This is a genomic window from Nocardia sp. NPDC003999 (assembly GCF_053604885.1).
This window is the reverse complement of sequence record NZ_JBSGIB010000025.1, coordinates 1-55,623: the sequence shown is the minus strand read 5'-3', so window position 1 is coordinate 55,623 and position 55,623 is coordinate 1. Positions and strand designations below refer to the sequence as shown.

The 55,623-nt window shown below is 67.5% G+C and carries 57 protein-coding genes (1 of these 57 only partly in view); 26 read left to right on the top strand and 31 right to left on the bottom strand.

What is annotated here, in order from left to right; all coding sequences use genetic code 11:
- Window positions 1–748: the 3' portion of an NAD(P)H-dependent flavin oxidoreductase gene (locus tag ACWESM_RS31990; protein ID WP_452494964.1), read on the top strand. It extends 251 nt beyond the left edge of the window; the window shows 748 of its 999 coding nt (coding positions 252–999); the start codon falls outside the window, past its left edge; it ends in the stop codon at window positions 746–748.
- Between the two features lie 167 nt (window positions 749–915).
- On the opposite strand, the gene ACWESM_RS31985 is transcribed toward ACWESM_RS31990, so the two are convergent.
- Window positions 916–1,374, bottom strand: a complete 459-nt coding sequence (locus ACWESM_RS31985; protein WP_452494962.1) for a MarR family winged helix-turn-helix transcriptional regulator — start codon at window positions 1,372–1,374, stop codon at window positions 916–918.
- 61 nt (window positions 1,375–1,435) lie between these two features.
- Between ACWESM_RS31985 and ACWESM_RS31980 the strand changes: the two genes are divergently transcribed.
- Window positions 1,436–1,804 (top strand): VOC family protein, encoded by a 369-nt coding sequence (locus tag ACWESM_RS31980; RefSeq protein WP_397277811.1) that lies wholly within the window; start codon window positions 1,436–1,438, stop codon window positions 1,802–1,804.
- Between the two features lie 171 nt (window positions 1,805–1,975).
- Here the strand turns inward: ACWESM_RS31980 and ACWESM_RS31975 are convergent, their stop codons facing one another.
- The 3 genes from ACWESM_RS31975 to ACWESM_RS31965 all read right to left on the bottom strand — a co-directional run bounded on the left by ACWESM_RS31975 (window position 1,976) and on the right by ACWESM_RS31965 (window position 4,506).
- A complete protein-coding gene (locus ACWESM_RS31975) occupies window positions 1,976–2,863 on the bottom strand; it encodes a haloalkane dehalogenase (protein WP_364426201.1) in 888 nt (295 codons plus the stop codon).
- Window positions 2,864–2,931: 68 nt separating this feature from the next.
- Window positions 2,932–3,588, bottom strand: coding sequence for a TetR/AcrR family transcriptional regulator (locus ACWESM_RS31970; protein ID WP_452494959.1), 657 nt, complete (start codon window positions 3,586–3,588; stop codon window positions 2,932–2,934).
- An 84-nt stretch (window positions 3,589–3,672) separates the two neighbouring features.
- Window positions 3,673–4,506, bottom strand: a complete 834-nt coding sequence (locus tag ACWESM_RS31965) for an amidohydrolase family protein (protein ID WP_364426207.1) — start codon at window positions 4,504–4,506, stop codon at window positions 3,673–3,675.
- A gap of 83 nt (window positions 4,507–4,589) precedes the next feature.
- On the opposite strand from ACWESM_RS31965, the gene ACWESM_RS31960 reads away from it, so the two are divergent.
- Window positions 4,590–5,237: a GlxA family transcriptional regulator gene (locus tag ACWESM_RS31960; protein WP_452494957.1), complete on the top strand. Its 648-nt coding sequence runs from the start codon at window positions 4,590–4,592 to the stop codon at window positions 5,235–5,237.
- 111 nt (window positions 5,238–5,348) lie between these two features.
- Here the strand turns inward: ACWESM_RS31960 and ACWESM_RS31955 are convergent, their stop codons facing one another.
- Window positions 5,349–6,911 carry an esterase-like activity of phytase family protein gene (locus ACWESM_RS31955; protein WP_452494955.1) on the bottom strand — a complete coding sequence of 521 codons (1,563 nt, stop codon included), beginning with the start codon at window positions 6,909–6,911 and terminating at the stop codon, window positions 5,349–5,351.
- Window positions 6,912–7,292: 381 nt separating this feature from the next.
- On the opposite strand from ACWESM_RS31955, the gene ACWESM_RS31950 reads away from it, so the two are divergent.
- Window positions 7,293–8,072, top strand: coding sequence for an enoyl-CoA hydratase-related protein (locus ACWESM_RS31950; RefSeq protein ID WP_379254376.1), 780 nt, complete (start codon window positions 7,293–7,295; stop codon window positions 8,070–8,072).
- Window positions 8,073–8,156: 84 nt separating this feature from the next.
- On the opposite strand, the gene ACWESM_RS31945 is transcribed toward ACWESM_RS31950, so the two are convergent.
- The 3 genes from ACWESM_RS31945 to ACWESM_RS31935 form a co-directional block, all read right to left on the bottom strand.
- The gene (locus tag ACWESM_RS31945; protein WP_452494954.1) at window positions 8,157–8,486 is read right to left on the bottom strand and encodes a DUF3140 domain-containing protein; all 330 of its coding nucleotides are present in this window, start codon (window positions 8,484–8,486) and stop codon (window positions 8,157–8,159) included.
- A gap of 22 nt (window positions 8,487–8,508) precedes the next feature.
- Complete coding sequence (locus ACWESM_RS31940) at window positions 8,509–8,727, bottom strand: hypervirulence associated TUDOR domain-containing protein (protein ID WP_379254380.1); 219 nt, start codon at window positions 8,725–8,727, stop codon at window positions 8,509–8,511.
- Between the two features lie 190 nt (window positions 8,728–8,917).
- Window positions 8,918–9,766, bottom strand: coding sequence for an NmrA family NAD(P)-binding protein (locus ACWESM_RS31935; protein ID WP_452494952.1), 849 nt, complete (start codon window positions 9,764–9,766; stop codon window positions 8,918–8,920).
- Window positions 9,767–9,849: 83 nt separating this feature from the next.
- Here ACWESM_RS31935 and ACWESM_RS31930 point away from each other — a divergent pair, with 83 nt between their 5' ends.
- Entirely contained in the window at window positions 9,850–10,827 is a 978-nt protein-coding gene (locus ACWESM_RS31930; protein WP_452494950.1) for an AraC family transcriptional regulator, read from the top strand.
- Between the two features lie 55 nt (window positions 10,828–10,882).
- Here ACWESM_RS31930 and rox read toward each other — a convergent pair whose 3' ends face one another.
- The 7 genes from rox to ACWESM_RS31895 all read right to left on the bottom strand — a co-directional run bounded on the left by rox (window position 10,883) and on the right by ACWESM_RS31895 (window position 18,283).
- On the bottom strand, window positions 10,883–12,313 hold the full coding sequence (rox, locus tag ACWESM_RS31925; protein ID WP_452494948.1) for a rifampin monooxygenase: 1,431 nt from the start codon (window positions 12,311–12,313) through the stop codon (window positions 10,883–10,885).
- 447 nt (window positions 12,314–12,760) lie between these two features.
- Entirely contained in the window at window positions 12,761–12,970 is a 210-nt protein-coding gene (locus tag ACWESM_RS31920; RefSeq protein WP_355073881.1) for a TOBE domain-containing protein, read from the bottom strand.
- A gap of 201 nt (window positions 12,971–13,171) precedes the next feature.
- Window positions 13,172–14,008 carry a glutamate ABC transporter substrate-binding protein gene (locus tag ACWESM_RS31915; RefSeq protein WP_452494946.1) on the bottom strand — a complete coding sequence of 279 codons (837 nt, stop codon included), beginning with the start codon at window positions 14,006–14,008 and terminating at the stop codon, window positions 13,172–13,174.
- A gap of 151 nt (window positions 14,009–14,159) precedes the next feature.
- Window positions 14,160–15,332: a glycosyltransferase 87 family protein gene (locus tag ACWESM_RS31910; protein ID WP_452494944.1), complete on the bottom strand. Its 1,173-nt coding sequence runs from the start codon at window positions 15,330–15,332 to the stop codon at window positions 14,160–14,162.
- Between the two features lie 128 nt (window positions 15,333–15,460).
- Window positions 15,461–16,870 (bottom strand): DUF2252 domain-containing protein, encoded by a 1,410-nt coding sequence (locus tag ACWESM_RS31905; RefSeq protein ID WP_452494942.1) that lies wholly within the window; start codon window positions 16,868–16,870, stop codon window positions 15,461–15,463.
- Complete coding sequence (locus ACWESM_RS31900) at window positions 16,867–17,685, bottom strand: class II glutamine amidotransferase (RefSeq protein WP_452494940.1); 819 nt, start codon at window positions 17,683–17,685, stop codon at window positions 16,867–16,869. The genes ACWESM_RS31905 and ACWESM_RS31900 overlap by 4 nt, the downstream gene beginning before the upstream one ends.
- Window positions 17,686–17,746: 61 nt before the next feature.
- Window positions 17,747–18,283 (bottom strand): hypothetical protein, encoded by a 537-nt coding sequence (locus ACWESM_RS31895; protein ID WP_356964288.1) that lies wholly within the window; start codon window positions 18,281–18,283, stop codon window positions 17,747–17,749.
- Between the two features lie 240 nt (window positions 18,284–18,523).
- On the opposite strand from ACWESM_RS31895, the gene ACWESM_RS31890 reads away from it, so the two are divergent.
- On the top strand, window positions 18,524–18,928 hold the full coding sequence (locus ACWESM_RS31890) for a DUF7144 family membrane protein (protein WP_452494938.1): 405 nt from the start codon (window positions 18,524–18,526) through the stop codon (window positions 18,926–18,928).
- 28 nt (window positions 18,929–18,956) lie between these two features.
- On the opposite strand, the gene ACWESM_RS31885 is transcribed toward ACWESM_RS31890, so the two are convergent.
- The 6 genes from ACWESM_RS31885 to ACWESM_RS31860 form a co-directional block, all read right to left on the bottom strand.
- Window positions 18,957–20,351 (bottom strand): MFS transporter, encoded by a 1,395-nt coding sequence (locus ACWESM_RS31885; RefSeq protein ID WP_364426248.1) that lies wholly within the window; start codon window positions 20,349–20,351, stop codon window positions 18,957–18,959.
- A 14-nt stretch (window positions 20,352–20,365) separates the two neighbouring features.
- Window positions 20,366–22,273 (bottom strand): glycoside hydrolase family 15 protein, encoded by a 1,908-nt coding sequence (locus ACWESM_RS31880; RefSeq protein WP_397277838.1) that lies wholly within the window; start codon window positions 22,271–22,273, stop codon window positions 20,366–20,368.
- 229 nt (window positions 22,274–22,502) lie between these two features.
- Window positions 22,503–23,552 carry an ABC transporter ATP-binding protein gene (locus ACWESM_RS31875; RefSeq protein WP_355073895.1) on the bottom strand — a complete coding sequence of 350 codons (1,050 nt, stop codon included), beginning with the start codon at window positions 23,550–23,552 and terminating at the stop codon, window positions 22,503–22,505.
- Entirely contained in the window at window positions 23,549–24,307 is a 759-nt protein-coding gene (gene modB, locus ACWESM_RS31870) for a molybdate ABC transporter permease subunit (RefSeq protein WP_452494997.1), read from the bottom strand. Before modB ends, ACWESM_RS31875 begins: the two co-directional genes overlap by 4 nt.
- 50 nt (window positions 24,308–24,357) lie before the next feature.
- The gene (modA, locus tag ACWESM_RS31865) at window positions 24,358–25,137 is read right to left on the bottom strand and encodes a molybdate ABC transporter substrate-binding protein (RefSeq protein WP_452494935.1); all 780 of its coding nucleotides are present in this window, start codon (window positions 25,135–25,137) and stop codon (window positions 24,358–24,360) included.
- A gap of 11 nt (window positions 25,138–25,148) precedes the next feature.
- On the bottom strand, window positions 25,149–25,547 hold the full coding sequence (locus ACWESM_RS31860; RefSeq protein WP_452494933.1) for a TOBE domain-containing protein: 399 nt from the start codon (window positions 25,545–25,547) through the stop codon (window positions 25,149–25,151).
- 268 nt (window positions 25,548–25,815) lie between these two features.
- Between ACWESM_RS31860 and ACWESM_RS31855 the strand changes: the two genes are divergently transcribed.
- From ACWESM_RS31855 to ACWESM_RS31835, 5 genes are all read left to right on the top strand, one after another.
- Window positions 25,816–27,012: a PucR family transcriptional regulator gene (locus tag ACWESM_RS31855; protein WP_452494931.1), complete on the top strand. Its 1,197-nt coding sequence runs from the start codon at window positions 25,816–25,818 to the stop codon at window positions 27,010–27,012.
- A 158-nt stretch (window positions 27,013–27,170) separates the two neighbouring features.
- Complete coding sequence (gene lpdA / locus ACWESM_RS31850) at window positions 27,171–28,622, top strand: dihydrolipoyl dehydrogenase (RefSeq protein WP_452494929.1); 1,452 nt, start codon at window positions 27,171–27,173, stop codon at window positions 28,620–28,622.
- Between the two features lie 9 nt (window positions 28,623–28,631).
- A complete protein-coding gene (gene pdhA, locus ACWESM_RS31845) occupies window positions 28,632–29,798 on the top strand; it encodes a pyruvate dehydrogenase (acetyl-transferring) E1 component subunit alpha (protein ID WP_452494927.1) in 1,167 nt (388 codons plus the stop codon).
- A 19-nt stretch (window positions 29,799–29,817) separates the two neighbouring features.
- Window positions 29,818–30,801, top strand: coding sequence for an alpha-ketoacid dehydrogenase subunit beta (locus ACWESM_RS31840; protein WP_364426268.1), 984 nt, complete (start codon window positions 29,818–29,820; stop codon window positions 30,799–30,801).
- 17 nt (window positions 30,802–30,818) lie between these two features.
- Window positions 30,819–32,084 (top strand): dihydrolipoamide acetyltransferase family protein, encoded by a 1,266-nt coding sequence (locus tag ACWESM_RS31835; RefSeq protein ID WP_452494925.1) that lies wholly within the window; start codon window positions 30,819–30,821, stop codon window positions 32,082–32,084.
- Between the two features lie 11 nt (window positions 32,085–32,095).
- Here ACWESM_RS31835 and ACWESM_RS31830 read toward each other — a convergent pair whose 3' ends face one another.
- On the bottom strand, window positions 32,096–32,569 hold the full coding sequence (locus ACWESM_RS31830) for an iron chaperone (protein WP_364426274.1): 474 nt from the start codon (window positions 32,567–32,569) through the stop codon (window positions 32,096–32,098).
- 53 nt (window positions 32,570–32,622) lie between these two features.
- The gene (locus ACWESM_RS31825) at window positions 32,623–32,979 is read right to left on the bottom strand and encodes a VOC family protein (protein ID WP_356964301.1); all 357 of its coding nucleotides are present in this window, start codon (window positions 32,977–32,979) and stop codon (window positions 32,623–32,625) included.
- A gap of 215 nt (window positions 32,980–33,194) precedes the next feature.
- Here ACWESM_RS31825 and ACWESM_RS31820 point away from each other — a divergent pair, with 215 nt between their 5' ends.
- On the top strand, window positions 33,195–35,990 hold the full coding sequence (locus ACWESM_RS31820) for an ATP-binding protein (RefSeq protein WP_452494923.1): 2,796 nt from the start codon (window positions 33,195–33,197) through the stop codon (window positions 35,988–35,990).
- 25 nt (window positions 35,991–36,015) lie between these two features.
- Here the strand turns inward: ACWESM_RS31820 and ACWESM_RS31815 are convergent, their stop codons facing one another.
- The gene (locus ACWESM_RS31815) at window positions 36,016–36,270 is read right to left on the bottom strand and encodes a hypothetical protein (protein WP_452494921.1); all 255 of its coding nucleotides are present in this window, start codon (window positions 36,268–36,270) and stop codon (window positions 36,016–36,018) included.
- A gap of 18 nt (window positions 36,271–36,288) precedes the next feature.
- Here ACWESM_RS31815 and ACWESM_RS31810 point away from each other — a divergent pair, with 18 nt between their 5' ends.
- Both ACWESM_RS31810 and ACWESM_RS31805 read left to right on the top strand, forming a co-directional pair.
- Window positions 36,289–36,945, top strand: coding sequence for a hypothetical protein (locus tag ACWESM_RS31810; RefSeq protein ID WP_355073917.1), 657 nt, complete (start codon window positions 36,289–36,291; stop codon window positions 36,943–36,945).
- A gap of 158 nt (window positions 36,946–37,103) precedes the next feature.
- A complete protein-coding gene (locus ACWESM_RS31805; protein WP_355073919.1) occupies window positions 37,104–38,336 on the top strand; it encodes an MFS transporter in 1,233 nt (410 codons plus the stop codon).
- Between the two features lie 74 nt (window positions 38,337–38,410).
- On the opposite strand, the gene ACWESM_RS31800 is transcribed toward ACWESM_RS31805, so the two are convergent.
- Together ACWESM_RS31800 and ACWESM_RS31795 are read right to left on the bottom strand one after the other, a co-directional pair.
- Window positions 38,411–39,433, bottom strand: coding sequence for an ABC transporter substrate-binding protein (locus tag ACWESM_RS31800; RefSeq protein WP_452494919.1), 1,023 nt, complete (start codon window positions 39,431–39,433; stop codon window positions 38,411–38,413).
- Window positions 39,434–39,594: 161 nt separating this feature from the next.
- Window positions 39,595–41,100 carry a flavin-containing monooxygenase gene (locus tag ACWESM_RS31795; RefSeq protein WP_397277859.1) on the bottom strand — a complete coding sequence of 502 codons (1,506 nt, stop codon included), beginning with the start codon at window positions 41,098–41,100 and terminating at the stop codon, window positions 39,595–39,597.
- A gap of 327 nt (window positions 41,101–41,427) precedes the next feature.
- Here ACWESM_RS31795 and ACWESM_RS31790 point away from each other — a divergent pair, with 327 nt between their 5' ends.
- The 5 genes from ACWESM_RS31790 to fabG all read left to right on the top strand — a co-directional run bounded on the left by ACWESM_RS31790 (window position 41,428) and on the right by fabG (window position 47,026).
- Window positions 41,428–42,573 (top strand): LLM class flavin-dependent oxidoreductase, encoded by a 1,146-nt coding sequence (locus ACWESM_RS31790; protein WP_397277861.1) that lies wholly within the window; start codon window positions 41,428–41,430, stop codon window positions 42,571–42,573.
- A 99-nt stretch (window positions 42,574–42,672) separates the two neighbouring features.
- Complete coding sequence (locus ACWESM_RS31785) at window positions 42,673–44,094, top strand: amino acid permease (protein WP_452494916.1); 1,422 nt, start codon at window positions 42,673–42,675, stop codon at window positions 44,092–44,094.
- Window positions 44,095–44,312: 218 nt separating this feature from the next.
- Window positions 44,313–44,930 (top strand): HAD family hydrolase, encoded by a 618-nt coding sequence (locus ACWESM_RS31780; protein WP_355073927.1) that lies wholly within the window; start codon window positions 44,313–44,315, stop codon window positions 44,928–44,930.
- 180 nt (window positions 44,931–45,110) lie between these two features.
- Window positions 45,111–46,259 (top strand): acyl-CoA dehydrogenase family protein, encoded by a 1,149-nt coding sequence (locus tag ACWESM_RS31775; protein WP_452494914.1) that lies wholly within the window; start codon window positions 45,111–45,113, stop codon window positions 46,257–46,259.
- Between the two features lie 14 nt (window positions 46,260–46,273).
- Window positions 46,274–47,026, top strand: coding sequence for a 3-oxoacyl-ACP reductase FabG (gene fabG, locus ACWESM_RS31770; protein ID WP_355073931.1), 753 nt, complete (start codon window positions 46,274–46,276; stop codon window positions 47,024–47,026).
- 78 nt (window positions 47,027–47,104) lie between these two features.
- Here the strand turns inward: fabG and ACWESM_RS31765 are convergent, their stop codons facing one another.
- A complete protein-coding gene (locus ACWESM_RS31765; protein WP_364426302.1) occupies window positions 47,105–47,824 on the bottom strand; it encodes an SDR family oxidoreductase in 720 nt (239 codons plus the stop codon).
- A 15-nt stretch (window positions 47,825–47,839) separates the two neighbouring features.
- Here ACWESM_RS31765 and ACWESM_RS31760 point away from each other — a divergent pair, with 15 nt between their 5' ends.
- From ACWESM_RS31760 to ACWESM_RS31745, 4 genes are read left to right on the top strand one after another with little or no spacing between them, the layout of a single operon-like run.
- Window positions 47,840–48,784 carry a helix-turn-helix transcriptional regulator gene (locus tag ACWESM_RS31760; RefSeq protein ID WP_452494912.1) on the top strand — a complete coding sequence of 315 codons (945 nt, stop codon included), beginning with the start codon at window positions 47,840–47,842 and terminating at the stop codon, window positions 48,782–48,784.
- 21 nt (window positions 48,785–48,805) lie between these two features.
- Window positions 48,806–49,381: a class I SAM-dependent methyltransferase gene (locus ACWESM_RS31755; RefSeq protein ID WP_452494911.1), complete on the top strand. Its 576-nt coding sequence runs from the start codon at window positions 48,806–48,808 to the stop codon at window positions 49,379–49,381.
- A 39-nt stretch (window positions 49,382–49,420) separates the two neighbouring features.
- A complete protein-coding gene (locus tag ACWESM_RS31750) occupies window positions 49,421–49,543 on the top strand; it encodes a hypothetical protein (RefSeq protein WP_355073936.1) in 123 nt (40 codons plus the stop codon).
- Complete coding sequence (locus ACWESM_RS31745) at window positions 49,540–49,944, top strand: hypothetical protein (protein ID WP_364426312.1); 405 nt, start codon at window positions 49,540–49,542, stop codon at window positions 49,942–49,944. Before ACWESM_RS31750 ends, ACWESM_RS31745 begins: the two co-directional genes overlap by 4 nt.
- Before the next feature lie 15 nt (window positions 49,945–49,959).
- On the opposite strand, the gene ACWESM_RS31740 is transcribed toward ACWESM_RS31745, so the two are convergent.
- From ACWESM_RS31740 to ACWESM_RS31730, 3 genes are read right to left on the bottom strand one after another with little or no spacing between them, the layout of a single operon-like run.
- Window positions 49,960–50,844: an LLM class F420-dependent oxidoreductase gene (locus ACWESM_RS31740; RefSeq protein ID WP_364426315.1), complete on the bottom strand. Its 885-nt coding sequence runs from the start codon at window positions 50,842–50,844 to the stop codon at window positions 49,960–49,962.
- A gap of 48 nt (window positions 50,845–50,892) precedes the next feature.
- Window positions 50,893–51,093, bottom strand: coding sequence for a hypothetical protein (locus ACWESM_RS31735; RefSeq protein WP_364426318.1), 201 nt, complete (start codon window positions 51,091–51,093; stop codon window positions 50,893–50,895).
- A gap of 10 nt (window positions 51,094–51,103) precedes the next feature.
- The gene (locus tag ACWESM_RS31730) at window positions 51,104–52,180 is read right to left on the bottom strand and encodes an SDR family oxidoreductase (protein ID WP_452494908.1); all 1,077 of its coding nucleotides are present in this window, start codon (window positions 52,178–52,180) and stop codon (window positions 51,104–51,106) included.
- Between the two features lie 110 nt (window positions 52,181–52,290).
- Here ACWESM_RS31730 and ACWESM_RS31725 point away from each other — a divergent pair, with 110 nt between their 5' ends.
- The 3 genes from ACWESM_RS31725 to ACWESM_RS31715 all read left to right on the top strand — a co-directional run bounded on the left by ACWESM_RS31725 (window position 52,291) and on the right by ACWESM_RS31715 (window position 54,473).
- Complete coding sequence (locus ACWESM_RS31725; RefSeq protein WP_355073945.1) at window positions 52,291–52,917, top strand: TetR/AcrR family transcriptional regulator; 627 nt, start codon at window positions 52,291–52,293, stop codon at window positions 52,915–52,917.
- A gap of 61 nt (window positions 52,918–52,978) precedes the next feature.
- Window positions 52,979–53,290, top strand: a complete 312-nt coding sequence (locus ACWESM_RS31720) for a nuclear transport factor 2 family protein (RefSeq protein WP_355073947.1) — start codon at window positions 52,979–52,981, stop codon at window positions 53,288–53,290.
- 43 nt (window positions 53,291–53,333) lie between these two features.
- A complete protein-coding gene (locus ACWESM_RS31715) occupies window positions 53,334–54,473 on the top strand; it encodes an alkaline phosphatase family protein (protein WP_397277877.1) in 1,140 nt (379 codons plus the stop codon).
- Between the two features lie 43 nt (window positions 54,474–54,516).
- Here ACWESM_RS31715 and ACWESM_RS31710 read toward each other — a convergent pair whose 3' ends face one another.
- A complete protein-coding gene (locus ACWESM_RS31710; protein WP_397279491.1) occupies window positions 54,517–55,422 on the bottom strand; it encodes an IS5 family transposase in 906 nt (301 codons plus the stop codon).
- Between the last annotated feature and the right edge of the window lie 201 nt (window positions 55,423–55,623).

Genomic DNA, 55,623 nt, shown 5'->3' with positions numbered 1-55,623 from the left:
CCACCGGACCAACGACCGCCTCGAACACGACATGGACGTGATCGTGCAGCACCGCGTGCCTATCGTGATCACCTCTCTGGGCGCACGCCCGGAGATCAACGACGCCGTGCACTCCTACGGCGGAATCGTCCTGCACGATGTGATCAGCGACGAGTTCGCTCGGAAGGCAATCGAAAAGGGCGCGGACGGCATCATCGCCGTCGCTGCAGGCGCAGGCGGCCACGCCGGAACGCAGTCGCCGTTCGCGCTTGTCCAGGAGATCCGGGAGTGGTTCGACGGGCCGGTGCTGTTGTCCGGCGCGATCGCCCACGGCCGCTCCATCCTCGCCGCTCAGGCCGCAGGCGCTGACCTCGCCTATATCGGTTCGGCATTCCTTTCGACCGTCGAGGCGATAGCGGCTGCGGAATACAAGCAGATGATCGTCGACTCCCGGGCCAAGGACATCGTGTACAGCAACTTGTTCACCGGCGTCCATGGCAACTATCTGCGCGGCAGCATCGTCGCCGCAGGCCTGGACCCGGATAACCTCCCCCATTCCGACCCTTCCATCATGAATTTCGGCTCCGGCGGCAATGTGAGCGCCAAGGTATGGCGGGACATCTGGGGCGCCGGGCAAGGCATCGGCGCGATCAAGGAAAACCTCACTGTCGCGGACTTGGTGGCTCGCTTCAAGGCCCAGTACGACGAGGCGCTCCAGGCTCTCGCCCGCAAGACACCGAGGCCCGACACCGTCGAGCAGCCGGCCTGACCCACACATGGCCGTCGAGGCCTTCCTCGCCAAAGACGAGGAGTTCATCGGCCGCTGACGCGGAATACCCGCCTACCTGGTAACGCGATCACTGCCAGGTAGGCAGGTATTTTCACGTTCGGCCGCACTGCTATCCAAGCGCGACGAGACGTGCGCCGGGGAACGAGCTATGCACCGTCGTTGCCATCGCGCAGGGAATGGATCATGCTCCGCAGGATCCGCAACGCGCTGGACCGCTCGGTCTCGGTCAGGCCGGCGAGCATTCTGACCTCGACGGACCGGACCGCCACGGTCGCCTTCTCGAGGCTCCGTCGTCCGCGGGGCGTGAGCCGTGTGGGAAGAACCTTCCCGACGGGCGCCTCCGCGGGCCTGGTCACGTAGCCGTCTCGTTCCAGGGCCTGGAGTAGCACGTTCATCGTCTGCCGTGTCACGAACGCGCCCAGCGCGAGCTCGGAGTTCGACAGGCCCGGTCGTTGCGCCAGCAGCTCGAGGCAAGAGTAGTGCGTCACGCTCATCCCGAGTGGCCGCAGCACCTCCTCCATGGCTACGCGCAGGACGCTCGACGCCTCTTTCAGCAGGTAGCCCAGTGACGTTTCCAAGTCGACGCCCGCACGGTCTTGACCCATGTCAGCATTCTGACATAGATTGCCTCGTGTCAGAAAACTGACACAGAATGAGGAGATCATCATGCCCGTTACCGGCCCCGACTTCATCTCGCTGCAAGCGCGCGACCTGGCCGCTTCGCAGGCGTTCTACGAGCAGTACCTCGGCCTCGTCCGCTCGCAGGCCGGACCTCCACACGCCGTCGTCTTCGAGACGAAGCCGATCGCGTTCGCACTCCGCGAAGTCGTTCCCGGCACCGATCTCGCATCCGCCGCTCAGCCCGGCATCGGCGCCGCGATCTGGCTCCACGCCACCGACGTCCAGGCCATTCACGATGCTCTCGTCGCCGACGGTCACACCATCGTCTCCGCACCGATCGACGGCCCCTTCGGTCGGACATTCACCTTCGCCGACCCCGACGGCTACCAGGTCACTCTCCACGACCGCGTCTGACAGGACCAGCGCCACCGGACGATCACCGCCCCCGAAGACCGCGCGGCGACAAGTACGTCGCCGTGATCATCGACCTCACCGGGATCCGTGACTCCACCGGACCAGCGCGGCTGCTGGACATACGCTCGCCGACCCGGCCCAGTCGCTGTCGCCTCGGCGACTCACGCACCTTCAGTAGCGTACTTCCTTGACGAATTCCGCTATGGCGGTGCCGATTTCATCAGGGCTGTCTTCCTGAATGAAATGTGATCCCGCGACGGTCGTTTCGCGCTGATTGGGCCAGGTGCGGCAGAATTCGCGTTGCGGTCCGGTGAGAATGGAGCCCGGTTCCGCGTTGACGAACAACTTCGGGACATCGCTGGTGCTCAACCATCGTCCGTAGTCCTCGACCACCTCGACGACATCCTTCGGCTCCCCTTCGATCGGGATCTGGCGAGGCCAGCTCAGAGTGGGCCGGCGATCCTCGCCCGGCGACGCGAACGGCCGCCGATATTCCGCCATCTCCGCGTCGCTCAGCGCCCGGAGTACCGAACCGGGGAGAACCCGCTCGACGAAGATGTTCTTCTCGAGCACCATTCCCTCACCGGCAGGCGACCGGAAACCCTGGAACACGCCTCGTGCGCCTTCGGGCCACTGTTCCCACGTCACCGGCATGACAATGCTTTCCATGTAGACGATTGCCCGGACGCGGTCGCGGTGCTGGTTGGCCCAATCGAATCCCAAAGCCGACCCCCAGTCGTGGAGGACCAGCACGATATTGTCGCCGAGATCGAGCGCATCCCACAGATCGAAGAGATACTCGCGGTGCTCGGCATAGGTGTATCGGTCGGGATCGGAATCGGGGAGCTTGCTGGAATCACCCATGCCGATGAGGTCGCAGGCGATCAACCGTCCCAGCCCCGCACAGTGCGGCATGACGTTGCGCCACAGATACGACGATGTGGGGTTGCCGTGTTGAAAGACAATGGCGTCGCCCTGCCCCTCGTCGATGTAGGCCATGCGCTGTCCGCGAATATCCGAGAATTTCTTCGCCGCGAAAGGCGCTGTACTGTATGGCATTACAGAGTCTCCTTATGTGTAGGTGTCCCGTTGAAGGCAGGTCTATGCCGCTGCGGCAGTCCGATCACTCACACCTCTGCCCCAGGCCCGCGCTCGGCGCGCTCGTCGACCGCGGCGCCCATCCGCGCCGCCGCGTTCCGGCACACGCGAAGAATCCGCGACGAGAAGGACTCGGATTCCACAGCCCGTGACAGCACGAGTCCGCCGATACACAAGGCCAGGGTCGCGATGGCTTCGTCATAGAGTTCGTGCTCCTGCGGATCGTCCACCGGACGGCCACCCATCGCGTTGAGAGTCTTGCGCAGTTCCTCCTCGTAGGCTGACCTGAACTCGGCGGGCATGCGCGCGGCGTCGGATCCGATCGCCGAGAACGCGCACGAATCCGCCCGCTCGTCGCGGTGGGTCCGGTTGAGATAGCCGCGCGCGAGTCGGGCCGCGCGGGCGCCCCAGGACGCGTCGCGCGTCTTGCCGATCCAACGCGGCCGGCTTTCGGCAAGCCCGTGCCGGAAGGCCGCGATGGCCAGATCGTCCTTACTCGCGAAGTGTGAGTAGAAGGCTCCGTGCGTCAGGCCCGCGTCCCGCATGACCTTCCCGATAGCGCCGCCATCGGGACCATCCACCCGCAGCCGAGCGGCACTCGCGTCGAGGATGCGCGTCAACGACTCTCGTTTCTGTCGCGCGCGCTGCCCCTCCCCGGAGCGCGAATTTCGCATGTCGACCATCATGCGAACTACGCTCTCGCATGATGTCGGTCATGTCAATGCACCCAACCGGCCGAGCGGTCGGGGCGCGCACGGGATATCGCAGGATCAACTGACGAAGTTCCTGGCGAGCCGCCGCATGGTCAGGCGCGCGAGCAATCGCGTAGTGAACTCGCCGAAGGCACCCTCGAAGCGGGCGAGCTCTTTGCCGATGGCCACGTCGAGATCCGCTGCGGTGATCAACGTTCCCTTGGCCACCGTCGCCGTCAGGTCCCGGCTCACCGACCAGCTCGGATGGCGTGGATCCGATCGAGTGACGACGAGTTCGGCGCGCGCACCGCGGTCCACGGTGCCGATATCGGTGAGTCCGAGCGCGCTCGCCGCGGTGGCGGTGGCCAGCCGCCACGAGTCCCGGCGTGGGATACCGGCTTGCTCGAAGGCCTCGAGTTCGCGATGCAGGGCGATCCCCGGCGCGACGAACGGTTGCTGGGTGTCCGTACCCAACCGCAGCGGCACACCGTCACCGAAGAGACGGTTGACGAGCAGATGTTTGCGCTCCACGGCGCGCCTGCACCGATCGAAGTCCTCGCGTCGGATGTCGCGATAGGCAGGGATTCCGTGTCGAGGGTGCCACACGATGGCCGAGTAGAACGACGGCAGCGCTCGCGCTGTGGGCTCGTCGCGCGCTTGGTGATGCCGCTCGAGATCGAGGACACCGGTGGAGGTGTTCAGCGTCGGCGTGACCGCGAGCCCGCGGTCGGCGCTCACCTGCCGGATGAGATCGATGCGGCGGTCGTCGACAGCGTCCCAGTCGATCATGCGATTGAAGACGTGGTCCCGCCGAATACTGGCCGGCGGCGCCATGCCGAACAGGTGCTGCCCATCCGGCAGTTGCGCATCCTCGTGCCCGAGCCCGTACGGGACGTGTCCGAGAACTCCCATGCCGGCCGCACGTGCCGCTGCTTTGAGCGCGACGATGCGCGGAACATCGAGATTCTCATAGGATTTGACCCTCTTGTTCGAGCGTGTTCCTGCTCGCGCGAACCGGAGCGCTCGACGGTGGCCGCGCGACGACATCCTGGTTCCTCGCAGCCGAACTCCAGGCACGGCACCCCGCGATCACCGTCGAACCCGACAAGATCTTGGTCCGGCACGGCCGCACGGTCACCGGCGGAGCATCACTCGCCCATGTCGACGTCATGCTCGCGGCGATCGAGATGCTCACCGGCTCGGACGTGGCCGATCTGTGCGCCCGCTATCAGCTCATCGACCGCCGGACCTCGCAGCGTCCCTACATGATGCTCACCGTGCTGATCGCCGACGACCCCGATCTGGTGCACGCCCACGACTGGATCGTCAGCAATCTCCGCCGATCCTTCACGACCGCCGATCTCGCCGACGCGGTGGGACTTCATACCCGCACACTCGCACGACGCCTACAGCGCGCTACCGGCCTCAGCCCGCAAGCCTTCATCCAGTACATCCGCACGGACACCGCGTTGACGCTGATCCGATCGGGAACCACTGCGGAGGCTGCCGCCCATCGAGTCGGCTACGCCGATGCCTCTTCCCTGCGCCGAGCCATTCGCCGCCGAGAAACCGGTCGCACCAGCTGGTCGACTCCCGGGCACAGGCCGGACAGCGGGCAGGGCACGGTGTCACCCCGGGAATAGCGGCTCCAGAGGACCGCACACGTGTTTTCGCACTGACCAATGACGCCCTCCCGGTCACGGCTGTTGCCACTTCCGGGAGGGTTCCCGACGGTGCCGGGCGCCATACGTCCGCTACTTCACGGTGATCGTGAGCGTCCGCGTCTGCGTCTTGGCGGGCAGCTTGGTGGTGTCGACCATCAGCACCTCACCCGTGTCCTGGGCGCCGTTGGCGAGGAGCTTGCCTTTCAGTCCGAACGGCGGCTGGTCGCCGGTGGCGGCCTCGATGCCGAAGTCGCTGTCGTCGGCGATGTAGAGGGTCTTGCCGCCGTCGCTGGTGGCGACGCCCTCGATCTTGTCGTGGCCGAAGAACTTGCCGTCGGCGTTCAGGCCGTCCAGCAGACCGCCGAGGTCCAGGGCGGACTTCTTGGCGACGGGGGTGACACCCGCCTTCCGCAGCGTGGCGACGCCTTCGGCAGTGGGCACGGCACCGACGAGGAGTTCCAGCGGCTTGCCGTCGACCAGCAGGCCGAGTTGTGGATCGTAGTGCGCGTTCTGGATTTTCGCCTGCGGGCCGACGTCGGTGGCGCCGGTGATGTCGATGGTCCACAGCTTCTTGTCGGCCTTGGGCGATTTGCCGCCGTCGCGTTCGTCGACCAGGAAGGTGGTCTCGCTCAGCGCCGTGATCTCGGAGACCGCGAGCTTCTGCTTCGGATTCTCGAGCGGATATACGAATTCCTTGACGTCCCGGGTCTTCAGATCCACGGTGACGATCCGGGTCATCGGCACCTCACGCGCCGACGCGACACCTGGCTCGTTCAGTGCACTCTGCACGATGCCGACCAATGTGCTGCCGTCCGGCGTGATGGTGAGCCCCTCCATACCCTGGTTCGGGGTGCGCAGCGAAAGCTCTTTGGGCAGACCGCGTCCCGGTGCGAGCCGCTCCAGCTCGGTGCCGTTGGCGTCGAAGTGCACGACGAACGGCCCGTACTCGTCGGACACCCAGAAGCTGCCGTCGGGCATCGCGACCAGACCTTCGCTGTCGATGCCGTGATCGGTCGGCGGCAGGACGGTGCCGTTGAGGTCGCGGATGGTCTCGCCGGTGCTTGCGGAGGCGTCGACCAGGCCGTTGAACGGCTGGCCCGCTGAATTCTTCAGAGGAATGGCGCTTTCCAGCACCGCCTTGGTGCCGACCAACTTGAATTTCGCGATGGTGGGCGTGAAAGTCGGTATCGGCGTGAGCTTCTCGTTCTTGCCCTTGCCGTCCACGTTCGGACCGCGGTCGGTGAGACCATAGAACTCGTCGGTCGATCCGGGCACCGGCGTGAACGCCGACCCGTATCCGCTGCCCTGCAGACTCACGCCACCGAAGTCACCGAGCGGCGGGATATCGGTGGTGAACAGCTTCACGGCGTCGGTGGTGGTCACAGTGATGCTGTCGGAACCGGTGTATCCAGCCGCAGGCGTGTACACCACCGCACCGTCGGTGCGACGGGTGATCGTGCCGTGCTGCGGATCGGTGATCCCGACCGCGGCGCTGCCGCCGGTCGCCGCCAGCAGATCATCCAGCGAGATCACCAAGGGCTGGTCCTTGGCGGCGGTGAAGCCCGCCTCCGAGTTCGACGACGAGCAAGCGGACAGAACGGCGGTCGCGCACACGGCGACCATGACGAGCGCGCTTCGGGTACTGCGGTGCATTCTCACCAGCGATGCGTACCGTCCGAGCCCGACCGCCAGTTGGCATCGAGCTGAACATGAGCCGTCGATCCCCACAATCATCCGATCAGTTTGCAGTGTTGCCAATCCTGACGAACGTGAGCACTGCGGTATCCGAGCGTCGGCCGCGTCGCTACCGACTTCGATGCCGAACAAGCCTTAGCGCTCGGTGAAGGGTCAACTGCGTCCGATCGGGCGCCTGCGGCGAGGAAGATGCCGAGCAGGCCATCCGCATCGAGGTCCCCACAGCCGGGACGCGGCCCCGCCACCACCACCGCCCAGCGGAGGACCCAGCCGTGCGAGCTGTTCGGAGATCATCCCGTAAGTGTCGTGTCGTTCCCCGTATAGCTCTACGGTGGAGATATGACCGCCTTGGAGTATCAGCATGTGCTGGTCGCGCGGGACGGCGACACAGTGCGCATCACGATGAACCGGCCGGAGCGACGCAATACCCTGTCCGGCGAACATCTGGCCGAGTTGCTCGCCTCCTTCCGCGCTGCGGGCGAGACGGACGCCACCGGGATAGTGCTCGGGGCAGCCGGTCCGGTGTTCTCCGCGGGACATGATTTCGCCGATGTCGCCGCACGCGACCTGCTCGGCGTGCGGGAACTGCTCACACTGTGCACCGAGCTCATGTCGACCATCGAATCGGTCCCGCAGGTGGTGATCGCTCGGGTGCAAGGTTTGGCCACAGCCGCCGGCTGCCAACTAGTGGCCTCGTGCGATCTGGCCGTCGCCGCCGAATCGGCCGGTTTCGCGCTCCCCGGTGGCAAGGGCGGCTGGTTCTGCCACACCCCCGCGGTGCCGGTAGCCCGCGCCGTCGGCCGCAAACGACTGATGGAACTCGCCCTCACCGGCGACCCGATCGATGCCCGCACCGCCGAACAGTGGGGCCTGATCAACCGAGCGGTGCCGGACGCCGAGCTCGACACCGCCGTCGACGAGTTGCTCGCCCGAGCTACCCGCGGCAGCCGCGCCAGCAAAGCACTGGGCAAACGCACCCTCTACCGCCAGCTCGACCGCCCCGAGGCAGACGCCTACGCCCTCGCCCTGGAAGTCATGGCCGCCGCCGCCCAACTTCCCGGCGCCCGCGAAGGATTGGCGGCCTTCCTGGCGAAGCGCCCACCTGTCTGGCGCGATTAGCGGCGCCCGGCGTCTGCCCGTGCCCGCCGGAGACGGCTCGAATCGGCAAGAGACGCTGGAGGCGTCGCGTATTCGCTGCTGCCGTCAGCTTTTCATCGGATCGTGGCCCCAGTTCATCAGCGAGTATCGCCATTTGGTGTTCTCGATTTCGCTGGAGGGTCGCTGCTCGAGATGGCGGTGCGCATAGCCGATGACTTTGCGCATGTGCGCGTAATCATCGTCGGTCGGTTTCTTCTTCTCGAGGATGTCCGCGATGCGCCGCCCGCTGGCGTGCCCGGTCGACTCGCCGCCGTCTTTCGGCTTCTGCCCCACCGACTTCGACTCGTCGGTGTCGAGCCACCGGCGCAGTTCTTTCGCCGTCATGTTGACGATGTTGTCGAATTCCGTACGCGTGTCTTTGTCTTCCGTCGTCATGGCGCGGCTCCGATTTTCGATGTCAATCGTCGTGCGGACGTAGCGCGCCGGGCTTGTGCACCGCGTCACGGCCGCTCTTCGCACTGCGCACCCGATACTGCGGATCTTGTTCGGAGGCCCGTACCGTTCGGCCCGCCGCTTCGGTGTCGGACGTGATCACTTCTTCCACCTCGCCCTCGGCGGTACTGCCGTGGCTGTTCCATTCGACTTCATCGCCTTTGCTGAACGATTGCTTTCCCATGGTCGATTCCTTCCCCATTCCCGCATCCAACGAGTTCGTGTTACCCGGGAGCTGCTCTCGAAAACTGATAGCTGAGCCGGTCCTCCCAATTCGCCACCCACTCTTTCTGCGGCCAGAACCTAGTGAAAGGTCGCGATTGTGCCAGTTTCGACCCGACCATCCCGTTGTCAGCACCAGACGCTCTGTTGCGCTAGGAGGTAGTGGTCGGGCGCCAACAGCCTGAGGCGGCGGCTTGCGCGACATAGTTCTCGAATGTCCGCGCCGGACGGTCCAAGGCCTGGTGCACGTCATCGGTGGGGGTCGTGCCCGGGCCGCCGTGGGGAAGGCGGGTGAGAATGTCGGTGAGTAGCCGCGCAGCCTCGGGCGAGACACCGAAGCCGATTTGCTGTTCGACGAAAGTCGCGGGGTCGATGTCGACGTGGCGGATCGTGCGGCCGATGGTCGCTCCGATCATGTCCACGGCTTCGCCGAAGCTGATCGCCCTCGGGCCGGTCAGCTCGTAGGTGTTACCGCTGTGCCGGTCATCGAGCAGTGCTCGCGCCGCGACTTCGGCGATGTCGTCGGCGTCCACGAACGGGGTACGGCCGTCGCCGGTGGGGATATACAGCGCGCCGTTGAGAATGCCTGACAGCCAGAAACTTTCACTGAAATTCTGCGCGAACCAGTTGGGTCGCAGAATGGTCCATTCCAGCCCGCTGTCCCGGGTCGCGCGCTCGGCGGCGTGCAGGGGATGATCGGCCTGGTCGGCGGCCGGTGCGGACAGTAGTACGAGCCGCCGGACACCGGCCCCGACCGCCGCCTCGATGAATTTCGGGATACGCGCTCGGCCCTCATCGGTGAATTGCAGGGCCGGTTCCACGAGATAGGCGGAGGTGGCGCCGTCGAGCACTGCCGACCAAGTCGTCAGGTCGCCCAGGTCGAACGACATATCGCCCCCGGTGCGGGCGACCGCCCGTACCGGATGGCCCGCGGCTCGGAGGTGGCGTGCGATCCGTCGGCCGGTCTTACCGGTGCCGCCGAGAATCAGGATGTTGGTCATGGCAATCATCCAATCGAGCAGCAGCCAGACGATCCATGGGAGAAGATCCGGGATTTCTTTGTGATCGTCTAACATGGGTCGCTGTGGACGTGCTCAGCGATCTGTTGCATCGAGCGCGAGTGGGCAATACCGAGGTACGCCAGCTCATCCAGCGGCCGCCGTGGTCGCTGACCTTCGCCGCATCCGGACATCCAGCGCTCGCTGTCGTCGCGGTGCTCGGCGGTCCGGCGCACTTGCGGCTCGACGATGCCCACACGACAAAGGTGCCGGTGCCCGAGGGCGGTATCGCCGTGGTGAAAACGACCGGCGGATATACGGTTGCCGATAGTCCGACCACCCCGCCTCAGATTTTGATCGAGGAGGGGCGCAAAGTCGTCCTCGACCACAGCCGGGAACCGGGCGCGCTCCGGAATATGGGCCCACGCACCTACGGTGACGGTCTGCCAGGAGCCACGACAGTGCTGCGCGGCTCCTTCGTACTTCATGGCGACGTGGGCGAGCGAGTACTCGATCTGCTGCCACCCGTGGCGGTCGTACCTGCCGGATCACGGACCAGCGCCGCGTTGCATCTGCTCACCACCGAAGCCGCCCGGGACGAGCCGGGACAAGACGCCGTCCTGCATCGGTTGCTCGATCTGGTGCTCGTGCTGGCGCTGCGCGCCTGGTGGGCCGCGCCCGGCGCGACGCCACCCGGCTGGTATCACGCGATGATCGACCCGCGGATCGGCCGTGCTCTCCACGCGCTCCACAACGATCCGGCCCACCGCTGGACCGTTGCCGCGTTGGCCGAGGAGGCCAACATGTCCAGAGCCTCCTTCTCCGCGCGCTTCACCGCCCTGCTCGGACGCCCGCCGCTGACCTATCTCACCGATTGGCGAATGACTCTGGCCGCGGACGCCCTGCGCGATACCGACGCCACCATCGCGACCATCGCTCATCATGTCGGATACCACGACGCCTTCGCTTTCAGCGTCGCGTTCAAACGCGCCCGCGGGGCCGGGCCCTCGGCCTGGCGGCGCCGGCAGACCATGCGTACACCGCCAGACCGAGACACCCATTGACCGCCCTACCCCGCTGTCGCCGGTGCACTCGCGGGTCCGGCGGCCAGTCGGCGAATCAGCCCGCTGCGGTGCCGAACCACCGGGGCAGGTGTTCGAGCAGATCCTGCTGGTCTTCACCGACCCACGCCACGTGGCCGTCCGGCCGCAGCAGCACGGCGGGTACCTCCAGTTCCTCGCTGACATCGACGACGTGGTCCACCCGATCCGCCCACCCCGTTACCGAAAGCCAGCCGGTCTGGTCGAGCAGCAACCCACGCCCGCCGTGCATCAGTTCGTAGAGACGACCCCGCTTCAGCCCGACGTCCCGCATCCGCCGGCCGAGCAGGTCGTGCCCCTCGCCGAAGTCGTAGCGGACCCCGACCGCGGTGATGATCTCGGTGATATACCGGTTGACCTCCTCGAAGTCCATCAACTTCGAGAACAGCTCGCGCAGCGCGGTCGCGCCCGGATCGGTTCCCATCAGCGTGATCTGCGCGCGGGTGTTCTCCAGCACACGCGCGCCCACCGGGTGTCGTTCGGCGTGATAGGTGTCGAGCAGTCCCTCCGGCGCCCAGCCGTTCACCTCGGCGGCCAGTTTCCAGCCGAGGTTGAACGCGTCCTGGATGCCGAGGTTCATCCCTTGCCCGCCGGTCGGCGGATGGATGTGCGCAGCGTCGCCGGCCAGCAGCACCCGGTCGACCCGGTAACGCTCGGCCTGCCGCGTAGCGTCGCCGAAGCGGGACAGCGAGCGCGGGGAGTGCACCCCGAAGTCGGTGCCCGAGAACGCCCGCAGTTGCCGCTTGAACTCCTCCAGGGTCGGGGCCGCACGATCGTCCGACACGCCCTCGGCAGGCACGACGATACGGAACAGCCTTCCGTCGTCACCGGAGCGGGCGGCGCCGAACCGCTTCTGCGTTTTGTGGACTTCCTCGACGATCGCGGCCACCTTCGCCGGGTCCTCGGTCACCTCCATTTCACCGAGCAACGTCTCGACTTTGGTGGGTTCGCCGGGGAAGCCGACGCCGAGCAGTTTGCGCACCGTGCTGCGGCCGCCGTCGCAGCCGACGAGGTAGCGCGAGCGTAGTTGCGTGCCGTCGGCCAACGCGACGGTCACCCCGTGCTCGTCCTGACTCAGCCCCACCACTTCGCAGCCGCGCCGGATCTCGGCGCCGACCTCGAGGGCGTGCTCGTTGAGCAGCCGTTCGGTGACGGGCTGTGGAGTGGCGAGGCCGTACGGGTGCGCCGTGTCCAACCGTTCCGGCCACGGCTTGACGATGCCGCCGAAAAGACCGCCGACTTGGAACTTTTTACTGACCGCGAGGAACCGGTCCAGCAGGCCGCGCTGGTCCATCATCTCGACACTGCGCGCGTGTAGGCCCTGCCCCCGGGACAGCGTGGACGGTTCCGTCTCCTTCTCCAGTACCAGCGTGTGCACGCCGTGCAGCCGCAACTCGCTGACCAGCATCAAGCCGGTCGGTCCGCCGCCGACAATGATCACGTCAAACATGAACCGCCCATCCGTTGGTGTCGCATCTCGGCCAGCCGGTCCGGCGGAAATCCGCGAGCGCACGTGCCTCGCGAATCGCCGATTTCCGCAGGTTCTGGCTTCGGCCGAAGATTTTGCAGCACGACCCGGGCCTTGCCGCAAGTCCCCCAGTGCGATATATGTTAAAAGGGAAGAGCAATTGGTTCTTCCCCGTCCGCGCCCGGTATGGACATCGTGGCAGCACCCATCCCCCATTCGGCCAGTGCGTTCGCTTCGGTGTGGCAGGAAGCATCAACCCACGCGTCGGGTGGCCGGTCCATGCTTCTCGACCTCAGCATGCCTCGCAGGGTCGGCGCGTCCGCCGTGTAGATGAGCCGAAGCGGAATCTGCCGACAATATCCGGTCCGCAGCTGATGTGACCCACGAATACAGGGTCGTCCCAGCGGAATTGGCGACGGTGGCGCCCGGCTATTCGACGCCGAGCGCCACCTCGGTCGACTTGATGAGGACTTTGACGCGTGTGCCTTCGGTGAGTCGCAGGTCTTCGACTGCGTCGCGGGTGATCGAGGAGGTGATCTCGTCACCCCCGGTGAGCCGGACCCGGACCACGGCCATGGCTTCGCCGCGGGTGATCGAGACGACGGCGCCGTCAAGTTGATTGCGGGTAGATAGCTGCATGCCGGTGATGGTACGCACGCCCGGCCCGGGTGGCGGGGATTGCCGACGGGGGTGTCAGTAGGCGTCGCGGACGTGGCAACCGGCTACCTCACCTCCGCCCGAAACCGGGCTTGCTCGACACGACGGTGGATATGCCGTCCGCGTGCTCGAAATGTGCAGCGGGATGCTGTCCGTGCGGCTGCCGGAAGCGGTGAGTTCCGATCAGTATCGGTCGACGGCGGGCGGCGTCAACGTCGAATCACGCAGCGGCCCGATCGTTTCCTCGAACGCCTTCTGCCACGAACCGTCGGCCACCATTTGCTCGAGCGCGTCGTTGATCTTGTTCCGGGTTTCCTGGTCGCCCTTCTTCAGGCCGATACCGTACTTCTCGGTGGTGAACGTGTTGCCGACCAGCTTCAGTTCCCCTGACGTCTGCCCCGCGAAACCGGCGAGGATGATGTCGTCGGTGGTCACCACATCGACCGAACCGCGGCGCAGAGCTTCGATGCACTGCGAGTAGGTGTCGAGTTCCACCAGCTGAACATCTTTGGCGTAGTGATCCTTGACGTATTGCGCCGGGGTGGAGCCTTTGACCGAGCAAAGTTTCTTGTTGCCGTTCAGCGACTCGACACCGGTGATATCGGTGGTCTCCTTCTTCACCAGCAGCGCCTGCCCGGCCACGAAATACGGTCCGGCGAAGTCGACTTTCTCCTTGCGCGTGTCGGTTATCGAATAAGTGGCGACGATGAAGTCCACCTCGCCGTTCATGATCATCGTCTCCCGCCGGGCCGACGGCGTCTCTTTGAAGGTGATGCCGTCGGGCCGCACGCCGAGCTTGCTCGCTACGTACTTGGCGATCTCGACGTCATACCCTTGGTAGGAGCCGTCCGCTTCACGGAATCCGAGTCCTGGCTGGTCGAACTTGATGCCGATGGTCAGCTTGCCGTCCCGCACGTGATCGGCGGTGGTCGCGGGGTCGCTGCCGCCACCGCAGGCGGCGGCGACGAGGGCGACGGCGATCGCCCCGATACCGAGGCGAAGTGTTCGGGTGATCCTCATCGAATTCGGCTCCTTCTCACGCTGAGCTGCCGGTCCGGGGGCCGACGACACGTCATCTTTCCCGGAACATCGATCGCCCGGCTCGACTGCCCCTCCCGCCAGTGGAAAGTTCGGGGATGTGGCCGCACGCGCCGGAAGTGCACGGCGTCGTTCAGGCCGACGACGCGGCCCCGACGACCGTTATCGGCACTTCCGGGCTTTCACGAGACGGTTGGAAGTTGTCGCGCCACAGACGTACAAGCGACCACGCGGTTGCGCAGAGCAGCAGGCCGTTGCGCACTGCCAGGACCACTACTCCCGGTCCGCTTCCGGTGGCGACCCGGTCGTAGAGGAACGGGAACTCCACCTGACTCGCCAGTGCCGTCGCGAGTACCAGCACCAGCACAGGCCGCTGCGTGGTGCGCGGGTCGAGCGCGCAGACCGCGGCGACCCCGACCGCCCACACCAAGTACTGCGGGCTGAGCACCCGACTGGCCGCCAAGGCGAGGAGCACCGCCGCCAATGCCAGATCCGTCGCCGGAGGACGCACGCGCCACCAGGTGATCAGCAACACCGCGCCGCCGATGATCATGACGGCCACGCATCCCCTGGCCACGGCGGACACCGCAGGGCCGGACAGCTCCTCCGCCCCATAACGATGCACGATGGTCCAGCCGCCGTTCATCAGCCGAGCAACCAACAACGGTGTGGCAGCGACGGATTCGATCTGCAATCCCCGCTTCGACTGAAACTCCAGAAACGACCACGCGCCCGGACCCAACGCGGTCAATCCCGCCATCGCAACCAGACCGGCGCAGGCCGCCGCCGCGCTCATGCGCCACAGCGTCCGTCGGCGCAGCCCGAGCACGACCACCACCGGCCACAGTTTCAGCAACACACCCGCGGCGGCGGCCACGCCTGCCGCCGCCGGTCGGCGCGCTGACCACAACAGTGCCGCGATCGCGGTCGCGGCTACGATCAAATCGAATCGGCCGTAACAGACCCGGCCAAGCAAGGCCACTCCGAGCGTCCAAATCCACGGCCCGGCCTGCGCTGTCCGCAGCCCGTCAGCCCGCGCCGCCCTGATCAACAAGCTGAGCACACCGGCGTCCGCTGCCGCGACCAGCGCGAAGAACAACCAGTTGTAGCCCGACCCACCGCCGATCAGCCAGGGCACCACCAGCAACGCACCCGCCCCGGGCGGGTACTGCCAGCGTTCGTCGTTCAACGGGAAAGCGTTCTGGTGCACGATATGTTCGGCCCACGCGCCGTATAGGGTCAAGTCCGCCGCCGAGGCATCCCAGACGCTGTGCGGCAACGCCGTCACACCGGTGAACACCACCATCAGTAATCGAGTAACCACCCAAACGACCCACAACCTCGACACCGACGACAGCTCGCGCACAAGGTCGCAGCCTAACCGTCCTGCGCAATGAGCAAGGCGCCCACGGGTATTCGCAGACGACGATGGTCTTACATTCCGGTTCGTGCGGTGATGCGGCCTTCCTGGATCGCGCGCTCGAGTTCGGCATGGTCGCGCGCGTTCTGGTCGGCGTAGGTTTCGGCGTATTCCGCCACGGCATGGTCGAACTCGTCTGTCGTGCCGAGGTACGAAGCGATCGCTATCCGGTCGCCCGCGCGGGCGTGTGCGTAAGCCAGCACCCGCCCGCACAGTCGGCCGTAGAGTCGCAGTCCCTTGGGACCCATGGTCTCGATCACCGCCGAGCCCTTGCCGTCGCGTAGCTGCCGGAAGTAGAAGTCCCGCTGCTCGCCGTCGATGTCGGGACCGTGTTGCCAGCCCAGCAGGATGTCGCTCGCCGCCTGCATCAGCCGCTGCCCACGCACTACCCGCTCCCCCTGGTTCGGATACGACGGGCCCGCCAGATACCGTGCCAATACCGACGGTTGGGCCTCTTTCGCCTGCAGAAACAACGGATCCCCGTCGACTCCCAGCATCAGGACGATCCAAGCGCGGGTGCCCACGCTCCCCACGCCGACCACCTTGCGCGCGGCTTGCGCGAACTCGAATTGGTCCAGCAGCGCGCGGCGATTGTCCTGCAGAGTCGCACGGTAATCGCTGAGACGTTGGCGTAGTTCGCGATACAGCTGCTCGGCGTCGACATCGGCGAAGAGTTCCTCGAGCGGGACGAGCAGGGGCGGATCGCTGATGATCCGCGGCCTGCCGTCGACACGGGTGGTCAGCTTCGCCAGGGCGTGGTGGCTGTCGTGCGTCCGCGACTTCGCGAGCGCCTTGCGCACCCGCTCCTGGGTCGAGGTGTCCAGCTCGTCGCGCAATTCGGGCAATTCGGCCGTGGGATCGATGCGCGAGTACCACACGGCTGTGGTGCTCCGCTCGGCTTGGTCCCGCATCGTGGTCCGGTATTCCGCCGCACACGCTAGCGTGACTTTCAGCCGCTGTTTGGCGGAGAAGCCGTTCTCTCCGGCGGCGACCGCCAGGCTGGTGACGAGCCGTTTGACATCCCATTCGAACGGACCGGGGTATGTCTCGTCGAAATCGTTGATGTCGAAGGCCAGGCGGCGTTCGGGTGTCGCGAAGATTCCGAAATTGCTCAGGTGGGCATCACCGCACAGTTGAGTGTGCAGCCCCGTCGTGGGCGCTCGGGACAGATCGTCCGCCATGACCAGGGCCGCGCCGCGATAAAAGGCGAACGGTGAGTTCGCCATGCGGCCGTACCGCACCGGAACCAGTTCCGGAATCCTGGATCGAGCCTGCCGATCGAGCAGGTCGACCGGGTCCCTGCCGGTGGCGTCGTGTTCGGCGAGAGCGGCGAAAGGGGTAGTTCGCCGAGCGGATTCACCCTGCTCGGCACGTTCGGCGCGGGTGGCGATCCGATCGTTCACCGCGGCCGTCCGGTGGGTCACGGTGCGACCGGCTCGAACGGGCGCGTTTCATCGTGACCGAGACGGACGACGCCTGCCGACGATTCCTGGACTTCGTTCCACGCTCCCGGCAGGTCACGCAGCGGCTCGGAGACCACGAACCGGGCCTCCTCCCCCAGCCCGCGGAGAGATTTCACCTCCGGATGCAGGGCGCGCACTTTCGCGACATCGTTGGAATAGAACAGCGATCGCGTCTGCCGCTCGGTGGAATACCGGAAGAACCACATGGATTCGCCGTCGGTGGTCGCGACGGTCATCTGTACCGGAGCCTCGACCTCGTGCGCCCGGCCGACGTCTTCGACGAGGCCGACCGCGCGGGCGACCGCCTCGAACGGATCGTGGACGAGCCCGAAGGTCAGGGCAAGGAAGAAGAGCAACTCGGAATCGGTAGATCCCTCGATATCGGCGAACAGGAGCGGATCGACCGCCGTCATCAGATCACGCTTGCACTGCCGGAACCCGCGCAGCGCTCCGTTGTGCATCCACAACCAGTGCCCGTGCCGGAACGGGTGACAGTTGCTGCGCTGCACCGAGGTCCCGGTCGACGCGCGCACGTGCGCGAAGAACAGCGAGGTGCGCACCGCGGACGCGATCTCCCGCAAGTTGCGGTCGTTCCACGCCGGTTCGGTGTTCTTGAACACCGAAGGTCGCGGGCCATCGCCGTACCAGCCGATCCCGAAGCCGTCACCGTTCGTGGTCGTCGCACCCAGTTGGGAGTGCAAGCTCTGGTCGATCAACGAATGCGTCGGCCGGAACAAAAGGTCCTCGGCCCGGATCGGCTCCCCTGAATAAGCCATCCACCTGCACATATATCGATTGAAGCAGAGCAGGCGTGGTTCGGCCACAGCATCCGCGCGATCAGTGGGTCATGATCACCTTGACCACCACGACGGTGGTGGCCGCAACCGCCAGCAGCAGGGCCTCGAGCAAGGTCGAACGCCGGGGACGCGCACCGTTGAGCCGCTCGATGACGAACACGATTCCGCCGATCCGGATCAGCATGACCACCTCCGCGAGCAGCTGCGCAGTGCGCGGTTCGAGCCATCCGAGACCGGCGATGCCGAGGATCACGCAAGGTAGCACCGCCGAGCTGAGGATCGGCACGGAGTCCCGCATGTCCATCCAGCGCTCCCGAGCGGAGATCGGACGGTTCTGCTGGACGCTCTGGCCGACCCCTTCGGCGAAAGAGTGTGCGATGAACGTCGAGAAAGCCGTCCCGAGGACGATCAAGATGCCGACGTGTTCGGCGGAGGTCGTCACCGGTATCAGCGCCGCGAGTATCAGCACGTTCCCGTAGACGTAGGCGCTGATCCGGCTGGCCGCATTGCGGCGGTCCAGCGGAGCGCTCCGGGAGAACAGCGGTCCGTGTAGGAATGCATGTCTGCTGGCTTCCATCGACCTCCCACCGAGTTCGTCGCCGGGCCATCCGTCTTTCCGAGTCGTGCCGAGCCCGCGGCAAGACCTACTAAATAGTAGCCAGAAGATCGCTGGGGATTATGCTGAACACCGGCGCACGGCGACGTGTGCGGCCTCTGTTGTTCCAGGTTTTCGGTACGTCCCATGCGGATCGGGCAAGACGCCCCGTCAGACCGATGCATCGCTCCGTGCATCGCCGATGAGAGAGGTGACCGGCAAATGTCAGCAACTAATGACCATTCCGTCAAGCAGGCGGTCGCGGCCACTACTTCGATCGGCGCCGCGGTCCTGCTGTTGGCCGCTGGGCTCCTGTCGATCTTCCAGGGGATCTCCGCGATCGCCAAGGACGATCTTCTGGTCTCCGGAACGAATTACACCTATCAGTTCAGTACCACCACCTGGGGGTGGATCCATCTCGTTCTCGGCGTCTTGGTCGTGATCGCGGCGGTCGGGCTGATCGCCGGCGCTATGTGGGCGAGGGTCACAGCGGTGTTCCTCGCCGCGCTGTCGATCCTGGCCAACTTCCTGTGGCTGCCGTACTACCCGTGGTGGTCGACCATTGTCATCGCCTTGGACGTCGTCGTGATCTGGGCGGTCACGACCTGGGAGCCGAGCCGCATGTGACCGGCAGCGGCCGCGGTGCCGGTGCGGGTCAGGTGTCGCGCGACGCCACGGGCGGCGCCGACACCGTGCGGCGGGGCAGCAGCGCCGCGGCGAGCAGTCCGCCGAGGCCGATCGCGGCGAGAACGCTCATCGCGGCCGCGTAGGCGTGACCGCCGGGATCGGCGACCAGGATGGTCCCGGCCACCGCGGTACCGAGCGAGGAACCGAGGTTGGACACGCTGCGCGACAACCCCGAGATCTCGCCCTGCAGTTCCTCACCGAAGCTGGACTGCACCACGTTGACCGACGGGGTGAGCATCACGCCGAGGCCGAGCCCGATCAACAACAGTCCGGGGGCGAACGCCCACGGGTTCAGCGCGCTGCCCGCCAATGCCAGCAGCACCACCACGCCGATGATGGTCACCAGGTAACCACCCATGATGAGGGTGCGCGCGGCGCGGCGCCTCGCCAGTCGTCCGGCCGACAGTGACGAGACCAGCAGGCCGATGGTGGCGGCGGTGAAGATGACGCCGGTCTCGATGGCGTTGTATCCGCGCACAACCTGCAGATACGCCGAGACGACGAACGAGGTGCCCATCAACAGCAACCACTGGATGTTCTGGGTGACCAGGCCGAGGTTCGACGTGCGGTTGCGGAACAAGCCGGTCGACAGCAGCGGCTCATGCCCGGCGCGCTCCTTGTTGCGGCAAGAGACGAAGAACCAGGCGAGGAACATCGCACCGAGTGCCAGCAGCGCCAGCATCAACCAGAAATTGTCGTCGGCGGCCAGAATGCCCATGACGAACAGGGTCAGGCCGACCGCCGACAGAATCGCGCCCCCGAGATCGAAAGGCCGCGTGGGGTCCGCGGGCAGCGGGTCGGTAATGCGGCGGCTGAGCAGGATGATCGCCACGATGACGAGAGCCTGGAAGCCGAAGGCGGCGCGCCAGCTCAGCCCGGAGGTGATGAGTCCGCCGATCAACGGTCCGGCCGCGGCGCCGATGCCGCCCATGGCCATGATGGCGCCGAAGGCCCGTGCGCGAGACGTCGTCTCGGTGAACAGCAGGGTGCTGAGGATATAGACCGGTGGGATCAGCAGCGCGGTGCCGACACCTTCGAGGATCGAATTGCCCAGGATCAGCGCACCGAGCGCCGGTGCGAGAGCGCTGAGCACGGCGCCGACGCCGTAGACGGCCAAGCCGACGACGAAACATCGCTTGCGACCGTATCGGTCGGTGAGCTTTCCGCCGGGGATCATCAGCGCGGCCATCACCAGCAGGAAGATCGTGATCGTCACCTGCACCCCGTGCACGGTGGTGTTCAGGTCGGCGCTGATGTCGGTGATCATCACGTTCATGTTCGAACCGGCGAAGCTACAGATGAACTGCGCCAGCGCGAGGGGAAGCAGCACCCCGCGCGGTCTGGACCCGGTCGTCTCCGCCATCCGCGCGCCCCGGGTCAGGAACCGTCCGGCCGAGCTTCGGCTCGGTCGAGCTGTTCATCCAGCGCCATCGCCGCGGCGACCAAGGCCAGGTGCGTGAACGCCTGTGGGAAGTTGCCCAATTGCTCGCCGGACGGGCCGATCTCCTCGGCGAAGAGACCGACGTGATTGGCGTAGGTGAGCATCTTGTCGAACGCGTAGCGGGCTTGGGTCAATCGCCCAGCACGGGCCAGCGCCTCCACATATAGGAAACTGCACAGATTGAACGTGCCCTCGACGCCGCGTAAGCCGTCCGGGGAGGCTTCGGGGTCGTAACGGTAGACCAGGCTGTCGCTGACCAATTCCTCGTCCATCGCGTCGAGCGTGCTCAACCACGCCGGATCCTGCGAGGACAGGAAGCCCATCCGCGGCATGAGCAGCAGCGACGCATCCAGCACCTCGGTGGCGTAGTGCTGCACGAACGCCTGCCGCTTCGAGCTCCAGCCGCGCTCGATGATCTGGTTGAACACGGCGTCCCGTTCCCGTGTCCAGCGCGCGACGTCCGCGGGCCGAGAGTGTTCGATCGCCAGCCGTACACCGCGATCGAACGCGACCCAGGTCATGAGACGGCTGTAGGTGAATTCCTGTTGACCACCACGAGTTTCCCAAATCCCCTCGTCGCGCCGGTCCCAGTTCTCGGTGAGCCAGTCGATCAGGTTCGCGATCGCCCGCCAGCCCGAGATTCCGCCGATATCGGACATCTGCGCCAGCGCGTCGGCCGCCTCACCGTAGATGTCGAGCTGGATCTGATCGGCCGCCGCGTTACCGACCCGCACCGGCGCCGATCCGCGGTAACCCTCCAGATGAGAGAGAATCTCCTCTTCCAGTCGAGGATCGCCATCGATGCGATACATGATCTGCAACGGCTCACCAGAAGTGGTGTCACCGGCTTCCAGCCGCTCGCGCAACCAGCGCCGGAAGGCATACGCCTCTTCGGCGAAACCCAAATCGTTCAGCGCCCGCACCGACAGGGACGCATCCCGGATCCAGGTATAGCGGTAATCCCAGTTGCGTTCGCCGCCCACCTGCTCGGGCAGCCCCATGGTTGCCGCGGCGATCGGCGCCCCGGTGGGCGCATACGTCAGCAGCTTCAGCGTGATCGCCGAACGATTGACCATGTCCCGCCAGCGACCCCGATACGTGGACGATCGTAACCACGTCTGCCAGAACGCGCGGCACGCGTCCAACTCCGCGAGCACAGCCTGCCGCTCCGGGGGCGCCGGTGCGGCGCCCCCGCTGTCCGTGCTCGTCAACACGAGCACCGCCGTCTCCCCTGCCGAAAGGGTGAACTGCGCGGACACATCATCCCCTTCGGCGCGCAACGCCACCGGGTCGGTTGCCTGCAGGCGCAGATCGGTGCCCGGCCCGCGAAAGGTCACCGACCGGTGATCGTGCACTGTGAGGGTGTGGGCGGCGCGCGCATAGTCGAACCGTGGTCGGCAGCTGAGCGCGAACGGCAGAGTGCCCCGCACCACCCGCGCAATCCGCACCAGCCGATGCCGGTCGATCGGGGCGCGATCACGGATCGGCTCCATGAAATCGATGACTTCGCCGACCCCGCTCTCGGCCATGAACCGGGTGACCAGCACGGCCGTGTCCGACAGGTACAGCTGACGAATCGTCACCTCCGCCTCGGCCAGATCGGCAGACAACTGACAGCTACCACCACGCTCGCTGTCGAGCAGTGCGGCGAAGACGCTCGGCGAGTCGAATCGCGGAGTACACCACCAGTTGATGGTGCCCACCGAGGACACCAACGCCACGGTCTGTAGATCACCGACAATGCCGTGCTCCGCGATCGGTGGATACGCGTTCATGGCAATCCTCCAGTGGCATCGACCGAACGGACAACTCAGCCCAGCGCAACCGATCGCCGCATCCCTCATTCGAGAGATGCGACCCTCACAGTGTGCTCCATGCCGACCGAAAAAGTGAACAGCTTATACATAGCAAATCTGAAACAGGCGACTACGGCGTATCGCCCCGACCTACCCGCGCCTGTCGCTCAGCTCGCTTCCGACTAGACAGCCGCAGCGGAGACCATCGGCTTGCAATTGGCCGCAGCGCATCTCGGCGGCTCGACCGACGACACGGCGGCTGGACGCGGCCACTGGATCATGCCGGGTAGGAACGAGTTTCGGTGGCCTTCACCGCAGCCCACAGCCGCTGGCCCGGACGCAGTCGCAGCTCGGCGACGGTGGCCGGTGTGATGTCGGCGAGCACGGGCGGCGCGCCGTCGAGACGAATCCGGGTGATGTGCGCGTGTTGCTCGATGCCGGTGATCGTGACCGGCCAGCTGTTGCGGGGGCTGCCGACGGGTTGTTCCGGATGCAGGCCCACCGCGTTCGGGCCGAAGGCCACATGGACTCGCCCCTCCGCGGGTTCGGCGATGGTGAGGCTGCCGCCACCGTCCAGGTCGACAGTCGTGCCGCGAGCCGTGCCGCGGTAGAGGTTGAGGCCCATCAAAGTCGCCACGTAGTCCGAGCGTGGTCTCGCCGCGACCTGCGCGGGCGGTCCTTGCTGGACGATCTTGCCGTCTTCGAGGATGATCAGCCGGTCGGCGAGGACCATGGCGTCGAGAGGGTCGTGGGTCACCAGAACGGTGTGGCCGGGGTAGTCGCGCAGATGGTGGGCGAGGTCCGAGCGCACTTGGACCCTGGTACCGGCGTCGAGTGCCGCGAGTGGCTCGTCGAGCAGCAACAGCTGCGGTTCGGTGGCCAGCGCGCGGGCCAAGGCGACCCGTTGCGCCTGTCCTCCGGACAGTGCCCGGGGTTTGCGAAGTGCGTAATCGGCCAGTCCGACCCGCGCGAGCCATTCGGTGGCCCGCTCCCGCGCGACGGCACGCCGACATCCGCGGGCGCGCAGCCCGAATGCGACATTCTCCAGTGCCGACAGATGCCCGAACAACAGGTAGTCCTGGAACACGACGCCTACCTGTCGGCGTTCGGCGGGCACGAACGCCGACGGTGGGGCGTCCCAGGTGGTTCCGTCCAGCCGGATGTGCCCGCCCGTCAGCGCGATCAGCCCCGACAGGGCTCGCAGGGCAGTGGTCTTGCCCGCCCCGTTCGGTCCCAGCAGAGCGGTCACCTCGCCCGGTGCGGCGGCGAGAGGCAGTTCGAGCGCGAAATGCCCTCGGTCGATCCGTAGGTCGGCCTCCAAGCTCATATCGCTCCCCGGATCCACCGTTCGCGCAACGCGACCAACACGGTGACCGAGACGGCCAGCAGAACGAGGCTGAGCACGATCGCGGCGTCCGGATCGGTCTCCAGCGCGAGATAGACCGCCAGCGGCATAGTGGTGGTGCGGCCGGGGAAGTTACCGGCGAAGGTGATGGTGGCGCCGAACTCACCGAGCGCGCGGGCCCAGCACAGCACCGCGCCCGCGACCACTCCGGGCAACACCGACGGCAGGGTCACCCGGCGGAAGGTGTACCAGCGGGTGGCGCCGAGCGTGGCGGCCGCCTCCTCGAAGCGAGGATCGGCCGCCCGCAGCGCTCCTTCGACGGAGATCACCAGGAAAGGCATGGCCACGAATGCCTCGGCCACGATCACCCCGGCGGTGGTGAAGGGCAGTGAGACACCGAACCATTCGTAGAGATACCGCCCGATCAGCCCGCGCCGTCCCAGCACCAGCAGCAGTGCGACACCGCCGACCACCGGCGGCAGCACGAGCGGTACGGTGACCAAGGCGCGGATCAGCCCGTGCCCCGGCAGTTCGGCGCGCGCCAGCACCCAGGCCAGCGGAATGCCGAGGACCAAGCAGATCGCCGTGGCCGCGGTCGCGCACACCAGCGAAAGCCGCAGTGCCTGGCCGACTTCGACGCTGAACAACCGATCCGGCATGGTCGCCCACGGCGCTCGCGCCAGCAACCCGATGAGCGGTACGACGAGAAACGCCAGCCCGCAGCCTGCGGGCAGCATCAGCGCGACCGGTCGCCGCCCGAGCACCGCCCGCCGCCGCGAGGGCACGATCACGGCGTGTCGAATCCCGCCGCGGCGAAGACCGTCTCGGCCTTGTCCGAGGTCACGAAGTCGACGAACGCCGCCGCGGCGGCCGCGTTCGGCGCGTGCGCCAGCGGCGCTACCGGGTAGTCGTTGATCGCCTTGCCGGACTCCGGGAAATCGATGCCCTCGACCTTGTCGCCCGCCGCCTTCACGTCGGTGCGGTATACCAGCGCCGCGTCGACCTCGCCGAGCGTCACCTTGGTCAGCACCGCCTTCACGTCCTGCTCGCGGGTATCGGGTTGCGGAGTGATGTTCGCGGTCTCGAACACCGTCTTGGCCGCCGCGCCGCAAGGCACCTGCTCCGCGCACAGCGCGAGCTTGGGCTCGGTTCTGCCGAAATCGGCCAACCCGGTGATGTGTCCCGGGTTGTCCTTGGGCACCGCGATCTCGAGCCTGTTGCGCACGAAGGTGACCGGCGCGGCGGTGACTTCCCCCTTGTCGCGGAGCTGCTGCATGTTCTTCGGCGCCGCCGAGGCGAACACGTCGGCCGGTGCGCCTCGATTGATCTGTTCGGCGAGCGCCGAACTCGCGCCGAAGCTGTAGATCACCTTCACGCCCGGGTGCGCGGCCTCGAACTGTTTGCCGAGTTCGGTGAACGTCTCGGTCAGCGAGGCGGCGGCGAACACGGTCACCGTGCCCGAGACATGCTCGGCGCCGGTGTGTTCGGTCGTGTCGTCCGAACCACAGCCGGCCGCGGTCACCACGGCCAGCACCGTCGCGGTGGCGACACCCCACTTGCGAATCATCCTCATCCTCGTCAACTTTCCGGTATCTCCACGACGACGTGCGTGGACTTCACCGATGCGACAGCGACGCTGCCGACTTCCAGACCGAGCTCGTCCACCGATTCCCGGCTCAGCAACGACACCAGCCGGAACGGTCCGGCGTGCATCTCCACCTGCGCCATCACCGTGTCCTTGACCACCCGGGTCACGATCCCGCGCATCCGGTTGCGGGCCGACGCCGCGACCGTCGCACCGGGTGCGGGCGCCTCGGCAGTGGCGCGCAGGAACTCGGCGAGCTCGCGGCCGCTGACACCCTTGCGGCCGTTGTCCAGCTGAATCGCGGTCAGACGGCCCTGATCGATCCATCGGCGCACCGTGTCGTCGCTGACACCCAGCAACGCGGCTGCCTCACTGATCCGTAGATTCGACACAAGCGACAGTTTATTGCCGCATTCACGGTAAAGATAGTTCGGTCAGATCCGCTACTTCGAGTACTCTCGTTCGCCCGCGCCCGGCGGCTTCTCGTGACGGCAGGGCGTTGTCGATGTCTTCACAAGCCGGACTGCGCCGCGGTGCGGCGCACCTACCCGTCGGTGTGGAGCGTTCCTGTCGATGCGGCAATCCGACGGCTATACGGTCGTGGTAGGCCACCGCTCGCGCAGTCGTGGCGCATGGCAGACGACAAGGAACCCGAGCGACATGTCGATATCGAAGAAGGCGCATCCGGACGCGTGCACGCAGGAATTGGTGGCCGCCTGCCGTGCGGAGATCCCCGCGCTGACCGATCGGCTGATCTCGGAGATCTTCACCGAAAACCCCGAATGGACCGATTATTCGCGGGTACCCCGCGCGGATCTGGTCGACGGCTGCCGCCGGTACGTAACCCGCATCCTCGACCGGTTGGGTGCTCCGACGACCGCGTTCGACGACGATGTCGCCGCGTCCATCGGCCGCCGCCGTGCCGAGCAGGGCGTGCCGCTGGAAGCCATGTTGCGCACGTTCCGGCTCGGCGGCCGGATCGTCTGGGAGGTCCTGCTCGACCGAGCGGACGATCTCGCTCCCGGCGAGATCCGCGCGGCGGGCACCGCGTTGTGGGCCGTGATCGACGGGCTGTCCACGTCGCTGGTCACGTCCTACCGGAATACCGAATTGGAGCAGTTGCGCAGCGACGAACGCCGTCGGCACGCCCTGATCGAGGACCTGCTCGCCGGCCGGGGCAACGACACCACCTTCGCCGCGCGCGCCGCGCGTGAGTTGAACCTTCCGGCCGGTAGCGACTATCTCGTCGTCGTCGCCTGCGGTGCGGGCGAGGCGATGCACACCGGCACCGAAGTGGCCTTGGCTGCGGTCGGCATTCGTTCGGTGTGGCACGATCGCGTCGACTCGACGGTCGGGCTGATAGCGGTCGAGCGCCACGACGTCGCCTCGGTGTTGCGACGGATCGAACCGCACGTTCGCGGACGAGCAGGCGCCTCGCCGACCGTCGGCGGCCTGGCGCAGGTCGGCACCGCACACGGCTGGGCACTGCTCACCCTGCAAACCTTGCCCGAGGACGCGACGGGACTCGTGCCGCTGCACCAACGCTTCCAACATGCGCTGTTGCTGCGCTCGACCGACGTGACCGACATGCTGGTCGCCCACACCCTCGGTCCGGTACTCGCACTGCCCGCCGCCGAGCGCACGACCTTGCTCGACACGCTCGCGGCATGGTTGGCGCACGACTGCTCGGCGGCCCATGCGGCGACACGGCTGCACTGCCACCGCAATACCGTGATCAACCGCCTCCATCGCGTCTCGACCTTGCTCGGCCGCCCGCTCGAAGGCCAGCGCAGCTATGTGGAACTGTCGCTGGCCCTGGCCGCCCTCGACCTCGACCGGCCGGCGGAGAGAGCCTGATCCGACCTCATCGGATTGGGCGCTGCGCCCAATCCGACGATTGCACTACTGGGCTTCGTGGCAATTGTCTGTGCACTTCGCTACGGCAACACTCGATAGCGATGATTCGCCCCACAACCGGAGGCGGATCGGATCATCGAGGACGAGGAGCACCACGAGTGCCGGATTTCGATCTACTGGTGGTCGGCGGCGGCCCGGGCGGGTACGTCGCCGCCATCCGCGCGGCCCAGCGCGGCCTGCGGGTCGGCTTGGTGGAGAAGGAGCGCCCGGGCGGCGTCTGCCTCAATTGGGGCTGCATTCCGACCAAGGCGATGCTGCGGTCCGCCGAGATCTTCCAAACCGTCACCGCCGCAGCTGATTTCGGCGTATACGCCGACAACGTGCGCTATGACTTCGCCGCGGTGCGGCAGCGCAAGGACGGCATCGTCAAGCAACTCACCGACGGTGTGGCGAGCCTGCTCGCCGCGAACGGCGTGACGGTGATCGAGGGACACGCCCGCTTCACCGGTCCGACCAGCGTCGAGGTATTCGAGGCGGGACAATCGCCGATCTTCCCCGGCGGCCCCCGCTACGCCGCCGCTCCGACAGCCACCGCCACCCGGACGATCAGCGCGGGCGACGTGATCATCGCGACCGGATCGGTGCCCGCTCGGCTGCCGATTCCGGGCGCGGATCTGCCGGGCGTCATCACCTCCGACGGCGCGTTCGGGCTGACCGCGGTGCCCGAACGCCTCGTCGTCATCGGCGGCAGCGCGGTCGGCGCGGAATGGGCCAGCCTGTTCGCGAGTTTCGGCAGCCGGGTCACCGTCGTCGAGCTACAGGACACCCTGGTGCCGCTGGAGGACGCCGACGTCGGCGCCGCCCTGGGACGGTCGTTCACCAAGCGCGGCATCACCGTGCTCACCGGCTCGACCGTCGAAGCCATCGCGCGAACCGATGCCCTGCGCGTCACCGTTGCGGGCGAGCACGCCGGTGAACTCGACGCGGACGTGGTACTTGTCGGCGTCGGACGCCGTCCCAACACCGCCGACCTCGGCCTGGACCGCGCGGGAATCGACACCGACCCGCGGGGCTTCATCCCCGTCGACGAACGGCTGAGCACCGGCGTCGAACACGTCTACGCCATCGGTGACGTCACCGGGCGTGCCCTGCTCGCACACGTCGCCTCGCATCAGGGCCTCACCGCCGCGGACGTGATCGCCGGCCATCCGGCGCACATCGACTACACCGCGATCCCGGCCGCCACCTTCACCCACCCGGAGATCGCGAGCGTCGGGCTCACCGAGGCGAAGGCCCGCGCCGCCGGGCACGACGTCGTCACCGCCCGATTCCCCTTCGCGGCACTCGGCCGGGCGAAGACCTTCGGCGAAACCGATGGCTTCGTCAAAATCGTTGCCGGACAGCGTCATCGAGAAGTGCTCGGGGTGCACATCATCGGCCCGTCGGCCAGCGACCTGATCACCGAAGGCGCCTTGGCCATTGCGCTGGAGGCGACCCTCGACGAACTCGCCGACACCATCCACGCCCACCCCACTCTCGGCGAGATCGGCATGGAGGCGGCCATGGCCGGACTCGGACTGCCCGTGCACATCCCGCCCCGGAAGCGTTGAGGAGCCCCCGTGACCACCAGCACCGCATCCCGCAAACCGAGTCGCAAGACGGCTCGGTCGACGGCCGCACACACCTCCGCGCCGGTCACCGAGGAGCGCAAGAGCGACGCCGCCGAACCCGCACGGACGCAGGACGACTCCGTTCCGGCCGACGCGCGCATCGCCGCGGAGGATCCCGACAGCCTGCGCGGCCTGTACCGCGACATGCTGTTCGTGCGCCGGTTCGAGGAGCGCACCGCCCAGAGCTATCAGCAGGCGAAGATCGGCGGCTACTGCCATCTCAACCTGGGCGAGGAAGCCACCGTGATCGGTCTCGGCGCGGCCATGCGCCCGACCGACTATCTGTTCACCAACTACCGCGAGCACGGATACGCGCTCGCCAAAGGCATCGAGCCCGGCCGCGTCATGGCGGAACTGTACGGCCGCTCCACCGGCACCTCCAAGGGCTGGGGCGGTTCCATGCACATGTACGACACCGCGACTCGCATGCTGGGCGGTTACGCCATCGTCGGCGGCCAGGTTCCGCTGGCCGTCGGCGCGGCGCTGGCCATCGACTACCGCGGCGAGGACGACGTGGTGGTGTGCCAGATGGGTGAGGGCACGACGAACATCGGTGCGTTCCACGAGTCGCTCAACATCGCGGCCCTGTGGAACCTGCCGGTGGTGTTCCTGGTGATCAACAACCAGACCGGCATGGGCACCACGGTCGAGCGGTCCTCCGCCGAGCCGGATCTGTGGAAGCGCGCCGCCGCCTACCGCATGCGCGGGGAGCGTGTCGACGGCACCGATGTGCTCGCCGTCCGCGATGTGGCCGGTGAGTTGATCGAAACAGCTCGGCGCGAGAAGAAACCCGCGCTGCTCGAGGCGGTCAGTCACCGCCTCAAAGGCCACTCCGTGGTCGACCCGGCGAAATACCGTACCGAAGAGGCCGTCTCGATCGCCCGCGGCAACGATCCCATCGTGCGCTGGCGCGACGCGCTGCTCGCCGCCGGTGTGCTGGACGATCGGTCCGTGGCCGCGCTCGAAGCGGAGGTGACGGCCGCGGTCGCCGCTGCGGTCGAATTCGCCGACACAAGCCCCCATCCGGAGCCGTCGAGCCTGTTCGACTACAACTACGCGACCCCTGTGGCGGGCGATTCGCATCGCCTGCCCGCCGATCCGCTCTTCACCCATTAAGGACATCACCGTGGCTGTCATGACCTATCGTGAAGCGCTGCGCGAGACCCTCCGCGAGGAGATGCGGCGCGACGACGATGTCTTCCTCATCGGGGAGGAGATCGGCATCTTCGAAGGCTCCTACAAGATCACCGCGGGACTGCTGGCCGAATTCGGCGAGAAGCGGGTGCGCGACACTCCCATCGCCGAGGAGGGTTTCGTCGGCGCCGCCATCGGCGCCGCCATGCTCGGACTGCGCCCGGTCGTCGAGATCATGACGATCAATTTCTCGCTGCTGGCGCTGGATCAGATCGTCAACCACGCCGCGAAGATCTACGGCATGTTCGGCGGCCAGACCAGCGTGCCCATGGTCATCCGCACCCCGGGCGGCGGCGGGCAGCAACTGGGCGCGACGCATTCGCAGAACGTGGAGTTGTACTACGCCTTCGTGCCGGGCTTGAAGGTGGTCGCGCCGAGCACTCCGGCCGACGCGCGTGCGCTGCTGAAAGCCGCCATCGAAGACGACGATCCAGTGTTGTTCCTGGAGAACCTGTCGCTGTACAACACCAAAGGCGAAGTGCCGGAATATCTTCCGAGCGTCCAGATCGGCAAGGCCGCGGTCACGAGAACCGGCTCCGACATCACGCTGATCGGGTACTCGCGAATGGCGACGATCTGCTCCGAGGTCGCCGAACGACTCGCCGCCGACGGTTTCTCGGCAGAGGTCATCGACCTGCGCAGCCTTCGTCCGCTGGACCGCGCCACCCTGATCGAGTCCGTCCGTAAGACCGGCTGCGCCGTCATCGGCGAAGACGACTGGCTCACCTACGGCATCGGCGCAGAGGTCGCGGCCTCCATCTCCGACGGCGCCTTCGACTACCTCGACGCCCCGGTCCGCCGGGTGGCCATGGCCGAGGTGCCGCTGCCCTATGCCAAGCCGCTCGAACGACTCGCCCTGCCGTCGGCCGATTCGCTGTACACCGCCGCAGTGGAAACCCTTGCGGCAGTGGGCAAGCGACGCTGAAAGACCAGAGGACATTCATGCCCGAAATCACCATGCCCCGCCTCTCCGACACCATGGAGGAAGGCGTCGTCGTCTCCTGGCTCAAGCAGGTGGGCGATCCGGTCGAACAAGGCGAAATCCTCGCCGAGATCGAAACCGACAAAGCTCTCATGGAGCTCGAGGCGTACGACAGCGGCGTGCTCGAGCAAATCCTCGCCGGTGAGGGCGCGCGGGTGCCGATCGGAACACCCATCGGCGTCATCGGCGACGGCAGCGGAACTACCGCGAGCGGCCCGAACGGGGGTACGCCCGCCCCCGCCGAGGAGCAAGCTCCTGCCGGACACGGTGCGGAGCCGGACACTCGCCCGGTTCCGGCTGTCACGGTGACCGAACCCACCGTCGACTCCCGCGCAACGGTGCGGCGAAAGAAGACGTCGCCGCTGGCGCGCAAGATCGCCGACGAACTCGGCGTCGACATCACCACCGTCGTCGGCACCGGCCCCGGTGGGCGCATCATCCGGCAGGATGTCGAATCCGCCCATCGTGCAGCCGAACTCGATCCGCCGCGGAAGGTCGTCCCCGCTCCCCCGAGCGAGGTTTCCGCTCCGGCCGCAGGCGACTACGAGGAAATTCCGCTGACCACCATCCAGCGTGTCTCGGCCACGCGGCTCACCGAGAGCAAACAACAAGCTCCGCACATCTATCTGACCAACGCGATCGATGTGACCGACCTCTTCGACTTCCGCGCACAGGTCAACGCCACGCTGGCGCAGACAGGTGTGAAGGTCAGCGTCAACGATCTGCTGCTCAAGGCCGTCGCCGTGACGCTGCGGAACAACCCTGCGGTCAATGTCTCCTTCGCAGGCGACAAATTGTTGCGGCACCGTGGCATCAACCTCGGTATGGCGGTCGCGACGCCCGCGGGCCTTCTCGTTCCCGTGCTGCGGGACGCCGATCGCAAGAGCGTGTCCGAGATCGCCGCCGAGAGCAGGGACAAAGCCGAACGCGCCCGCGAGCGCAAGTTGCGGACCGACGAGATGAGCGGCGGCACTTTCACCATCTCCAACCTCGGTATGTTCGGCATCGAGCACTTCACCGCCGTCATCAACCCACCGGAGGCCGCCATCCTGGCCGTCGGCGCGGCCACAGACGAACTGCGTCTGGACGACGGTGAAGTGGTGACCCGCAAGATTCTGCGGGTCACCATGTCCGCAGACCACCGCGCCATCGACGGAGCCGTGGCCGCACAGTTCCTGCAACAGCTGAAGGACCTGCTGGAACATCCACTCCGCATCGTGACCTGACACTTCGGCGCTCAGCCAACCGCCTTCCGCACCAGTTCGCCGATCCTCGCCTCCTCGGCGGCGGACACCTTCGTCAGCGCGAAGTACGTCGGCCACATGGCGCCGTCGTCGAGGGTGGCGATATCGCTGAAACCGAGAGTCGCGTAACGCGATTTGAACTTTTCCGCGCTCTGGAAGAAGCACACGACCTTGCCGTCCTTGGCGTAGGCGGGCATGCCGTACCACAGCTTCGGCGACAGATCCGGAGCGCTGGCTCGGACGACGGCGTGCACCCGCTCGGCCATGACGCGATCGGATTCGGCCATTCCGGCGATCTTCTCGAGCACGTCCTTCTCCCCGTCCGCCTTCGTCGCGCGCGAGCCGCGGCGCGCGGCCGTCTTCAACTCTTGGGCGTGCTCCTTCATCGCGGCGCGTTCCTCGTCGGTGAATCCCACCGCGGTCTTGGTCTTGGCGTTGGTGCGGGTGGCGGACTTCTGCGCGGTCATGAGTGTGTCTCCTTCGTCTCGGACAGGGGTGATTTCGATGGTGGTTCGGGCGCTCATCGGTCCTGGATCAGCCCGAGGACGTGGCCGTCGACGTCGGTGACGGTGGCCACCAGGCGGCCGCCGCCGACATCGTGGGCGGACTCCGCTACAGTGGCGCCCGCGGCGGTCACTTCCGCCAGCTTCGCCTCGATGTCCGGCACGTGCCAGTAGGCCACCGGTGCGGTCATTCCCTGCGGTCCGCCGTTCGGCACCAGCCCGATGTGCTGGCCCTCGGCCTCGAAGCCGACGTAGTAAGGCGAGTCGGTCTGCGGCGCCGTGCCGAGCAAAGCGGTGAACAGCGCCTTGGCTGCCGCCAGGTCGGACACGGGATGCAGCACGGTCTTGATTCCCTGGGTGGGAGAGCTGGTCATGATCACTCCTGAACTCGTCGGTCACGTTGTCCCGGTGTGCCATCTGTCGGGCGAACCGGGCGTGCTCACAGCATCTCTCCCGGCGACTCCGACCCACATCCGTGGCGACCACGGAACCGTCCACTGATCGGGCCACCGATCGACTACGGCGGCAACCCGCAACCGGGAACAGACCGAGAAGTATGAGGGCGAAGGGATACGGCAGAATCGGTGCCATGGTGGCGACGGTGGAGATCTCGGCTCGGGAAGCCGAGGTGCTGGCGCTGGTGGGGGAACATCTCAGTAACGCCGAGATCGGGGCGAAGCTGTTCATCTCCGTGCGCACCGTGGAAAGCCACGTCTCCTCACTGCTGCGCAAGCTGGAGGTGCCCGATCGGCGGGCACTGGCCCAGCGCGCGTCCGCTTCGGTACGCGACGACCGGCCGCACCCGGCGCCGGTCCTGCCGAGGCCGCTGACTTCCTTCATCGGCCGCGGCCGGGAGCGCGCGGAACTGACCGCGATGATCGGCGAATACCGGCAGGTGACCGCGGTCGGTCCCGGCGGAGTGGGCAAGACCCGGCTTGCGCTGGCCGTCGCGGCGGAGATGGCCGCTGCGTACACCGACGGGGTGTGGTTCGTCGACCTGGTGCCGGTCACCAGCGCGGACACCGGCGTGATCGCCGGTACGGTCGCCCTCGCGCTCGGCCTCGGCGAGCAGCCCGGCCGCGGCATGGACGAGTCTGTGCTCACCGCGCTGGCCGACCGGCACGCCTTACTGGTGCTGGACAACTGCGAGCATGTGCGCGACGGGGTGGCGCCGTTCATCGAACGACTGCTCGCGACATGTCCGCGATTGACGGTGCTGGCGACCAGCCGGGCCCGGCTGATGGTGCCGTTCGAGCGGGTGTACACGGTCGCGCCGATGTCCTTGGCCGGCGATGGCGACTCGGATGCGGTCCGGCTGTTCATGGACCGCGCGGCGGCCGGCGGCTGGCCGCCGAATCACGCCCTTCGCGACCAGGTCGCCACCTTCTGCGAGCGACTCGATGGTGTGGCGCTGGCGATCGAGTTGGCTGCCGCACGCTGGACGACGCTCGGGCTGGATGGTCTCGAAGCCGGACTGTCGGACCAGCTCCGGATGCTCGCCGGGGGACCGCGCGCCGAGGACCGGCACCGGTCGGTCCGGGCAGCGCTGGACTGGAGCCACGCCTTGCTGGAGCCGGACGATCGAGTGCTACTGCGCCGGGTGTCGGTCTTCATGGGCGCGTTCACCGTCGAGGCGGCGGCGCAGGTAGCGGCGTCCGAGAAAGCCGTTGTCGCAGACGGACTGGCCCGACTCGCCGAGCAGAGCCTGCTCGCGGTGACGGCATACCCGAGTGGGACCGGATACCGGGCGCTGGAAACCATCCGCCAGTACGGGACGGAGCAGCTCACGCAGGCCGGTGAACTGGCAGGCACCCGTGCGGGGCACCTCCGCTGGTGCCTGGCCGAGGCCGCCGAGCTGACGGTGGTGAAAGCGGACTGGCGGGCACGATTCGACGCGGTGGCCGACGACTTCCGCGCCGCGATGACGTGGGCGAACGATCAGCCGGAGCACCGCGCGGATGCCTTCCGGTTCGCCCAGCATCTGGCGCGACTGTGCTTCACCCGAAATCTGATCGGTGAGTCCCAGATGCGCTACGAGCAGGCGGCCGCGCTCGCCGACGACCCGTCCGCCGCCGCCTCGATGCTGCGCCATGCCGCTGCCGCGGCCGGAGGTCAGATGCGGGGCGACGATATGCACCGCCTGCACCGCGCGGCCGCGGAGGCGGCCCTCAGGTCCGGCGACTCCGCCGGCGCCGCCCGCGACCTGGCGACCGCCGCTGCCAACGGCTACCGGTTCGCGAGTAAGTTCGTCCGGCCCCTGGCACCGGAGGAAGCCATCGCGCTCATCACCGAGGCGCGGCAGCTCGCCGGTGTCGACCCGCCCGCCCAGGCCGCCGTGGCGCTGGCCGAAGCCGGACGAGCGCTCACCGATGCCCTCACCGGCCTGCACTCATCCGACCTTGTGTCCGAGACCGTCGCGCGCGCCGAACGTGCCGTCGAACTCGCCAGGCACACGGCTGATCCGCTCGCGGAGTCCGCTGCGCTCGACACACTCGCCGGGGCGCACAGCATGGCCGGTGACACCTTCGCCGCAGCGGCCGTTGCGCGTAGCCGAATGGTGTTGTTGAACTCCGCTCCGCATACCCCAGCCGGTACCCATGAGCTGATCGACGCGCTCGGCGAGGCCGCCGAGGCCGAACTCGGCGCGGGTGATCTGCTGGGCGCCCGCCGGTGGGCCCAGCAGCTCGCGGATCATCCGCTGCTCGCCGAGGTCGGACATCGCGCGACGAGCTGGCTGCTGGTGACCGACGCGTTGGCGGGCAATGTCGAGGAGGTACGCACCAACAGCGTCCGATTCCTCGAGTCGTGGCATCGGGTCGGCAACCCCGTCAAGTCGGTCCTCGGTCCGGCGGTAGCCGGCGTGGCGATGATCCACGACCTACGCGGCGACCATGACGCTCGGGCCGAATGGGACGCCGTCGTAGCCCGACTCGGCACGCCACCAGCGCATATCCACGGCTATGGCGCGGTCTTCGACGCACTCGCCATGCTCCACCGCGGGCAGGTGAGCGCGGCGTTGGAACGGATGGCAGCCGATCCCGGCGAGGTATGGAGATGGGTCACCTGGATCTGGCTGCACTGGTATGTGGCGCTGCGGGCTGAAGCCGCCGTGCTCGCCAAGGCCCCCGATGCCGCCGATCGCCTCGCCGAGGCCAGGACCATCGTCGCCGGAAACCCCATCGCCGGTGCCATCGTCGAGCGCGCCGCGGCATTGCACGCCGGTGACCGGCAGCGGCTGCTCGCCACGGCGGCCGCGTTCGACGCCGCCGGTTGCCGTTACCAGTCGGCGCGGACCGCGGTGCTCGCCGGTGGCGAGCACGCCGCACGCGGCGCGGCCGCGCTCGCCGAACTCGGCCTCGCCCCAATGGCGCCTATCACTTTGTGAACCGCCGTCTGCGCTTGGCTCGCGCTTACTTCCCGCGTCCCGACGAACGACGGAACAATCGCCGGACGCGCTCGCCGAGACTCGGCGCGGGTTGCGGCTGCGCACGGGCGGTTTCAGCGTCCGCCGCGGCCGACGCCGCCTGGGCCAATCGCGCGTGCAGTTGTTCGCGCACCTGGTCCGGGGTGTAGGCACGGCGGCGGCGCTCGGCGCGCACCACCACGACACCGGTGGCAACCACACCGGCCACACCCGCCAATCCCACTGCCTTCCACCACCTCATACCGCATAGGCTACGACCATGACGGGGACGGGCATCGATCTCGACCGAGCGGTCGAGGTCACCAGGACGGGTGACATCTGGCTTTTCCGTGGCCATTCCACAGCCGACCGGGTGATTCGCATGACGACGAACAGTCCGGTGAACCATGTCGGGATGTCCGTCGTGATCGACGACCTGCCCGCGCTGATCTGGCACGCGGAGCTCGGACGATCACTGACCGACATGTGGTCGGGGACCGCGCACCGTGGCGCCCAGTTGCACAATCTGCGCGATGCCGTTCTGGTCTGGGCACACCGCTACGGTCAGCAGGCATGGTTGCGCCAGTTGAACCCTCCCGCCACCCGCGCCATGGAGGACGGCGCGCTGCGCGCCATCGCCCGGCTCGACGGCACTCCGTTCCCCTCCACCGCGGGCTTGGCGGGGCGCTGGCTCCGCGGTCGTGCGCGTCTGCCCCGCAGGAAGACGAGTGGATCGACCGCCCGCGAGCTGGAGAACGCGTACTGTGCCGAAATCGTCGCCGCCACATACCAAGCGATGGGGCTGCTGCCCGAGCGCCGCAGCCCCGACTGGTACGACCCGGGCCGATTCTGGAGCGGAGACCGACTGCAACTGTCCGGCGACTACGCATTGAGCGGCGAAATAGCCGTACGGACACCGGCTCGCACGGATTCCTGACGCGAACACGAGAGCGGGACCCGGCGGTCCCGAAGTAAAAATCACCTCGATTTTCACAATATGGAGCGGATAAGAACATCCGTACCGTGGGGCCATATGGTCCCATCATCCTATCTGTGCAGGGCGCATTACTTACCGGCGCATATTCGAGTTGTCGCATGACCACCTACCGGCAGGACGGATCGTCGGTCGAACTTCCCTCACTTCGGCCATTGTTGTTCACCGTTTACGTACCCGCGGCGGCGTACGGGATCGGCATGGGAGCCGCGGCGCCCGTCATGGCACTCACGGCGCTCGACCTGGGCGCGTCGGCCGCCGTCGCTGGTCTGACCGTCGCCCTGGTCGGCCTCGGGCAGATACTCGGCGACATTCCCGCGGGCCAGGTCGTCGCCCGGCTCGGTGAGCGGATCTCCATCATCGCCGCGAGTACGGCGGGTTCGATCGGCGTGCTGTTGTGCTTGTTCGCACCGGCGGTGCCGATTCTGGGTGCAGGGCTGATAATCGTCGGACTGTCCAATGCGGTATGGGGATTGGCTCGAATGAGCTATCTGTCGGAAGTGGTGCCGTTCGAACGCCGAGCGCGGGCGATGTCGTTATTCGGCGGAGCCATGCGACTGGGATTCTTCGCCGGACCGTTTCTCGGCGCGGCCGCTATCACCGGCCTCGGCACGCGCGGCGGATTCGTCGTCCAGTTGATCGCCATCGCGATCGCCGGATGGCTGATGGCCCGGCTGCCGGACCCGCAGACCTCGGCCGCCGGAGCGATACCGAAACCGCCGCTGTCCCTAGTCGAGATCACGCGAGCACATCGCGCGCTGTTACTGACGCTGGGCGCCGGGTCGTTGTTGATGGGTGCGGCGCGTTCGTCACGGGAAGCCGTACTGCCGCTCTGGGCCGATCATCTCGGCGTCGACGCTGCTACCGCGAGCCTGATTTTCGGCATCGGGGCGGGCCTCGATGTACTGTGCGCCTATCCCGCAGGCCATTTGATGGACCGGTACGGCAGGAGATTCATCGCCGTGCCGTCGTTGGTTATCCTGGCCGTCGCGTATTTGTCGGTGCCGCTGACCGATTCGGCGCTCACACTCGGCATCGCTGCGATCGTCATGGGAATCGGCAACGGCATCGGCAACGGTGTCATCATGACCATCGGCGCCGATATCGCGCCCGCCGCAAGCCGTGCCGAGTTCCTCGCCGCGTGGCGGCTCACCCACGACGGCGGTTTCTTCGTGGGCCCGTTGGTGATCAGCGGATTGGCGGCGATCGGTCCGCTGGCCGTGGCGGTCCTCGCCATCGGAGGCGTGTCGGCCCTCGGCGCCGGGGTGATGGCGCGATACATTCCGGTGTACATCCCTTGGCCCAAACCGAGCTATCGCGCAGTTCAGCCGTAGTTACCGTTCTCAGCCGACCAAATGAGGAAGACGGATCGGGCTCGCGCGCAACGACGCCCGATCCGTCGCATGCATTACTTCGGAGCCTGCGAGTTGTACTTGTTGGTGTAGAACTTCGACGGCTCGAACGAACCGGTGATGGCGCCGGTATCCCGCAACCAATCCTCCCAGCGCACGAAGTCGGCATCGACGATCACGCCGTTGACGGCAGGCACTCCGACCGAAAGCCAGTACTTCACCGACGAGGCGTCCTCCCCCGAATGCTTTCGCTTCTCGATGATTTCGGTGAACTTCGCGACCACCTGGTCACGAGGAGTCGTCTTCTGCCATTCGATCGCCTTGGCGACCCCGTCGACGAATGCCCGGACACTGTCGGGGTTCTTGGCGATGAAGTCGTTGCGGAACACGTACTGGCCGCCGTTGAAGGGACCGAACTCCTCGTAGTCGGTGAAGACCGGACGAAGGCCGCCATTGGCGATCGCGCGCTGCTGGAATTGTCCGCTCAGAGCGGCCACGTCGACCTGGCCGCGCCGCACGGCGTCCTCGGTATTCGGCGGGGGCAACACCACCAGCTGAACCGATTTGATCTGCTGCTCGGTGAAACCGACCTTCTTCAGCGCGGTGTGGATGTCCGCCTCGGACTGACCACCCAGGGTGTTCACCCCGATCTTCTTGTCCAGCAGATCCTTCGGAGTTCTGATCGGACTGTTCTCGGGAACATAGAATCCGGTGAACGTCTTCGCATCGGATCCGTAGTAGTTCACCACCGCTGTGATCGGCGCACCGCCCTGCGCCAGTTTCGCGACCGCGCCGCCGAACGCGCCGCCGAAATCGACCTGACCGGTCGCCGCCGATTGGATGTCCTGCGGACCGCTGATGGTATTGCCCTGCCATTCGAGCTTCACTTTGCCGTCGAAGAAGCCCAGATCCTCCGCGAGTTCGGGAATGACGACTTGCGAGGCCCAGCCTTGATACCGCAGGACCGGCACACCGCCGGAGGTGCGGACCTCCCCGCCACCGCATGCGGTCGAAAGCAATGCCAGAGTTGTGGCGACTACCGCGCCTATCAGAAACTTGCTGCGCGTTATCACGCTCATACTCTCCCTCGATACATCCGCCGACGCGCCATCGCGTCGCAGTGCAGCGATCGTTGAGCATGCGCTATTTCGTGTCCAGGGTTGTCTTCGGCGCGATTCGAAAACGACACGCGCTCGCGGCAGGCACATCGTCGTGCCCGCCGCGGTGCGACGCCCCGCGATCAGGCGCTGCGCGTACCTTCCAGCGGCCGTGTGGCGGTCGACTTCTCGGTCCGCCTGAAGGTCAGCACCCCGTCTTCGAGCGCGCCCTTGCGCAGCAGCTTGCGATCGCGGAAGTAGTTGTTGATCACCTGCCACGGGCCATTGGTGCCCTGCCGCGGCATCACCGCGTCGCCGCGCTGGATGTAGCCGGAGGTCAGTGCCCCGCCCATCACCGAGTCGGCGCCTCGGTCGCGCTCGGTGGCGACGGCCTCGACCCGGGTGAAACCGTTCTTCCTCATGTGGTTGAGCACCCGGCAGAAGTACTCGGCCGCCAGGTCCGCTTTCAACGTCCAGGACGCGTTGGTGTAGCCGAGCACCATCATCGCGTTCGGCACGCTGTCGAGCATGGCCCCCTTGTAGACCACCCGGTCCCGGGTCACCACCGGCTCGCCGTCGATCTCCAGGGTCATGCCGCCCAGCATCTGCACGCTCAGGCCGGTGGCGCTGATGACCAGATCGGCGGGCAGTTCCTCGCCGGAGGCCAAGCGGATGCCGGTCTCGGTGAAGGTCTCGATGCGGTCGGTGACGATGGAGGCCTTGCCGCTGCGCAACACCTTGAACAGGTCACCGTTGGGAACCACGCACAGCCGCTGGTCCCACGGGTTGTAGTTCGGCGTGAAATGGCGCATGTCGATGCCGGGGCCGACCTGCATGCGCACGGCGGCCAGCAGGAGCTTCTTCGCCGCCTCCGGGTTGGTGCGGGAGAGTTGGAAGCTCGCGCGCTGCAAGGCGATATTGCGGGCCCGGCCGATCCGGTAGGCCAGCTTCTCCGGCACCTTGGCGGCTTTCATCCCCACCGCGACCGGGTCGTCGGCGGGCAGCGCGGTGATGTACGTCGGCGAGCGTTGCAGCATGGTGACGTGCGCCGCCGCGTCGCTCATGGCCGGGATCAGAGTGATCGCGGTGGCGCCGGAGCCGATCACCACCACCCTCTTGCCTGCGTAGTCGAGGTCTTCCGGCCAGTGCTGGGGATGCACGATGCGCCCACCGAAGTTCTCCTCACCGGGAAACTGCGGACGGTAGCCGTTGTCGTAGTCGTAGTAGCCGGTGCAGCCGACCAGGAAGTCGCTGGTGTGGATCTCGGTCTCGCCGGTCTGCTCGTCGAGCGCCTCGACCGTCCAGGTGGCCGTCTCGCTCGACCAGCGGGCCGTGGTGACCTTGCGGCCGAACCGGATGTGCTCGGTGACGCCGTACTCGGCCGCCGTCTCCTCGATGTAGTGGCGGATGTGCGGGCCGTCTGCGAGGACCTTGGTGCCGTTCCACGGGCGGAAGCCGTAGCCGAAGGTGTACATGTCGGAATCGGAGCGGATGCCGGGGTAACGGAACAGATCCCAGGTGCCGCCGATGGCGGTCCTGCGTTCCAGGATCGCGTAACTGCGTCCCGTCTGCTCTTTGGTGAGATGGCAGGCCATGCCGATTCCGGACAGCCCAGCGCCGATGATCAATACGTCGACATGCCGCGTCATTGAGGTACTCGTTTCGTCCGGTCCGCCTCGCACACCTGAGGGTGCGTGCTGAGGCCAGATTACGTGTTATTCGTGGTTACGTCTAGTCACGAATAGTGACACGTACCGAGACCGGAATAAAAACCGGCCTGGTTTCAAATCGTGACCTGAGCCGGCGGAGCGCCCAGCATGGATCACTGCGGCGCGCCCACAAGGCGCACCGCCCGATCTGTCCCACCCAAGGTGCCGCGGGGCCGTTGTGACCGCGACACCGGTTCGGGTCGCTTCGCGTGCGCGCTGGTCACCGCGGTGGCTCGGCCGCGGTCTCCGGAAGGGAGTTGGCTCAGCATGAGTCTGTCGTTCCACTGGTTCCTCCCCACTTACGGCGATTCCCGCGGACTGGTCGCGGGCGGGCACGGCACCTTCATGTCCGGTGATCGCCCGGCCAGCCTGCGGTATCTGAACCAGATCGGCGCCGCCGCCGAGGACAACGGGTTCGAGGCCGTGCTCACCCCCACCGGCGCGTGGTGCGAGGACGCCTGGCTGACCACCGCGATGATGGTGGAGACCACCGAGACGCTGAAGTTCCTGGTGGCATTCCGCCCCGGCCTGGTCAGCCCGACGCTCGCGGCACAGATGGCGGCCACCTTCCAGCGGCATTCCAGGGGCAGGCTGCTGCTCAACGTGGTGACCGGTGGCGAGCCGCACGAGCAGCAGGCCTACGGCGACTTCCTGGACAAGTCCCAGCGCTACGCACGCACCGGCGAATTCCTGCATGTGGTGCGGGAACTGTGGACCTCCACCGAGCCGGTGACGTTCGAAGGCGAACACATCCGAGTCGAGCAGGCACTGCTGAGCAATCGACCGGACCCGGTGCCGCCGGTGTTCTTCGGCGGTTCCTCCGAACCCGCGGGCCCGATCGCGGCCCGCTATAGCGACACCTACCTGACCTGGGGCGAGCCGCTGCTCGCGGTGAGCAGGAAGCTGGAATGGATCCGCCGTCTGGCGGTGGACCACGGACGCGTCCTCGACTACGGCCTGCGCATCCACGTGATCAGCCGTGACACCTCCGAGCAGGCCTGGGCCGAGGCCGACCGGCTGCTGGCCGGCATCGACCCCGCCGACATCGAGCAGGTGCAGGCGAACCTGGCGCGCAGCGAATCCGAAGGCCAGCGGCGCATGCTGGAACTGCACGGCGGCAGCACCGAACGGCTGGAGATCGCGCCGAATCTCTGGGCGGGCGTCGGCCTGGTCCGCGGCGGCGCGGGCACCGCACTGGTCGGCTCGCATGCCGAAGTCGCCGAACGGCTGGCCGAATACGCGCGCCTGGGCATCACCCACTTCATCCTCTCCGGCTATCCGCACTTGGAAGAGGCGTACTGGTTCGGCGAAGGCGTGCTGCCGATCCTGGAGCGCAAAGGCCTGTGGCGGCATCCCAACCGCACCGAGCACATCGCCGCCGCCACGCCCTTCGCGACGTCATCCGGCAGCTGAGCGCAACACCCCAGTTATTCCCACGCGCTGCTACGCGGCGAGAATGGTCTATCTGTCCGGCACACCGGCCGCGACCGACGGACCGTTCCTGAGGGAGTCATGACCACCGCATCAGCCCGGCGATGGCGCCGCCGCCTGCCCGACACCGCGACCGAAGCGGGCGCGCCCACGCTGGCGCGCAGGCTCGGTCGGCTCGATCTCACCGCCATGGGCGTCGGCACCATCGTCGGCGCGGGGATCTTCGTAATCACCGGCGTGGCGGCAGCGGAGAAGGCCGGGCCCGCCATCATGCTGTCGTTCGCGTTGGCCGGAACGGTGTGCGTGCTGGTGGCGCTGTGCTACAGCGAACTCGCGGCGATGGTGCCGGTCTCCGGCAGCGCCTACACCTATACCTACGCGACCCTCGGCGAAGCACCGGCGTTCCTGGTCGGCTGGAACCTGCTGCTGGAGTTCGTCATCGCGGGCGCCGCGGTGGCGATCGGCTGGTCCGCGACCACGGTGTCCGCGCTCGATTCACTGTTCGGCATCACCGTCCCGCACGCACTCGTCGCGGGGCCCGGAGAGGGCGGCGTGGTGAACCTGCCCGCCGTACTGATCGTCGCCGCCGTCGTCGCGGTGCTGGTGGGTGAGGTGACGTTCACCGCCCGCATCACCAAGGCGCTGGTCCTGGTGACCATCGGTGTGCTGGTGCTGGTGATCGCCGTAGGCACCCCGCACGTGAGCGTGGACAACTGGACCCCGTTCGCGCCGTTCGGGCTCGGTGGGATCATCGGCGGCGCCGCGATCGCGTTCTTCGCCTTCCTCGGTTTCGACGTGGTCGCCGCGTCGGCGGAGGAGGCGCGCAACCCTCGGCGCGACGTACCCTTCGCCATCATCGGCACGGTGCTCATCGCCACCGTGCTCTATGCGCTGGTCAGCGCGGTGCTCACCGGCATGGTGCCGTTCGTGACGCTGAACAACAGCGCACCGATCGCCGCCGCGTTCGGCGCGGTGCGCATCGGCTGGATCGGCGACGTCATCGTGATCGCCTCGATCATCGCGCTCACCAAGGGTTTGCTGCTGATCGTGTACGCGCAGGTGCGGTTGATGTTCGCGATGTGCCGCGACCGGCTGCTGCCCTACTCCCTCGCGGCCACCGGCAAACGTGCCACTCCAGTGCGGCTGACGTTGCTGCTGGGAGCGCTCGGCGCGGTCATCGCGGGACTGCTGCCGATCGACATCGTGGTGGAACTGGTGAACATCGGCGCGCTGTCGGCGTTCGCGGTGGTGTGCGTGGGCGTGCTGGTGCTGCGCCGGGTGGAGCCCGAGCGCGAACGCCCGTTCCGCACCCCTCTGGTGCCCGTGGTTCCGGTGCTCGCGCTGGTCGGGTGCCTGCTGCTTGCGACCACGCTGGATGCGCTGACCTGGGTGCGGTTCGGCGTGTGGGTGCTGGTCGGCATCGCGGTCTACCTCGGATACGGACGCAAGCGCTCCACCCTCGCCGAGCCGCGGCTGGACGCCGCCCCGCCGACGGGATCCTGACTCGGCGATACACCTGACGCCGATTTGCACTCGCTGCCGAAACATTCTGCGGCACAATCTTTTATCCGGCATCGAGTGCATCGGCGGTTCCACGTGGATCACGACGGGCACCGCCACCAGGCGACACGCTCCGGACGATCCCACCACTCGCGCGGCCGAGTTGTGAATCACAACATCCGGACCGGCACGCCGCGGCATGGGCGATTAGGGTCGGTCAGGTGACCTGGACCGTGGGCTTCGACCTCGACATGACGCTGATCGACTCGCGGCCGGGCGTCGCGCGGGCCATCGACCTGCTCGGCATCGAATTCGATCTGCCGCTGAACGGGACGACCTTCGCCGATCGGCTCGGCCCGCCGCTGGCCACCTTGCTCGTCGAAGCGGGCGCACCCGAGGATCTCGTCCCGGCCCTGGTGACCCGCTACCGCGCGCTCTATCCGACGATCGTGTCGAGCATTCCCCCCATGCCCGGCGCGCAAGCCGCACTGGCGGCCGTCGAGGCACGTGACGGACGAGTGGTCGTCGTCACCGGCAAGCACGCCCCGCTCGCACAGCTGCACCTCGCCGAACTCGGTTGGCGCGTCGATCATCTCGCGGGCGACCTCTGGTCGGCAGGCAAGGCGGCGACGCTGCGCGAACAGGGAGCGAATCTGTTCGTCGGCGACCACGTCGGCGACATGAACGGCGCGCGCGCCGCGGACGTCTTCGCGGTCGGCGTCAGCACCGGGCCGTGCTCGGCCGACGAACTGCGCGCGGCGGGCGCGGACGTGGTGCTTGCCGACCTCACCGAGTTCCCCGCCTGGCTCGCGACGGAATTCGGAGCGGTCACCGCTTAACCCACCTCCGATCACGGCTCCTCCCCTTCGGGACTGCTCGCGCGGTCGCCACGGCCATGTGCGACGGGCCGATAGCGGCACGAGGCATTCGCGGGTGAAACGACGGCCTGCCCAGCCTTCCGCGAACGCTCCACGCCGAAAACTTGCGGTGCAAGTTTTTTCTTCGCTAGCCTACCGCGCATGAACCTCGAACTGTCCGGCGAGCAGACGGCGGCGCGACAGCTGGCGGCCGATTTCGTCGACCGGGAGATCGCGCCGCACGCCACCCGGTGGGATCGCGACGAACAGGTGGACCGGTCGATCGTCGCCCGGCTCGGCGAACTGGGCTTCCTCGGGCTCACCATCCCCGAGCAGTACGGCGGCAGCGCGGGCGACCACCTCACGTACTGCCTGGTCCTGGAGGAATTAGGGCGCGGCGACTCCTCCGTGCGCGGCATCGTCTCGGTGTCGCTCGGCTTGGTCGCGAAGTCGATTCACCACTTCGGCACCGAGGAGCAGAAGCAGGCCTGGCTCACGCGACTGGTCGCCGGCGAGGCGCTCGGCTGTTTCGCGCTCACCGAGCCCGGTACCGGATCCGACGCCGCCCAGTTGCGCACCCGCGCGGTGCGCGACGGCTCGGACTGGGTGCTGTCGGGCACGAAGATGTTCATCACCAACGGCACGTGGGCCGATGTGGCGCTGGTGTTCGCGCGTACCGGCGGCGAAGGGCATCGGGGCATCAGCGCGTTCCTGGTCCCGACCGACTCCCCCGGCTTCACCGCGCGGGAGATCCACGGCAAGCTCGGGCTGCGCGGACAGGCCACCGCCGAACTCGTGCTCGACAGGGTGCGCGTCCCCGACAGCGCCCGCCTGCACGCCGAGGGCAAAGGCTTCACGGTGGCGATGGCGGCGCTGGCCAAGGGCCGCATGTCGGTCGCGGCCGGTTGCGTCGGGCTGGCCCAGGCGTGCTTGGACGCCGCCGTCGGCTACGCCACCCAGCGGGAACAGTTCGGCAAGCCGATCGCGGCCCACCAGCTGGTGCAGGAGCTGCTCGCCGACATCGCGCTGGACGTCGACGCGGCGCGGCTGCTGGTGTGGCGGGTCGCCGATCTCGTCGACCGCGGCGAGGAATTCGCCCTGGCGTCCTCCAAGGCGAAGCTGTTCGCTTCCGAGGCCGCGGTCCGTGCGGCCGATCGCGCGGTGCAGGTGTTCGGCGGCTACGGGTACATCGACGAGTTCCCCGTCGGCAAGTATCTGCGCGACGCCAAGGTGATGACCCTCTACGAGGGCACGAGCCAGATCCAGAAACTGCTCATCGGCCGCGCACTGACCGGCGTCGCCGCGTTCTGACAGGAGTACATCCGATGCACCGCTTCACCGACCGGGTCGCCGTTGTCACCGGCGCGGCTCAGGGCATCGGCGCGGCCACCGCGCTGCGCCTCGCCGCCGAGGGCGCCGCCGTGGCCGTACTCGACCGCGAAGAGCCCGGCGAGACCGCCGCGCGGATCACCGCGGCGGGCGGCGTGGCGCGCGGTTACGTCTGCGACGTCACCGACCGCGCGTCGGTGCAGAACGTATTCGACCGTGTCGCAACCGATCTGGGCAGTCCGCAGATCTTGGTGAACAACGCGGGGATCACGCGCGACGACCTGTTCTTCCGCCTGACCGAGGAAGACTGGAACGCGGTACTCGCGGTCAATCTGACCGGCGCCTACCACTGTGCGCAGATAGCGCAGACGTTCATGGTGGCCCAGCGATACGGCCGGATCGTGTCGCTGTCGAGCCGGTCGGCGCTCGGCAATCGCGGCCAGGCCAACTACGCCGCCGCCAAGGCGGGCATCCAGGGACTGACCGCGACGCTCGCTCTCGAACTCGGGCCCTACAACATCACGGTGAACGCGGTGGCGCCCGGCTATATCGCCACCGCCATGACCGCCGCCACCGCGAACCGGGTCGGCGTGACGGCCGAAGACCATCAGAAAGCCGCCGCGGACCGTACGCCGCTGGGCCGGGTGGGACAGCCCGACGAAGTCGCGGCGGTCATCGCGTTCCTCGCCAGCGACGAGGCGAGCTACGTCAGCGGCCAGACGCTGTATGTCAACGGAGGCGCCCGCTGACTTGCGCAGGCCCGGTCCGAGGCACCCATCGGCCCGCACCGTCCGGACTTCGCGTCGATAGCCGGTCCCGTCGTCGGCTCACCACGGGACCGGCCCGGTGCGGTCGAAGAACCCGCCGGTGGGTCCGTCCGGCGGGAGCGTCGCCAGCCGCACGATCGCGTCGGTCCCTTCGGTGACGGTCTGGAAGCCGGAGTGACCGTTCAGGTCCGTCGCGGTGTAGCCGGGGTCGGCCGCGTTGACCTGGATGCCAGGAAGCGCGCGGGCGTACTGCGAGGTGATCATGTTCAGCGCCGTCTTCGACGCCGGATACGGCAGGCCGAGCAACGTGGATTCGATCCGGGCCGGGTCGGAGGTTCGCGCCAGTGAACCGATACCACTGGACACCATCACGATCCGCGGCTGCTCGGCGGCACGCAGCAGCGGCAGGAACGCGTTCGTCACCTGCACCGGACCGAAGACATTGGTTTCGAACACCGCGCGCATGTCCGCGGCCTCGACTTGATCCGGCAGCTTCCGGGTCCCTCCGATACCCGCGTTGTTGATCAGCACGTCCAGCCGCGCGGTGCGCTGCCGTAGCTGCTCGACCGCGGCCGCGATCGATGCGGCGGAGGTGACATCGAGCGGGATGAACTCGACCGGCGCCCCCGTCGCGGTCAGCTCCGCCGCAGCCGCCTCCCCCAGCTTCTCGTCCCGCGCGGCCAGGAACACCCGCCAGCCCAAATCCGCCAACCTGCGGACGGTTTCGCGTCCCAAGCCCTTGTTCGCCCCGGTCACCAGGGCCGTAGTCGTATCGTTCACGGATGCCAGCGTCACGTGTCCAAGCAACCGCGCACCAGGGCTGCCAACTCCTGGGAGCAGCGCTCCCACCCCGGCGTCGACCGGCTGCGGCATGATCGGGATGTGGATCGAACCGAGCTGGCCGCGTTGCTCCGGCAGGCGCGCGAGCGAGTGCGTCCGGTGGACGTCGGGCTGCCCGCGGGCTCGCGCAGGCAGGTGCCGGGACTGCGGCGCGAGGAGGTCGCCCAGCTCGCTGGCGTCAGCGTGGACTACGTGGTGCGGCTGGAACAGGGGCGCGGTCCCCGTCCGTCCAGCTCGGTGCTGGCCGCGCTGGCCCGCGCGTTGCGGCTCAACGACGAGGACCGCACGCTGCTGTTCCAGCTCGCGGGCGCGGCGCCTCCGCAGGAGGGCCGCATCGACATGGTGGTGCGGCCCAGCGTCTTGCGTCTGCTGGACCGGATGGCAGATCTGCCCGCGCTGGTGCTGTCGGCGAAAGCCGATCTGCTGGCCTGGAATCCGATGGCGACCGCGCTGCTCGGCGATTTCTCCGTGTGGCCGCCCGCCCAGCGCAACATCATCTGGCAGCGTTTCCTCGGCACCGAACCCGGGCGGGTGATGATGACACCCGCCGAGGCCGACAATGCCGCGGCGTTCTCGGTCGCCAGCCTGCGCAGCGCCCGCGCGCGCTACCCCGACGATCCCGGCCTCCTACGCCTGGTCTCCGAACTGCGCGCCCGCAGTCCACGATTCGAGCAACTGTGGAACGCACGGCGGTCGGGGCAGTGGCGCAGCGCGACCAAGACGATCGATCACCCGGACCTGGGCTCGTTGCGGCTGGACTGCGACACCCTGCTCGTGCCGGACACCGACCAAGCCGTCGTCGTCTATTCGGCGGCGCCCGGCAGCCGGGAAGCGTCGGCCCTGGAGTTGCTCCGGGTGACCGGTGCCCAGCGGTTCACGGTGACGGAGCCCAACGGCTAGCCACCGCCTTACGATGACAGCGTGCGCGACGATCCCTACTGGAATCACAACACCCGCTACCACTCCTGGCTGTTGAAGCAGGTGCCACTCTCCGCGCGCACCGCCCTCGACATCGGCTGCGGGGACGGGCTGCTGGCGGGCAAACTGGCCGGACGCGGGCTGGCGGTCACCGGGATCGACGTCGACCCGGACATCATCGCCGCAGCCCCCGCCACGACGGGCGTGTCGCTCGAACAGGCCGACTTCCTCGACTACGCGGGCTCTTTCGATGTCGTCACCACCGTGGCCACGCTGCATCATGTTTCGCTGCGGGCGGGGCTCACGGCACTGCGCGACCTGGTCGCGCCCGGCCGCGTGCTCGCCGTGGTCGGGTTGTGGAAGATGACGCCGCGCACGGACTTCCACTACTTCCCAGTGGTGCCGCTCATCCGGGCGATGGACCTCGCGCACCGCGTCTCCTGGCCGAGTGCGCGAACGCGCGACCCCGTGGACGGATACGCCGAGATCCGCTCCGCCGCAGCGGAACTCCTGCCCGGAGCGCGCATGCGGCGGCGGCTCATGTGGCGCTACACACTGCTGTGGCACAAACCCGCGTGATCGTCCATCGCGAGGACGCACCCCGCTAGAGTCGTGGGCATGCCGCCGCTTCGGGAGCACAGACCGCGAAAGGCCATCCGCACGCTGCCCGACCACGCCGTGCCGACGCCGCCGCTACTACCCGGCGAGGAGGTGGACGTACGGCACGCAGGCGCGGCGTGACCACCCGCGCACTCGGCGGAGTCGTCTTCGACGCCGCCGCCGTCGTCGCGTTCGCCAACCGCGCCAACTACGCCCAAGCGGTCGTCTGGGCGACGGTCGACGCGGGAAACACCATCGTCGTTCCGAGCACCGTTCTCGCGGCGGCGCGCACGCACATTCCGGCCGATCGGCTCGACATCCTGGCCGTGCTGGTCGGCCTGCCGCACACCGTCGTCCCATCGTTCGACCGCACCGTGAGCCCGCCGCTCACTCCACTCGGCGGCGCGGCCCCCGCCGACGCCCTCGTCGCCGCGGGCCATGTCACCCGCGAGGCGGTCGCCCGCACCTGGCCCTGCCTGACCAGCCGCCCGAGACGGCTCAGGCAGATCGATCCGCGCGTCATCATCGATCCACTGCCGTGACTCGCGTCCGGCGGATCAGCGCAGCAACGCGATGACCGGGGCGAACTTCTCCATGCTGTCCTCGAGGACGGTGATGTAGGTGATGCCGTAGCGATCGCGCCGATCGCGCAGGCGGTCGGCCATCTCCTCGGGAGTGCCCATGAGCAGGATCGGATGTTCCTCCGGGGAGTCGGCGACGTCGGGCGGCAGCGCCGGACCGAAGACCTCCAGCACGCTCGCGCGCTCCTCGGGCGGCACCACCCGCTGCACGAGGATGTTGAACTCGACCTTGTCCAGCCGCGGACCGAGCAGATCCCGCACATAGACGACGCGCTCCTCGATCTCGTCGAGCCCGGCCATCTGCAGTGGCCCGCCATTGCGCGCGGCCGCCGCGCCCGTGAAGGCGATGATGTCGGCGTGCCGCGCGGCGACGGCGAGCAAGCGATCACCCCATCCGCCGATGAGCACGGGCGGTCCCGACGGCTGTGCGGGTTGCGGCTGATACTCCGGATCGGCGAACAGGCCGCGCAATGTGACCACCGTCTGTTCCAGGTGCTCGACGCGCTTGCTCCCGCTTTCGAAGGGGATGCCCGCGGCCTCGAATTCCGCCTGCACGTAGCCAGCGCCGAGCCCGAGTTCGACCCGCCCGTCGGTGAACTGGTCGGCACCGGCCACGTCGCGGGCCAGCAGGACGGGGTTGTAGAACGCGGTGTTGAGCACGAAGGTGTTCAACCGCACCCGCTCGGTCGCCTCGGCGGCCAGGATCATCGCGGGGAACGGCGCGGGCAGGCCGAGATGGTCGGCGACACCCACCACGTCGAAGCCGAGTTCCTCTGCTCGACGGCACTTTTCGATCCAATTCGACCTGGACTCGGGGACCACCATGTTGACACCGAACCGGAAGGGGCGCTGCGCAGTCACGTGTCCTGTCTAGCGAACCGGGCCGGACCGCCGTACTTCGGGGCCGATTCAGCACTGGGCGAGCGCACCCGCGGCCACCACGATGCCGAGCAGCGCGACGACAGCGGCGACCACCGGTACCGGCCTGCGCAGCGCCCGACGGACCGGGCCGGGAGCGTTGCGCGCTGCGGCGTTCGCGCGCGGGGATCGACGGGCGAACCAGCGCCGCGTCATGGCGACCGTGGTGATGATCAACGTCGCGATCAGCATGCCCGCCCCCTCAGACGCGTACGGCGCGCGGCGCGACCGCCCGGGAGGTGGACTTGCCTCGCGGTGGTTCGACGATCCCGTGCTGCAGCAAGCTTTCGGCGGTGTCCAGCACGGTTTCCCGTACCGGGCGCATGGTCCAGCCGAGTTCGCGCCGGGCTTTCTCGGCGCTGAGCGACTCGGTGCGCCCCAGGGCCGGCAGGGTCAGCCGGACGCCCTTGTCGAAGATCGCTACGCCGCGCACCAGCCAATTCGGCAACTGTCTGGTCGGCACCCGGAATCCGCGCGGCCCGAATTCCTCGGTGAGGATGCGCGCCATTTCCCCCATCCACAGGTGCTCGCCCGCGCAGATATAGCGGTTGCCTGCGGCCTCCGGTGTTTCCAGCGCGAGCCGATGCGCCACGGCGAGATCGCGCACGTCGACCGGCGCCCAGCCGACGCGGGGCGTGCCGGGCACGTCCCCGGCGAGCAGTCTCCGTATGGGCTCGTGCGAGGTGCTCGTCGTGGTGGACAGCACCGGCCCCAGCACCATTCCCGGGTTGACGACGACCAGTTCGAATCGCTCGCCCGCCGGAAGCCGTGCGACGAAATCCCAGGCCGCCCGCTCGGCCAGCGTCTTGCTCTTCTGATAGGCCGGGCTGCGCTCGACCACCGTCCAGTCGGCCTCGGTGCGCAGAACGTCCTGGGTGTGCCCGGCGACGATCGCCGCGATCGAGGAGGTGAGCACCACCCGGCGGACGGTGCCCGCGGCGGCGCAGGCGCGCAGCACGCGCAGCGTTCCTTCGACCGCCGTGTCGATGAGTTCTCGCTCGTCGTCGGGCGGGGTGGTGGGGAACGGCGAGGCGACGTGCAGCACCGCGGCGCTACCCGCGACGGCGGCTGCCCAGCCGTCGTCGCCGTTCAGGTCGGCTTGCGCGAACTCCAGTTCGCCCCCGGTTCGCCGGGCCAGTTCGACCAGGTGTGCCCGTTTGCCGGTGTCGGCGAGGTCGCGAACCGTCGCGCGCACGGCGTAGCCATGCTCCAGCAATTCGGCGATGACGTGACCGGCGACGAAACCCGTTGCGCCGGTGACCGATACCCGTGTGCTCATTTCTTCATCCGTCTCGTGAAGTGGTTGCGCCGCACTCATCTGAGCGCCGCTCAGATAATCTAAGCACCGCATAGTTAGGTTGTCCAGGACACGTCGCATACGCTCGGACGGTGACGCGGACCAGTTACCACCACGGCGCCCTGCGCGACGCGCTGCTGGCCGCCTGCCTGCGTTTGATCGAAACCGAAGGGCTCGCCGCGGTCAGCCTGCGCCGGGTGGCTCGCGAGGCAGGCGTGAGCACCGCGGCGCCGTACCACCACTTCCCCGACCGAGCCGCGCTGCTGGCAACACTGTCCACCCAGGGTTTCCAGATGCTCGGAGCGCAACTGGCGGCCGCCCGCGCCGAGGCGGAAACGCCCATGGCCGCCCTGACCGCGCTGGCGAACACCTATGTGCGGTTCTCCCGTGAGCAACCGGCCTACTTCCGCCTGATGTTCCGGCCCGAACTCTCCCAGCCCGACAAGCATCCCGACACCATGGCCGCCGGCGACGCGGCTTTCGGAGTGCTGGCCGACGCGATCACGGAGTGCGTTCGCGCGGGCGCGCTGCCCGCCGACAAAGCCGACACACTGGCCGTCATGTTCTGGGGACTCGGCCACGGCCTGGCCTCGCTGTGGCTGGACGGACAGCTGGAGAAGCGCGCGGGACAGTTCGGCACCACCGGCTCGGCGTTGGTGGACGACGTGATGCGGACCTTCGCGACATTGATCGAACCCGGCGCGCCGCCGCTGCCCTAGAGTGAACGCCAGACGTTTGCTCCTCCGATGCTCCCCACACCGATCCGAGAGGACGACACGGATGACCGCGCAGCTGGATCCGACGGTGCAGGAGTTCGTCGACGCGCTCAACGCCAATGATCAAGACCGGTTCTACGCGGTGCTCACCGACGACGCCACCATGTCCGACGACGGTGTGGAGCGCAACCTCGCCCAGTGGACCGAAGCGGAGATCTTCGACAGCAATGCCCGCATGCAAGTCGAGTCGGTCGGCGACGACGGCACCGAACTGGTCGCCGACTACACCAATACACGCTGGGGCTCGATGCGAACCACCTGGCGATTCGTCCTGCGCGAAGGCAAGGTGAGCCGTTTCGAGACCGGGCAGGCGTGAATGCCCTTGCCAGTTTGCCGTCCGCGTTGACATCCTGACCTTCGTGTTCGTCGCGCCGCGTTACGGTACGGGTTCCCTGGCCGACCTGTTCCCCTCCGTCCTCGCCGGTCTCGGCGTGCCCGGCGAGGCGGACCGCCTCGGGCTGGAGCTCGACGCCGACCAGGTCTGCGTCCTGCTGGTGGACGGGCTCGGCTACCACGATCTGGTCGCGAATCCCGCTGCGGCGCCCTTCCTGTCCGGTCTCGCGCCGACCTCGCTCACGGCCGGTTTCCCGACGACGACGGCCACCAGCCTGGCCTCGCTCGGCGTGGGTGTTCCTCCCGGCGAGCACGGCATCGTCGGCTATCTGTTCCACGTCCCCGGCTACGACTCGCTGTTCACTCCGCTGTCCTGGCGGCTGCACGGCGTACCGAAGTCCGATCTGCGGAAGGAACTCGTTCCGACGGAATTCCAGCCGCGCACAACGGTTTTCCAGCGCGCCGCCGCCGACGGCATCGCCGTCGCCCAGGTGTCACCGCGCGATCAGGCGGGATCGGGACTGACCGAGGCGGTTCTGCGCGGCTGCGAGTTCCGTCCCCAGCTGTCGTTCGGCGATCTCGTCGCCAATGTGAGCGAGGCGCTGCGCGCCGGTCCACGCTCGCTGGTCTACACCTACCACGGCGATCTCGACCTCACCGGACACGTGCGCGGACCCGCCTCGCGATCCTGGGAGTTGGAACTCGCGCATGCCGACCGGCTCGCCGCCGCGCTCGCCGAGGAGTTGCCCGCCGGAGCGGCGCTGCTGGTGACCGCCGATCACGGCATGGTGCTGCTGGACGACCGTATCGATTTCGACACCACTCCCGTGTTGCAAGAGGGTGTCCGGGCACTCGGCGGTGAAGCCCGCGCCCGGCACGTCTACACCGAGCCGGGCGCCGAACCCGATGTCGCGGCAGCCTGGCAGGCTACTCTCGGCGCGGACTTCGAGGTGCTCGGCAAAGCGGAAGCCGTGAGCCGAGGCTGGTTCGGGCCCACCGTGGACCCCGCGATCGCCCAGCGCATCGGCGATCTGGTCGTGGTCGCCCACGGGCGGCGCGGCGTCATCCGGACCGGCGCGGAACCGCTGCAGTCCCGGCTGGTCGGTCACCACGGTTCGCTCACCCCCGCGGAGATCGACATCCCGCTGTGCGTCTTTCGCGCCTAGGGAGTGTTTCGAAGTGGGGAGGGCGGGCTGTTCGGCCCCGTCCTCACCCGTGTCGCAGCCACTGATTGATCGCAGCGATATGGATCGTCGCCAGATAGCGGACAGCGAGCTTGTCGTAGCGTGTGGCCACCGCCCGATGCTGTTTGAGCTGGTTGATGCCACGTTCGACAGCGTTACGGTCGCGGTAGACGACCGGATCGAACACCGGCGGCCTGCCACCGGCCGAGCCGCGGTTGCGGCGATGGCCGGCCTGGTCGGCTGGAATCGGGATCGTCACCCGGATCCCGTGCCGACGCAGCCATTCCCGATTTCCTCGACTGGAATACGCCTTGTCGGCCAGCACCCGAACCGGTCGTGATCGTGGCCGGCCACCACCAGTCTTGGGCACCTCGATGCCGTCGAGGACCGCCGTGAACTGGGGACTGTCACCGGCCTGGCCCGGGGTGATCAGCAGCGACAGCACCCGGCAGCCCTGTTCGCAAGCCAGATGCAACTTCGTCGACCATCCGCCCCGCGACCGGCCAAGCCCGTGATCGTCGGGTTCGCGGACCACCCCTCCGGGCGGCTCGGCCTGCCCGTCACCATCGCGGCGAGCCCCGGCGGCATGCTGGTGGGCCCGCAGAATCGTCGAGTCCACGCTCACCTGCCACACGATCCGGTTTGCCGCGTCGGCGAACGCCTGCAGCAACTTCAGGATCAACACCCACACTCCGGCGCGCTGCCAGCGCCGGAACAGCCCATACACCGCCAGCCACGACCCATACACCGCCGGGACGTCACGCCACGGTGATCCGACTCGGGTCCGCCACCGGATCCCATCGATGAGCTGCCGTTTCGTCCACTGAGGCGGTCGTCCCGCCTTCTTGTTCCGGGGCAGCAACGGCTCCAACCGGGCCCACTGGGCATCGGTCAGGTCCGCGCGCCCCGCCACCACCGCTACGCTGGCCACGAGGTCTCCGGTATTCAAGGTTCTTCTTCGACAGCTGAACCAACTACCGGAGACCTCACCTACATGCCAACGCGGACAACAGATGCCGCTGAACACGTTGATGGGGTGGCACCGCAGGGCGGTGCCACCCCATCAACTACTTCGAAACACCCCCTAGCCGCGGGGCCACTGCAACAGGCCACCGCCCAGCACCACAACAAA

What these genes read in the sequence shown, in the direction of transcription:
- ACWESM_RS31985 (WP_452494962.1), bottom strand. Translation starts at nt 1,374, where the DNA reads ATGGGTCAAGACCGTGCGGGCGTCGACTTGGAAACGTCACTGGGCTAC.
- ACWESM_RS31980 (WP_397277811.1), top strand. Translation starts at nt 1,436, where the DNA reads ATGCCCGTTACCGGCCCCGACTTCATCTCGCTGCAAGCGCGCGACCTG.
- ACWESM_RS31975 (WP_364426201.1), bottom strand. Translation starts at nt 2,863, where the DNA reads ATGCCATACAGTACAGCGCCTTTCGCGGCGAAGAAATTCTCGGATATT.
- ACWESM_RS31970 (WP_452494959.1), bottom strand. Translation starts at nt 3,588, where the DNA reads ATGATGGTCGACATGCGAAATTCGCGCTCCGGGGAGGGGCAGCGCGCG.
- ACWESM_RS31965 (WP_364426207.1), bottom strand. Translation starts at nt 4,506, where the DNA reads ATGGGAGTTCTCGGACACGTCCCGTACGGGCTCGGGCACGAGGATGCG.
- ACWESM_RS31955 (WP_452494955.1), bottom strand. Translation starts at nt 6,911, where the DNA reads ATGCACCGCAGTACCCGAAGCGCGCTCGTCATGGTCGCCGTGTGCGCG.
- ACWESM_RS31950 (WP_379254376.1), top strand. Translation starts at nt 7,293, where the DNA reads ATGACCGCCTTGGAGTATCAGCATGTGCTGGTCGCGCGGGACGGCGAC.
- ACWESM_RS31945 (WP_452494954.1), bottom strand. Translation starts at nt 8,486, where the DNA reads ATGACGACGGAAGACAAAGACACGCGTACGGAATTCGACAACATCGTC.
- ACWESM_RS31940 (WP_379254380.1), bottom strand. Translation starts at nt 8,727, where the DNA reads ATGGGAAAGCAATCGTTCAGCAAAGGCGATGAAGTCGAATGGAACAGC.
- ACWESM_RS31935 (WP_452494952.1), bottom strand. Translation starts at nt 9,766, where the DNA reads ATGACCAACATCCTGATTCTCGGCGGCACCGGTAAGACCGGCCGACGG.
- rox (WP_452494948.1), bottom strand. Translation starts at nt 12,313, where the DNA reads ATGTTTGACGTGATCATTGTCGGCGGCGGACCGACCGGCTTGATGCTG.
- ACWESM_RS31920 (WP_355073881.1), bottom strand. Translation starts at nt 12,970, where the DNA reads ATGCAGCTATCTACCCGCAATCAACTTGACGGCGCCGTCGTCTCGATC.
- ACWESM_RS31915 (WP_452494946.1), bottom strand. Translation starts at nt 14,008, where the DNA reads ATGAGGATCACCCGAACACTTCGCCTCGGTATCGGGGCGATCGCCGTC.
- ACWESM_RS31910 (WP_452494944.1), bottom strand. Translation starts at nt 15,332, where the DNA reads ATGGTGGTGTTCACCGGTGTGACGGCGTTGCCGCACAGCGTCTGGGAT.
- ACWESM_RS31900 (WP_452494940.1), bottom strand. Translation starts at nt 17,685, where the DNA reads ATGGCTTATTCAGGGGAGCCGATCCGGGCCGAGGACCTTTTGTTCCGG.
- ACWESM_RS31895 (WP_356964288.1), bottom strand. Translation starts at nt 18,283, where the DNA reads ATGGAAGCCAGCAGACATGCATTCCTACACGGACCGCTGTTCTCCCGG.
- ACWESM_RS31890 (WP_452494938.1), top strand. Translation starts at nt 18,524, where the DNA reads ATGTCAGCAACTAATGACCATTCCGTCAAGCAGGCGGTCGCGGCCACT.
- ACWESM_RS31885 (WP_364426248.1), bottom strand. Translation starts at nt 20,351, where the DNA reads ATGGCGGAGACGACCGGGTCCAGACCGCGCGGGGTGCTGCTTCCCCTC.
- ACWESM_RS31880 (WP_397277838.1), bottom strand. Translation starts at nt 22,273, where the DNA reads ATGAGGGATGCGGCGATCGGTTGCGCTGGGCTGAGTTGTCCGTTCGGT.
- ACWESM_RS31875 (WP_355073895.1), bottom strand. Translation starts at nt 23,552, where the DNA reads ATGAGCTTGGAGGCCGACCTACGGATCGACCGAGGGCATTTCGCGCTC.
- modB (WP_452494997.1), bottom strand. Translation starts at nt 24,307, where the DNA reads ATGCTGCCCGCAGGCTGCGGGCTGGCGTTTCTCGTCGTACCGCTCATC.
- modA (WP_452494935.1), bottom strand. Translation starts at nt 25,137, where the DNA reads ATGATTCGCAAGTGGGGTGTCGCCACCGCGACGGTGCTGGCCGTGGTG.
- ACWESM_RS31855 (WP_452494931.1), top strand. Translation starts at nt 25,816, where the DNA reads ATGTCGATATCGAAGAAGGCGCATCCGGACGCGTGCACGCAGGAATTG.
- ACWESM_RS31840 (WP_364426268.1), top strand. Translation starts at nt 29,818, where the DNA reads ATGACCTATCGTGAAGCGCTGCGCGAGACCCTCCGCGAGGAGATGCGG.
- ACWESM_RS31835 (WP_452494925.1), top strand. Translation starts at nt 30,819, where the DNA reads ATGCCCGAAATCACCATGCCCCGCCTCTCCGACACCATGGAGGAAGGC.
- ACWESM_RS31830 (WP_364426274.1), bottom strand. Translation starts at nt 32,569, where the DNA reads ATGACCGCGCAGAAGTCCGCCACCCGCACCAACGCCAAGACCAAGACC.
- ACWESM_RS31825 (WP_356964301.1), bottom strand. Translation starts at nt 32,979, where the DNA reads ATGACCAGCTCTCCCACCCAGGGAATCAAGACCGTGCTGCATCCCGTG.
- ACWESM_RS31820 (WP_452494923.1), top strand. Translation starts at nt 33,195, where the DNA reads ATGGTGGCGACGGTGGAGATCTCGGCTCGGGAAGCCGAGGTGCTGGCG.
- ACWESM_RS31815 (WP_452494921.1), bottom strand. Translation starts at nt 36,270, where the DNA reads ATGAGGTGGTGGAAGGCAGTGGGATTGGCGGGTGTGGCCGGTGTGGTT.
- ACWESM_RS31810 (WP_355073917.1), top strand. Translation starts at nt 36,289, where the DNA reads ATGACGGGGACGGGCATCGATCTCGACCGAGCGGTCGAGGTCACCAGG.
- ACWESM_RS31805 (WP_355073919.1), top strand. Translation starts at nt 37,104, where the DNA reads ATGACCACCTACCGGCAGGACGGATCGTCGGTCGAACTTCCCTCACTT.
- ACWESM_RS31800 (WP_452494919.1), bottom strand. Translation starts at nt 39,433, where the DNA reads ATGAGCGTGATAACGCGCAGCAAGTTTCTGATAGGCGCGGTAGTCGCC.
- ACWESM_RS31795 (WP_397277859.1), bottom strand. Translation starts at nt 41,100, where the DNA reads ATGACGCGGCATGTCGACGTATTGATCATCGGCGCTGGGCTGTCCGGA.
- ACWESM_RS31790 (WP_397277861.1), top strand. Translation starts at nt 41,428, where the DNA reads ATGAGTCTGTCGTTCCACTGGTTCCTCCCCACTTACGGCGATTCCCGC.
- ACWESM_RS31785 (WP_452494916.1), top strand. Translation starts at nt 42,673, where the DNA reads ATGACCACCGCATCAGCCCGGCGATGGCGCCGCCGCCTGCCCGACACC.
- ACWESM_RS31775 (WP_452494914.1), top strand. Translation starts at nt 45,111, where the DNA reads ATGAACCTCGAACTGTCCGGCGAGCAGACGGCGGCGCGACAGCTGGCG.
- fabG (WP_355073931.1), top strand. Translation starts at nt 46,274, where the DNA reads ATGCACCGCTTCACCGACCGGGTCGCCGTTGTCACCGGCGCGGCTCAG.
- ACWESM_RS31750 (WP_355073936.1), top strand. Translation starts at nt 49,421, where the DNA reads ATGCCGCCGCTTCGGGAGCACAGACCGCGAAAGGCCATCCGCACGCTG.
- ACWESM_RS31735 (WP_364426318.1), bottom strand. Translation starts at nt 51,093, where the DNA reads ATGCTGATCGCGACGTTGATCATCACCACGGTCGCCATGACGCGGCGC.
- ACWESM_RS31730 (WP_452494908.1), bottom strand. Translation starts at nt 52,180, where the DNA reads ATGAGCACACGGGTATCGGTCACCGGCGCAACGGGTTTCGTCGCCGGT.
- ACWESM_RS31720 (WP_355073947.1), top strand. Translation starts at nt 52,979, where the DNA reads ATGACCGCGCAGCTGGATCCGACGGTGCAGGAGTTCGTCGACGCGCTC.